Origin of the sequence: Nonomuraea zeae, assembly GCF_005889725.1 — a bacterium.
In the GTDB taxonomy this organism is placed as follows: Bacteria; Actinomycetota; Actinomycetes; order Streptosporangiales; family Streptosporangiaceae; genus Nonomuraea; species Nonomuraea zeae.
On sequence record NZ_VCKX01000009.1, the window covers coordinates 56,084 to 104,715 of the forward strand.

Genomic DNA, 48,632 nt, shown 5'->3' on the forward strand with positions numbered 1-48,632 from the left:
CTGGTGGTTCGGCCTGACGGCGCTCGTCTGGGGCTGGCTGGAGCTGGCCGCGCGGTCGCCCGTCACGGCGGCGGTGGTGGCCGTGCTGGCGGTCGCCGGTGTCGCGTGGCTCGTGATGCGGCGCAGGCGCAAGAAGCGCACGGCCGAGGAGAACGCCCTGGCCTCCTGACCGGCAACCCGGCCGCTCCGGCCTTTTCGCCGCCCTGGCCGCTCCCGCCTTTTGCCCGCCCTGGCCGCTCTGACCGTGCCGCTCGCCCTAGCCGTGCCGCTCGCCCTAGCCGCTCTGCTCGCTCTGGTCGTCGATCGTGGCCTCGGGCGCGTTCCTGCGGACGGTCTCGATGCCGTTCACGCAGGCGACCTTGCTCGGGAAACCCTCGCCGATCGCGAGCGTCTGCCCGTTGTTCGCGATGAGCGCGAAACGGAACCCGCCGCGCCCGTCTTCGCTGATGACGAACCTGCCTGCCATAACCAACCGCCCCGGCCATATCGGATCTATGATTGATTTACCCCTATCTGATGGTGCCTTATGGCCGCGTTCGGCAAACGAACCCTTGATCTCCTGACAACATGTTTGCCATGCATATTGGGGGTTTCATTAGCTCTGCCGTCCTCGCGCTGGTTGTCGGGGTCTCCTCCCCCGCCACGGCCGCGCAGGCCGCGGACGCGCCGGCGGTGGGGGCCAAGTCGGCGTACCTGATCGATTCCACCGGAACGGTCCACCTCGGCAAGCGGGAAACGCGCCGGCTTCCCGTGGCCAGCCTGGTCAAGGTCATGACCGCGTACGTCGTGCTGCGCGAGGCCAGCCTGAGCGACACGATCACGATCACCGCGGCCGACGTCAGCCACGCGACCAGCAACGGCGCCACCACTGCGGCGCTGAAGAAGGGCGAGCGCCTCACGGTCAGGGACCTGCTGTACGGTCTCATGCTGCCGTCGGGTGCGGACGCGGCCAACGCGCTGGCCCGGCGGTACGGGCCGGGCAAAACGGCGTTCGTGGCCAAGATGAACCGCACCGCGCGCTCGCTCGGCCTGGCCGACACCCGCTACACCAACCCCGACGGCCTGCCGACGCCCGGCAGCGGCGGCTACTCCACGGCCGTCGACCAGGTCAGGCTGGCACAGCGGGCGCTGGCGAGCGACACGTTCAAGACCGTGGTCGGGAGCAAGGTGCACAAGGTGGCCAAGTCGTCGGTGCACCGGGCGCACACCTGGACCAACTCCAACAAACTGCTCACCCGCGCGGACGGGGTGCTCGGGGTGAAGACGGGCTACACCAGGGCGGCCGGCTACTGCCTGCTGTTCGCCGGGGAGCGCGGCGGCAGGGAGGTCGTGGGGGTGCTGCTCGGCGACCAGAACGAGCGTCGCTTCAGCACGGCCGAGCAGCTGCTCGACTACGCCGAGGAGCAGATCGCCCTCGGCTGACCCAGCCTCCCACCCGGTCACCACAGCCCGGTCACCACAGCCCGGTCACCACAGCCCGGGCATCCCAGCTCGGCCGCAGTGGACCGCCCACCCCGACCGGCCTCCGCGGTGCGGCCAGCCGGAAGCGATGCGGCCGACCGAAAGCGGGACGGCCGGCCGGAAGCGGGACGGCCGGCCGAGAGTGCTACGGCTGGCCGAAGTGGAGCCGCCGACCGAAAGTGGGGCCGCCGATCGAAAGTGGGCGCGGTCGGGCCGGCGGTGGGGCGCGGTCGGGCCGAGGGTGGGGCGTGGTCAGCCGAAGGTGATGCGGCCGCTGCCCGGGAGGGTGCTCATGCCGCGGGTGGCGCAGCCGAGGATGGCCGTGGCGGGGCTGATGCCGCCGCGGACCCGCTCGTTCGTCAGGGGGCCCGCGGCGACGCGGCCGGTGAGCAGGGCGTCCGCCGGATGCTGGGTGGCCAGGCGGTCGGCCCTGATGCGCAGCTTCGAGGTGCCGAGCGGGCGGCCGGCCGCGCCGAACCAGGTGATGACGGCCGTGCCGCGCACCTGGCGTGCGCTGGCGCACGACACCTGCGCGGTGGCCTGCACGCTCACCCAGCCCGAGCGGAGCTGCGGGGCCGACCCATCAGGGGACGCGCAGCCGGTGAGCTGGAGGTTGCCCCGGACGGCGACGTCGCGCGGCGTGAGGCCGACCCTGGGGGCGAAGGCCAGCGGCCGGCCTGACGGGGTCGCGACCGCGCAGGTCAGCGCGGCCGGCGGCGGGGCGGCATGGACCGGCGGCACCGCCGTGGCCGCCGCTGCGATGATCCAGGCCACGAGCATGGGACCCCCAGAACCGACTTGCTCCCCGTAATCGACGCGTCACATTGTGCAGCATCACGCCGTACGGCACACCGGGTCCAGCCGGTCGGCGGTCCACCTGAGCGAATGCGCGAGACGTACCCGGACCACGCCCCTCTCCCGGTGCGGCCGGCGCGGCGCGCCCGGCAGCGCTTCGTCCAGCGACCCCCGGTAACCCATCGCCGTCTGGTGTGCGAGGACTTGCATGGCGTCCATAACTCCTCCTTAATCCATTAAGACCTTAATCAATTAAGAAGCTGCGGGCAAGGCGTTCGGTACGGTTGGGCCATGGCCAAGGTCACGCTGCAGACGATCGCCGACAGGCTCGGCGTGTCACGGGCCACCGTGTCCTACGCCTTCTCCCGGCCCGACCAGCTCAGCGACGGGATGCGGCGGCGAATTCTGGAGGTGGCCGACGAACTGGGCTACGCCGGCCCCAACCCGACCGCGCGCTCGCTGCGCCTCGGGCGGGCGGGCGCGCTGGGGCTGCTGTTCAGCGAGACGCTGGCGTACGCGTTCGCCGACCCGTACGCGCTCGGGTTCTTCCAGGGGCTGGCCACGGCGGCCGAGGAGGCGGGCGTGGGCCTGCTCATCCTGCCGCTGCCGCACGGCGACCGGCGCAGCGAGACGGTCAGGGACGCGGTGGTGGACGCGTTCTGCGTGGTGTCGCTGCCCGACGGGCATCCGGCGCTGGCCGAGGTGCTGGCCAGGAAGCTCCCCGTCGTGGTGGTGGACGAGCCGTACGTGCCGGGGCATCCGTTCGTGGGCATCGACGAGCCGGCGGCGGGGGCCGCGGCCGCGCGGCACGTGCTGGAGCTCGGGCACCGGCGGGTGGGCGTGGCCATGGTGGGGCTCAACGAAGACGGCTACACCGGCTGGGCCGGTAAGGACCGGCAGGCCGGCGCGGTGTTCGAGGCCATGCGCGCGCGGCGCGGCGGCTACCAGCGCGCCTGCGAGGAGGCGGGGCTCGACTGGGACGGGGTGCCGTTCTACGAGCTGGCCCGCAACTCCCGCGAGGCCGGGCGCAAGGCGGGACACGCGCTGCTAGGGCGCGAGCCGCGGCCCACCGCGATCCTGACCAACACCGACGTGCTGGCGCTGGGCATTCTCGACGCCGCCGCCGACCTGGGCCTCGACGTGCCCGCGGACCTGTCGGTGGTGGGCTTCTCCGACAGCGCGGCCGAGGAGGCGGGGCTCACCACGATCAGGCAGGCCAAACAGGAGATCGGGGAGGCGGCCGGCCGGCTGCTGCTGTCAGGGGGCGCCACGCAGCCGGAGCGGCGGCTGTTCCCGCACGAGCTGATCATCCGTACGTCCACCGCTCCACCTGCCTGACCTGTGGTCCGGCCGCCCGCACCACCACTCGGCCAAATTACGGCCGGGAAGCAGGTTCGCTTCGGCCTTCCGTGGATAGTGTGAGGCTCACTTCCCTCCTAAAGGACAACCTCATGACGGAATTCATCGAGGTCCGAACGACGATCGAGGGCCACGAGAAGGCCGCTGAGCTGGCACACGGCATCCTCAGGTCAGGACTGGCGACCTCGATCGACCTGACCGAAGTGGCCCAACCGGCCGCACCCCACGACAGGACCACCTGGCAGCTCACGCTCATCACGACCGAGCAGCAGGCCCCGGCCCTCGAACTGCACATCAGGGACGTCGACCGTCATGCCCCGATCAGCCGGCAACCGGTCAGCGAGGACATCGACGCCTATCCCGACTGGCTCATCAACGATCAGCCCTGAGACCTACTCCCATTCCCAGCGGGGCACCTCCCGGAGGGGATGGAGTTGATCGTCGGTCTCCGCGTGTGAGTTCTGCACGGCCACCTCCGTGCCGAACTCCACATGAGAGCGCAACGCCGCTCTGAAGGCGTCGTCGGCGGGCAGCCCGGCCGTGTCGGCGGCCGCCAGATACAGCTCGACGAACCGCTGCCGCTGCGCCTCCTCGATCTTCAGGCCCCGGTGCGCGTCGATCAGCGCCGGGAAGCCGCCCATCTCCTTGGAGAAGGTGTCGGGACCGCCGAAGGTCTCGGCCGTGAAGGCGGTCAGATGGCCGACGTGGCTCGCCTTGCCCGCGCCGAAGAGGGGCTGGAGGAGCGGGTCGGCCAGGACGCTGCGGTAGAAGACCTCGATGAACCTGCGTAAGCCCTCTTCGCCGCCCGCGTGCTCGAATAACGTCTCCATGATTACAGCATTACATGCCTGCGGGAAGCCGTACCAGACCTGGCGGCCGGGTGAGCTATCTCGATCGCATCAGGCCGTGGCACGCGATCGCGGCGGCGGCCACCACGTTGAGCGAGTCGACGCCCGCCGCCATCGCCGCCGCGCTCATCGGGATGCACACCGCCCGGTCCGCCTCCTCCAGCCAGTGGGACGAGAGCCCGTCGCCCTCCGAGCCCAGCAGCAGCGCCACGCGCTCTCCCAGCTCGACGGCGTCCAAGGGGGTGGCCGCCTGGTCGGGGGTCAGCGCCAGCGTCTGGAAGCCCGCCTTCCGCAGCTCCGTCAGCCCTTCGAACCAGCCGTCCATCCGGGCGTACGGGATCGAGAACACCGCGCCCATGGACACCTTCACCGACCGCCGGTAGAGCGGGTCGGCGCACCGGGGTGACAGGACGATGCCGGCCACGCCCAGCGCGGCGGCGCATCTGAAGATCGCGCCAACATTGCCGTGGTCGACCAGGTCCTCCAGGACCAGCAGCCGCCCCGCTCCCCCGGCCAGCAGCCCTTCGACCGAGGGCAGCGGCAGGCGTTCCATCGAGGCCAGGGCGCCGCGGTGGATCTGGAAGCCCGCGATGCCGGCCATGACCTCGTCGCTCACCACGTACACGGTCGCGTCCCCGAGCACGTCCGCCAGCGCGGCCAGCCAGCGGTGCGTGGTCAGGACCGAGCGGATCGGGTAGCCCGCGCCGATCGCCCGCCTGATCACCTTCTCGCCCTCGGCGAGGAACAGCCCGCGCTCGGCCTCCAGGCTCTTGCGCAGCTCCACGTCCCGCAGCCGGGTGTAGTCGGAAAGGCGCGGGTCGTCGGCGCCGGTTACGTACTCAAGCACCTTCCGATACTGCCATGCGCCGCCTGACCTGCCAGACCGCCGCGTAGCAGGTGAGCACCAGGCACAGGCCGATCACCGTGCCCGCGCCCGTCTTGGTGATCACGCTCGGCAGGCCCAGCGCGGGGCTGGGCTCGTCCACGAGCGGCCACAGGAACGCGCCCGCCACGATGCCGGCCGACCCGGCCGCCATGACCGTCCAGCGCACGCGCGGCGAGATGCGCAACCGGTCCGGTACGGCCGCCGCCGCCATCCCGGACAACCCTCGCCAGCCCCACCAGAGCACGACGGCCAGCCCGATCACGGACGAGGCGTACTGCAGGAACCGGAAAAGGCTGATCACGCCGAAGACGGAGACGCTCAGCCAGTCACCCCACTCCACCGGGCCCGTGGAATGCGTGAAGGAGTCCCACAGGACGTGCGTGGCGGCGCCGAGCACGCCGCCTGCCGCCATGGGCAGGAATCTGAGCCGGTCGGGCGCCAGCAGCGCGGCGCGGCCGGCCAGCGAGGGCGGCAGCAAGGAGATCAGCGGGTCTCTGAAGACGCCGTGGAACAGCGGCAACAGCAGCAGCACGGCGGCCAGGTCGATGGTGAGCACACCGAGCCAGGAGTGCCAGTTCCCGTAGTCGGGCAGGAACGGCAGGAAGATCGGCAGGTCGGGGACCATCGCCCCCAGCGCGAGCGCCCAGGGGTCGAGGAATCTGCGCACGCGCGGCGACGACGCCAGCGGCAACACCGCGGCGATATGGCTAGGCGTGAACGGCACGACCCCTCCCCTGGTGATCAACTGGGTGATCACCGCTCATTATCGGGTGAAGCTTGACCATCCTTTGCCGAGGCGCTCTAGAGTCACTGTGAGTAATGGGTACGGTACGTATCGCTGTCGACGGCCGGATTGCCGGGAGTTCGGGGGTTCACGGTGCCTGATCAGCGGATTCATGAGCATCCGGCCGCGTCAGCCGACTGGCTGCGCGCGGCGCGCACGGCCCGCACGCTCTCCGCCGTCACCCTGGTCTGGCTCACCGTGGAGAGCACGCTCGGCCTGGCCGCCGGGCTGGCGGCGCATTCGGTGGCGTTGATCGGGTGGGGGCTGTCGGCGTTCGTGGAGGCGGCGGCGAGCCTGATCGTGATGTGGCGCTTCACCGGCAAGCGCACGCTCTCGCCGGACGCGGAGGCGACCGCCAGGCGGGCGGTCGCGATCAGCTTCTGGCTGCTCGCCCCCTACCTCGTCATCCACGTCATCCACGATCTGGACGCGGGGCACCGGGCCGTGCCGAGCGTGCTGGGGATCGTGGTGACGGCGTTCAGCCTGGTCAGCATGCCGGTACTGGGGGTGGCCAAGCGCCGGCTCGGCGTGCGGCTGGCCTCTGCCGCCACCTCGGGCGAGGGGACGCAGAATCTCATCTGCGCGGCCATGGCCGCGGGCGTCCTCGCCGGGCTGTGGGCCAACACCGTGGGCTGGTGGTGGGTGGATCCGGTGGTGGCGGTGGCGCTGGCGGTGGTGGCCGTACGGGAGGGAAAGCGCGCGTGGCGTGGTCACGCATGCTGCCACTGAAGGCAACATAGAGTAATCACCGCACCAAAAGGGCTGTTTTGCCACACTGACCGCACCGAGTATCGTTCCCGGAGTATTGCGGAGCATCTCCCGCTAGGGTCTCCGAAAGGTCTCAACACACCGAAGAGGACATCGTGGGGCGACATCGCACAGACGAGCTCGACGGCGGATACCGGGCGAACGAGCCCGCCCCTCGCAGACGGCCCAGCCGCGGCCGCGGCAGGGTGCTCGTCCCGCTGGCGGGAGCCGTCGCGCTGGCCGTCCTGCTCGGCGTCGCCGCGTTCGTCATCTTCAACCGCGACCATGACTGCTCGGGCGGCAAGCTGCCGCTGCGCGTCGTCGCGACCCCGGACATCCAGCCCGCGCTCAACAAGATCGCCGGCAACTACAACAAGGCCATGCACTCCATCGACAGCAAGTGCGTCGAGGTGACGGTGGCCAAGGAGGCGGCGGCCAGGACCGCGAACGGGCTGGCGGCCGGCAAGGTCACCGCCGACTTCTGGGTGGCCGACTCCAGCCTGCTCCTGGAGAGCATCCGCAAGACCCCGGCCGGCCAGGCGCTGCCGGAGGTGGAGGGCTCGATCGCCACCTCGCCGGTGGTGCTGGCCGCGGCCAAGTCGGCGGCGGCCAAGCTGGCCGACTCCCTCCAGCCGAGCTGGGTCAACATGATCGCGGCGGCGAACGTGGCCAACGTGGACGGACCCGGCAGGAAAGTCCGGGTGCTCGCCCTCGACCCGCAGAAGAACTCCGCCGGCCTGGCCGCGCTGCTGGCCGCGGCCGGCAGCGCCAAGGAGGCGGGGCAGGACAAGGCGCTGGTGGGAGCGCTCAAGGAGCTGTCGGGGCAGATGGCGTCCGACTCGACGGCGCTGCTGGCCAGCCTCACCGTGAAGTCGGGCAGCAAGGTCCCGATCGGTGTCACCTCCGAGCAGGCCATCTACGCCCACAACACCAAGAAGCCGGAGGCTCCGGTCGTCGCCCTCTATCCGAAGGAGGGCACGCTCAGCCTCGACTACCCGGTCACGGTCCTCACCAAGGACCCGGCGGTGCTCAAGGCGGCCACGGACTTCAAGCAGGACCTCGCCACGGAGTCGGCCAAGAAGACGCTGCGCGCGGCCGGGTTCCGCAGCTCGGACGGCAAGGCGGGCGACGCGCTGTCCAAGGACAAGGGGTTCGTGCCCGACACGCCGCAGGCCCTCGAGCCGCCGGACGGCGCGACCGTGGCCCGGATGGTGCAGACCTGGTCGAGGCTGAACCTCGGCACCCGGCTGCTGACCCTGCTCGACGTCTCGGGGACGATGGCGCTGCCCGTGCCCGGCACGAACATGACCCGCATGCAGGCGATCAACAAGATCGCCACGGAGGGGTTGGGGCTCTTCCCGGCCGGCTCCGAGATGGGGTTGTGGACGTTCTCGACGCATCTGAACGGGCAGGGCAGGGACTGGAAGGAGCTCGTCTCCGTCGGCCCGCTGAGCGAGTCGATCGACGGGGCGCTCCGCAAGGAGGTCCTGGCCAGGACGTTCTCCCAGATCCAGGCCAAGGCCACCGGCGACACGGGGCTGAACGACACGGTCAAGGCGGCTTACGCGCAGCTCACGAAGTCGTACCAGGAAGACAAGATCAACACGCTGCTGATCCTGACGGACGGCGCGGGCAACGACGATCCTGACGGCGGCGTCAAGAACGGCGAGCTGCTGCAGTTCCTGAAGAAGACCTACAACCCGAAGCGGCCCATCAGCATCCTGCTCATCGCGTTCGGTCCTGAGGCCGAGCAGGGCAAGCAGCAGATGGACGCGCTGGCCAAGGCCACGGGCGGCGAGGCGTACATCGCCAAGAACGTCCTCCAGGTCCGCGACTTCTTCCTCCAGGGCATGGAACGCCGCCTCTGCTCCCCCAACTGCGACGGCTGAGTCCAACCAGAGCGGGGGAAGACGGCGGCGTTGGGCGACCGAGCCCGCCTGCGCGGAGCGGAGGCCATTGAACGCGCAACATGCCGGTTGGGTATGGGGGGCGAACCTGGCCGGATGAGGCCGCGTCCTCTCCGCGTGGGGCTTGAGTGCCTGTCCTACCTGCGGGGAGGGAATCCGTGCCCGGATGGCCGACGGTCGATCGCGCTGACGATCACGAGCTGGTCGAGGCGCTGCGGCGGGTCGATGCCGATGCGCCGGCCAGGCTCTACGACTCCTATGCCGAGCGGCTGCACGACTACGCCTGCTCCCTGGCCGGGCAGCGGGATCTGGCGGCGGACGCCGTACACGACGCGCTGGTCACGGCGCAGGGGTGCGTGCAGCGGCTGAAGGAGCCGGCCAGGCTGCGGGCCTGGCTGTACGCGCTCACCAGGTTCCAGGTGCGGGCCAGGATGGCCCACAGGAGCGGGACCCCCGCCCACGGCATGCCGCTGCCGGAGCTGGACGAGCAGGAGGACCCGGAGCTGGCCGATCTCGTCCGCGAGACGCTCGGCGAGCTGAGCCGCAACGAGCGCGAGGTGCTTGAGCTCTCGACGCGGCACGGCCTGACGCCGTCCGAGGTCGGCGCGGTGCTCGGGCTGACCTCGCGCCAGGCCGCCGCCCGGCTCGGCCGGGCTCGCGACCTCCTGGAGAACGCCGCCGCGGCCGTGGTGCTGGCCAGGACGGGACGGGCGCACTGCCCCGACCTGTCGGCGATGGTGGACTCGTGGGAGGGCCCGCTCACCCCGCTGCTGCGGCGCCGGCTGTCTGGGCACATCGGCGGCTGCGAGGTGTGCACGGAGGGACGCCACCGCCAGGTGTCGGCCGGGCGGCTGCTGAACATGGTGCCGATCGCGTACCCCCCGATCTCCCTGCGCCGCCGGGTCGTTGACACGTGCGTCAATCCCGAACGCGACCAGACCCGCACCCTGATCACCGATCGCGGCGACAGCTTCGACAGGTCCGGATTCCCCGTCGCCGTCGAGCCCCGGTCCCGTCGGCGCAGGCCGCGCCGGCTGGCCCCGGTGGTGCTGGCGGGCGTGTGCGTGCTGGCCGCGACGGGCGCCATGGTCGTGATCAACGGCCGCGACGCCTCCGACAGCACCGCGCTGCGCCCTTCGGCCACCCCCACGTCCTCGGGCACGGACCCGAGCCCGACGCCGGAGCCGGTGCTCGACACGGGCGAGGCCACGCCGGAGCCCACGCCGGCCCCGAGCCGCACCCCGTCGGACCGGGTCTCGCCGGGCGGGCGGCCCGCCGCCACGCGGCCGAGCACGAAGCCGGCCGCCGTGCCCACGGCGACCCGCCGCAGGCCCGTGCCGGGAGCCCGGCTCGCCGCCGCGTGCCCGCGCGCGATCGACGGCGCGGCCAAGATCGGGCTGAGCGCTCGCAACGCCTCGGTGTCCTGGGTGGCGACGGCAGCCGAGGGGCTGGACGTGTTCCCGGCGAGCGGGTCGATCAAGGCCGGCGGCTCGGTGACGGTCTGGGTCACGGTCGTGGACCCGAACGGCTCCGGCAGCGGCCGCGTCTCCATCACCTCGAACGCCGGCCCGGCCACCTGCTCGCTGTCCTGGGACGGCCGCGATCCGCAGAGCTCCGAGCCGCCGTCCGACCAGCCGACGCCCTCCACCGACCCGAGCGAGACGCCCACCGGGGCGGAGACCTCGTCCGTTAACCACGAGCAAACAGAGGCTCTGGGAGAGTGAGAGTGCAAAGCAGCTCTCAACTCACAGTAGATCCACAGTTTTGATCGACAAATGGGTATAAATCGGACCCTGACTCGAAGATCCTAGGCCACATAGGGCATTCTGGTGTGCTTGGGGACCGCGTCGGGGTTAGAGACCACTTGACCTTGTGTTGAAGGTCACACAAGAAATCTCTTCCTGCGGTAAACCGGAGTGCGTCGCCAAGCGTCGGCATTGACGTGTCCAGGCGCGGATTGGTCCCATGAACTGGCGATCGATCGCGCCGCAACCAGTAAGAGCAGGAGAGAAACAGGAGATGCTCAAGCACCGCAGAGCGCTGGCATGGCTGCTGGCGCTCGCATGCATAGCGGGGGCGGCCGTGGCGCTGTTCGACATAGAGACGCCACTGCGCCCGTTCTTGATCTCTCTGTTCCTTCTGGTCGTGCCAGGGGCGGCAGTTGTGGGACTGTTGCGTGATCGTGATCCCCTTGCCGCACTATCAGTAGGAGCTGCGGCAAGCCTCGTACTGAACGTGCTCCTCGCCCAGGCCATGCTGCTGTTCAACGCGTGGTCTCCCAGGGCGGGTGTGGCGACGGTCGCCGTGCTCGGAGGGTTCATGTACGTGCTTCGCGTGTTGTACCGGGGGAAGAGCATGCAGACCGAACAGGGGGCCAGGGCAAGGTGAACATCCAGGTAGTTCGGCCGAGAGACCTCGGAGACTCCGAACGCGCACGCTGGCGAGAGCTGCAGAAGGCAGACCCCAGTCTGGACAACCCGTTCCTGTCGGTGGAATTCGCCGTCGCGATGGACCGCTTGCGCGATTACGTGAGGGTGGCGGTCATCTCCGACGGAAACGGCATCGCGGGATTCTTCCCGTACGAGCGGCACAGTTTCGGCATCGGGAAGCCGCTCGGCGGCTTCCTCACTACGTGTCACGGTTTGATCTCGATCCCCGAGCTTCAGCTGGACGCGAAGGCTCTGCTGCGGGCGTGCAAGCTCAGCGTGTTCGACTTCGACCACCTGGTGGCGGGGCAGCCGACGTTCGCGCCCTACGAGGCCGACGTCCGGCCGGCGCCGGTCATGGACTTCACCGCCGGGTACGAAGCCTGGATCGAGCAGGTCAAGTCCAACTCGCCGAAGAACCTCAAGACCGTCCGCTACAAGGAGCGCAAGCTCGGCCGGGAGCAGGGGGAGTTGCGCTTCGAGTGGGCTTCGGCCGATCCGGAGGTGCTGCGCACCCTGCTGGCGTGGAAGTCGGACCAGTATCGGAGAACTGGCCGCGTGGACAGGTTCGCCCAGCCGTGGATCGTCGAATTGACGGACATGATGCATGCCGAAAAGTCATCGGACTTCGCGGGCGTCCTCACCATGCTTTATGCCGGGGACGTACCGGTGGCTGGGCATTTCGGCCTCCGTACCGCCACCACGCTTGTAGGGTGGTTCCCCGCCTACGACACCGAGTTCGGCCGTTATTCGCCGGGCATCGTCCATCATCTGCAGATGGCCGAGGCCGCCGCGAAGGACGGTCTGCACATGGTTGACATGGGCAAGGGCGGCAAGGAGTACAAAGACTGGCTCAAGAGCGGGGTCCTGTACGTCGCCGAAGGCCGCATCTCACGACCCTCCGCCACGGCGGCGGTTCACTGGATGGGCCGAACTCCTTTCAACAAAGCCCGAACAATTGTCATGGATCGACCGTCTCTCTATAGAGCGGCTGACCGTGTCCTCAAGGGCTTCGGTCGGGTGCGCAGCTCGATGCAGCAGCAAGAGTCACCCAACTCAGTAGTCAAGGAACCAACGGGAGCACGCTGAGCGCGCTCTCACCCCCCGGCCACAGCACACCCTCACTCCACAGGACCCTTCGATGCACTGTTCACCGGCTTCGTCATTCCCGCAGCACCCGGGGGTGGCACCGGCCGGAGCGCGGAGCGGGGTCCCGGAAGGATTTCCCTCGCCATGAGTCCCGAGATAACCAAGCACAACGGCAAGCTCCAGGCCGCGCCCCTGCGATCCATGCCGCCACCGTCCAGCTTCACGCCCGTCACCCCGCACCTGGCCATTTCCCCGACGGTGAGCGTGGTCGTGCCGGCGATGAACGAGGCGGAGAACCTGCCGCACGTCTTCGCCACGTTGCCGCAGTGGGTCGACGAGATCGTGCTCGTCGACGGCAACTCCACTGACGACACCGTGGCGGTGGCCAGACGGCTGCGCCCGAATGTGAAGGTCGTGACGCAGACCGGCAAGGGCAAGGGCGACGCCCTGGCCGCCGGTTTCGCGGCGTGCACCAGCGACATCATCGTGATGATCGACGCCGACGGCTCGACCGACGGACGCGAGATCATCTCGTTCGTGGGCGCGCTGGTGACCGGTGCCGACTTCGTCAAGGGCACCCGTTACGCCCCCGGCGGCGGCAGCGACGACCTGACGCTCAACCGGCGGCTTGGCAACAAGGTCCTCACCGGGATCGTCAATGTCATGTATCGCACCCAGTACACCGACCTGTGCTACGGCTACAACGCCTTCTGGGCCCGCCACCTCGACGTACTCGACCTCGACTGCGACGGCTTCGAGGTGGAGACTTTGATGAACGTGCGTGCCGCCAAGGCCGGGTTGAAGGTGCACGAGGTGCCGAGTCACGAACGTAACCGCATTCACGGCGAGAGCAACCTTCGCGCCGTACGAGATGGCTTCCGTGTGCTCAAGACCATCCTGAAGGAGTGGCGTCGCCAGCCCTCTCCTGCACAGCCTGAGCCCACCGCCACTCCCGCCGCTGACCGAGGCGTCGCTTAAGAAGGATCGTTGTGAACACGTCTGTTGTCATCTGCGTCTACACCGAGGAGCGGTGGGAGGACATCAGGCAGGCAGTCGAGTCGGTCGAGAACCAGACGCGCCCGGCACACGAGCTGATCCTGGTGGTCGACTACAACCCGGAGCTGCACCTCAAGCTCAAGCGTGAATATCCACGGGCCATTGTGGTGGAGAACACGCACGAGCAGGGGCTGTCCGGGGGCAAGAACACCGGCGTGGCCACGGCCAACGGTGAGGTTGTCGCCTTTCTCGACGACGACGCGGTCGCCGACGCCGGGTGGCTGGAGGCTTTGGAGGAGGGCTTCCAGGAACCCGGCGTGGTGGGCGTCGGAGGTCGGACCGACCCCCTGTGGGCGTCCAAGCGCAGGCCGCGGTGGTTCCCGTACGAGTTCGACTGGACTGTCGGGTGCTCCTACCGCGGCATGCCCGCGGTCCGGGCGCCGATCCGCAACGTGATGGGCGGCAACGCCGCCTTCCTGCGCGAGGTCGTGTCCGACGTCGGCGGGTTCCACAGCGGCATCGGCCGCAGCGTGCAGGGACGCAAGTCGCGCCCGCTGGGGTGTGAGGAGACGGAGTTCTGCATCAGGCTGAGCCAGCGCAAGCCGGGCTCGGTCATGCTGTTCGAGCCGCGCGCGGTGATCGGGCACAAGGTGTCCAAGCAGCGCGAGGGCTTCGCCTACTTCCGGTCCAGGTGTTACGCGGAAGGGCTGTCGAAGGCCCTGGTGACGCAGGAGGTCGGCACGCAGGACGGGCTGGCCAGCGAGCGGGCGCACGCGATCAAGACGCTCCCGCTCGGCGCGCTGCGCGGGGTCGGCGAGGCCCTCCGGGGTGACGTCGGCGGGCTCGGCCGGGCCGCCGCGATCGTGATCGGGCTGGCCTGGACGACCTGGGGCTACGTGGTGGGTTCGGTACGTCTGAAGGTGAAGCGATCATGATCCGGGTCCCCATCCTCATGTACCACTCGGTCACCGACAGCCCGAACGACGAGACCAAGCCGCACTCGGTGCGGCCCTCGGACCTGGCCGAGCAGCTCGCCTATCTCTCCGAGAGCGGCTTCACGCCGCTCACGCTGGGCGACCTGGTGGCCTCGCTCAACAAGAACAACGGCCGCTCGGTGCCGGAGAAGCCGATCGTGGTCACGTTCGACGACGGCTACGCGGACTTCCACGGTCACGCGCTGCCGCTGCTCGAACGCTACAACTTCCCCGCCACGGTCTTCCTGACCAGCGGCTGGGTGGCCGACGCCGGCGCGGACGCCGCGGGCCGGCCGCTCGACGACATGCTGTCCTGGGGCCAGGCCCGCGAGGCCGCCCAGACCGGCATCGAGATCGGCGGCCACAGCCACAGCCACCCCCAGCTCGACCAGCTCCGGCTCGAAGAGCTCCGGCAGGAGCTGCGCAAGAACAAGGGCCTGCTGGAGGAGAAGATCGGTGCGCCGGTCGCCACCATGGCCTACCCCTATGGATACTCCAGCGCCCGCGTACGCCGCGAAGTGCGTAAGGCCGGCTATTTCGCCGCCTGCGCCGTGAGCAACACCATCGCCGCGGACCGGCACGACATGCTCGCCATCCCCCGGTTGACGGTCGGCAAGGGCACGACCATCAACATGTTCAAGCGCGCCGTCGAAGGCAACGCCGTACCCCTCATCTACCTGCGCGAGCGCATCCTCACCAAGGGGTACGCGGTCGTGCGCAGGACGAGGTACGGGTTGCAGCGGGTGCGCGGAAATGTCTAGCGTCTGGGCGAAGGTCCTTCGCGACCTGCGTAACCCGCTGTTCCGGCAGGGCTACGCGCTGATGGCGAACACCGTCGTCACCGGCGTGCTCGGCATGGGCTACTGGCTGCTGGCCGCCCACTACTACTCGCCCGAGGAGTTCGGGCGCGGCCAGGCGGTGATCACGGCGATGCGGCTGTTCGCGTCGCTGACCGCGCTGGGCTTCGTGGGCGCGCTGGCCCGCTTCCTGCCGCTGGCCGGGCGGCGCACGCCCGAGCTGATCCTGCGCGGGTACGGCCTGGCCGCCGCCACGGGCGGGGTCGCGGCCCTCGGGTTCCTGCTGACGCTGCCGATGTGGGGGAAGACGTACTCGGTGCTGGCCGGGTTCGGCCCCGGGCTGTTCTTCCTGGCTTCCGTGGTGGTGTGGGCGGTCTTCACGCTGCAGGACGTCGTGCTGACCGGGCTGCGCAGGGCCACGTTCGTACCCCTGAACAACCTGGTCTTCGGCCTGGTCAAGATGGGCCTGCTGGTCGCGATGGCGGGGGCGCTGCCCTCGGGCGGGATCTTCGTCTCCTGGGTCATCCCGACCGCGCTCGCGCTGATCCCGGTCAACTGGCTGATCTTCGGCGTGGTGGTGCCGAGGCACGTCAAGCAGACCGACGTCGTGGCCCAGCCGCCGCGCTTGCGCGAAATTGGAAGGTTCCTAGCTGGGGACTTCCCCGGGACGCTGTCGATCCTGGCGATCGTCTACCTGGTGCCCGTGGTGGTCGCCACGCAGGTGGGCGAGGCCACGTTCGGGCGCTTCTCGATGGCGCACACGCTGGCCAGCATGATCGAGCTGCTGGCCATGAACATGGCGGTGTCGCTGACCGTCGAGGGCTCTTTCGATCGTGCCAAACTGGCCCTGAACTGCCGGCGGGCGCTCCGGCGCGCCTTCATGATCGTGACTCCGATCATCGTGGTGGCGATCCTGGGGGCGCCGCTGATCCTGACCATCTTCGGGTCGGAGTTCGCCGACGAGGGCACGACCCTGCTGCGGCTGATGGCGCTGGCGGTGCTGCCCCGGGTGCTGATCGAGGTCTACCTGAGCGCCCTGCGGGCGCAGAGCAGGGCGCGGACGCTGGCGATCGTCCAGATCGGGCTCGCCGTGCTGGTGCTGGTGTCCACTGTGGGGCTCTTCCCCTTCGCCGGAGTCAACGCGGTGGGGTACGGACTGCTCTTCAGCGAGCTTCTGATGGCACTTTTGATCTTCGGAAATCTACGTAAAATTCTCAAGTTTGGCGATACTGGGACGCCGACTGTCACCCAGGGGTCGTCCGGGGCCGCATGATGGTCAACGTGAGGCAACGGGACGGCGATGGCAGGACGACGGGGACCTCGGGATCCTCGGATGTGCGCGGGGACAAGGAGGAGTCAGACGTGCCCTTCGATCCGGAAGCTACCGGGGTCATCCCGAAGCTGACGTTCGAGTCCTCTCCGGAGGACTCCGGCTCGTCTGAGGACTCGGCGACCCTTCCTGCGGCTTCCAAGGATGCCGCCTCGGCCGGGTCCTCCGAGAAGGAGGCCGGTCAGGCTTCTGACCAGGATGACGAGCCGAACGCTGACATGACCACGGCGTTCCGGCTGCCCAGCTCCGTACACATCGGGCATCCGCCCACGGTAGACGAGGCGGCGGACGCGTCCGCCGCCGGGACCGTGACCATGCCCGCCGCCGGGGGGAAAAAGGGCGCGGATACGCCTTCGCCGGCTTCGCGGGCGGGCTCGCCCGCCGAAGCCGGCCGGAAGAGCGGCGACGCCAAGTCCGGCGGCGGCACGCGGCCTTCTGGTGACGGCAAGGCCGCCGAGGGCGCGCAAGGTGCCGGTGGGCGTCAGCCGGACAGCGGGCCGCAGCGGGCCGCGTCGTCCGAGGCCGCGGGTACGAAGCCGACCCCCGTCGCGCCCAGGACGGCGCCGTCTCGGCCCGTCAAGGGGCCGACCGGCAGGGACGCGTTCGCCGACGCGTCGGCGGCCGGGACGCTGCCCGCCACCTCCCCAGCCGCGGGCACGCCCGCCACCGGGACCAAGCCCACCGACGGATCCTCAGCCGGAACGAAGCCCGCCGGTGGGTCGTCCTCCGGAGCGAAGCCCGCTGGAGCATCGACGGCGGGAACGAAGCCCGCCGGTGGACCTCCAGCAGCGACGAAGCCCGCCGCAGGGCCCTCCGCGGGAGCGGCGGCTGCCGGTCCGGCCAAGGGCGCCGGACCGCAGGAAGCCGGACCGCAGGAAGCCGGCGCGCAGAGACCCGGAGCGCAGGGGCGGCCCGGCGGGGCGGCGGGGCAGAGCGGGGCCGCACAGGCATCCGGCGCCTCCGCCCGCACACCGCAGCAGGCCCCCACCGCATCCGCGCAGCAAGCCACCACCGCATCCGCACAGCAGGCGCCCGGCGCATCTGCGCAGCAGGCCGCCGCTGCGTCGGCGCAGCAGCAGGCCGGTGCGTCCGCGCAAAAGGCGGCCGGTGCGTCCGTGCAGCAGGCGTTGCAGCAGGGGCCGCCGGCTCCGCCCGCTGGGCCGCAGCACGCGCCGGCCGGTTCTCCCCAGCAGGGGTTCTCCGGTGCCCCGCAGCAGGCTGCCCAGCAGGCCCCGCAACAGACCCAACAGCAGACCCAGCAACAGACCCAGCAACAGACCCAGCAACAGACCCAGCATCAGGCCCAGCAGCAAGCGCTGCAGCAGGCGCCGGCCAAGCCACGGCCCGGCGCCGGTGGCCGGGTCGGGGCGCTCATCGCGAGCGCGCCCAAGTGGCTGCCCGTGCTGCTGGTCCTTGAGGGCCTGCTCATGTACATCCTCGCCATCAAGGTGGCCCCCGGGCCGCTGCGAGGCGTGAACCCGGCCGACATCGACGGCCTCGGCCTGATCTCGGCCCTCCCGACCACCGCGTTCGTGGCCATCCTGATCATGATCGTGTCGTTCTTCGTCACGGTCGCCCAGAGCACCGACCGCAAGTTCCTGCTGCTGTTCCAGATCGCCGCGATCACGTTCGCCCTGCACGGCGCGGGCGCGCTCGTGGCGAGCGAGCCGCGCTTCCCCACCGCCTACATCCACGCCGGCTTCGTCGAGTTCATCGGCAGGACCGGCGAGACTGCCATCAGCATCGACGCCCGCATGGGCTGGCCGGGCTTCTTCGCGTTGTTCGCCTTCGTGACGAAGGCGGCCGGCATCAGCGACATGACGACGATCCTGCAGTGGACGCCGCTCCTGTCGAACCTGCTCTACCTGCTCCCGTTCGTGCTGATCCTGCGCCAGGTGGTGGCGACGACGCGGGCCCGGTGGTTCGCGGCGCTGCTGTTCGTGCTGGTGCAGTGGATCGGGCAGGACTACTTCTCGCCACAGGGCTTCACGTTCGCCCTCTATCTGGCGTTCGTGGCGATCCTGTTGCGCTGGTTCGGCCGGGTCGAGCCACGCACGAAGCCGGTCCCGCCCAAGGGCCTGCGCAAGCTGCTCGGGCGGCTGGACGCGATGACGCCGGGCGAGCTGGCCAACACCGGGACGTTCAGGGCCGACAAGCTGCTCATGCTGATGATGCTGCTGGCGCTGTTCTTCGCGGCGGTGGCCTCGCACCAGATCACGCCGTTCATGATGCTCGGCGTCGTCACGGCGTTCCTGATCTTCAAGCGGACCACGCTGACCTGGGCGCTGCCGTTCTTCCTGGGCCTGGTGGTGCTGGCCTGGATCAGCTATCTGACCGTCGGCTTCTGGTCCAGCCAGATCGACGCGATCTTCGGCGGCCTGGGCAACATCTTCGCGAACATCGGCGGCAGCACCGGCGACCGGATCGAGGGCAGCGACCCCGCGCACGCGATGGTGCTGCAGGCGCGCCTCGGCATCCTCGTGGTGATCCTCAGCCTGGCGGCCACCGGCCTGTTCCGGCGGCTGCGGCGCGGGGTGTTCGACCGCTCGGCGCTGATCCTGCTCTGCGTGCCGGTGCTGGCGCTGGGGTTGCAGAGCTACGGCGGCGAGATCGGGCTGCGGATCTACATGTTCGCGCTGCCCGGCTCCTGCCTGCTGGCCGCGTACGCGTTCTTCCCGAACCTGCCGGCCGACAGCGCGGACGTGCGCGAGGAGACCGTGCCGCTGCGCAAGCGGAACGTGCGCTTCAACCCTGAGCTGACCAAGAAGCTCTCGGTCGTGCTCGCCGCGTGCTTCGCGGTGCTGTTCGCGTTCGCCTTCCTGCTGGCCAGGTACGGCAACGAGAAGTTCGAGCGGGTCACCACGGGCGAGGTGGCCGCCATGCACTACATCTACGAGCACGACAAGCCCAGCGCCAAGGTGCTCTATCTGGTGCCCAAGGTGGGGCCGGAGGTCACGCCGACCATGCCCTGGGGCGAGCGGGACGTCGAGCTGGTCAACTTCGGCGTGCAGGCCCTGGTGCACAAGGACCCGACGAAGGTCGACGACGCGATCAAGATGCTGAAGGAGCAGCCGCGTAACTCGTACCTGATGGTGAGCCGCGGCCAGATCAGCTACCTGCAGCTCAACGAGGGGTACGCGGAGGACTGGGGGCCGAAGTTCCGCGCCGCGCTGGACGCCTCACCCGATCTGAAGCGGGTGTTCTCCAACGACGACGCGGCGCTCTACACCCGGAAGTCCTTCGTCAGGGGCACCGAGATCCCCGAGCCGAACCCGTACAAGGGACGCGGCGACCCCACCTCGCCCTGGACGCCGGTGGGCATCGGGGCGCTGGGTGTGACATGGGTCGCGCTCTTCGGCTACGAGATCATCCGGCTGAACGGCCCGAACCGGGCGCGGAAGACCCGCAAGCGCCTGTTGTTCCTGGCCGTCCCGGCATTCGTGGTGGCACTCGCGGTGATCATCGAACGATTCATTTACATCGCACAAAATAACTAAAATTCACAGGAAACCCACAGGAAGTACGGGATGATGCTCTCCGATGAGGACACAGGAGACACTTCCCGTCACGCCGAGCACTCGACTCGCGGCCGCGCGGATCGCATCCGTCGATGCGTTACGCGGCTTCTCGCTGCTCGGCATCCTCGTCGTGAACATCGCCTTCCTGGCCTCCGGTTACCGGATGGCCGGGCTGGCCGAGCCGGCGTTCGACTCCTCACTCGACTGGGTCGTGCGCTGGCTCGTGACGCTGTTCATGGAGAACAAGTTCTACCTGCTGTTCTCCTTCCTGTTCGGCTACAGCTTCACGCTCCAGGTCGACTCGGCCAAGCGTCAGGGGCGGCCGTTCGTGCCGATGTTCCTGCGGCGGCTGGCGGGGCTTTTCCTGCTCGGGCTGGCGCACGCCGTCCTGCTGTTCCCCGGGGACATCCTGACGACGTACGCGGCGGTGGGGCTGGCGCTGCTGATCCTGCGCAGGATCGGGCCCAGGACGGCGGTGGTGCTGGCCGTCCTGCTGACCCTGCTGCTGGCGCTCGGGTTCGTGCTGCTGGCGCTGCTGGCGATGGCCGGACTGGACACGACGGGCACGGTGACGGACGGGGCCGCGGAGGCCGCCAGGTCCGACACGGCGCTGGGCGGGGTCTTCTGGCAGATCGTCGGCGAGCACGTCAGGAAGCTGTCGCTGATCATCGTGACGCGCGTGTTCTTCCAGGGGCCCGCGGTCCTGGCCGCCTGCCTGATCGGGATGGCGGTCGGCAAGCTCGGCGCCCTGCGTGACCTGTCGGCCCACACGGGCACGCTGCGCAGGCTGCAGTGGACGGGGTTCACGGTCGGGCTGGCCGGCGCGTTCTTCTACACGCTGTCGGCCTGGCACGGGACGGTGCACAAGTTCTGGGGCGAGGCGGTGGACCTGGTGACCGCTCCGCTGCTGGCGGCGGCGTACGCGGCCACGTTCCTGCGGGTGCTGCCGTACATGCCGCGCATCGCCCGCGCGCTGGCCGCGCCGGGCCGGATGGCGCTGTCGAACTACCTGGCGCAGTCGCTGATCTGCTCCCTGATCTTCACCGGGTACGGGATGGCGCTCATCGACCGGGTGAGCCCGCCGCTGGAGGTGGCGATCGGAGCCGGCATCTTCGTCGCCCAGGTCCTCTACAGCCACCGGTGGCTCAAGAGGCACCGCTACGGGCCCGTGGAGTGGCTCCTGCGCTTCCTCACGTACTGGCGCAGGCCGGGACAGCCGTCGCGCTGAGGCGGGCGCAGGAGCGGCGTCAGGCGGTGCCGCGCCCCGACCACTTGATCTCGTACGGGGCCAGCGTCACCTGCTTGCCGTCCACCGTCGCCGTCACGGCCGCGTCCGAGGTGTTCACCATGACGACCTGGCGCTCCTGGGCCAGCGCCAGGACCTTCGGGTCCGACGACTTGGCCGCCTGCGCCCGCACCCCGGCGGGGAACCACTTCGTGAAGCCGCTCAGCAGGCCGGCCATCGGCTGCTCACCGCCCACCTTCGGGGACCACAGGCAGCCGCCGCACTCCCCCGCGTCCTTCTGCTGGGGGTTCCAGTAGAGAGCCGTCGTCACGCCGCTCTTGGCGAACTCCATCAGCGCCGCCGCCTGCACGGCCGTCCGCTTCTCCTCGGTCCAGTCCGAGTTCTCCGGCTCGACGTACCACTCGGCCCACCACACCGGCAGGTCGTCGCTCTTCTGCCGCAGCCACGTCGTGATCGCGCCGAACTTCGCCTGGGCGGCGAAGTCGCTGGGCACGTTGCCCTTGTCGTTCGTCATGGACGCACCGTCCACCACGATGAAGTCGGCGCCCTTCTTGTGCTCGATCCAGTACTGGATCGCGTCCAGCGCCCGCTGGTCGACCGTGCCCCACGGGCCGCTGAGCTCCGACGGCCCGCCGCGCGCGTTGCTCTCGATCGGGATGTACGGGCCTCCGACCTTGATGTCCTTGTTGACCTTCTTCAAGGCCGTGTAGACCTTGTTGTACATCTCCGTGTACGCCTCGGCGTCCCACCGGTTGGTGGACGGGTCCCAGAAGCCCTTGAACTCGTTCCACACCAGGTAGTGCTTGACCGTCGGATACTGCCTGGCCACCCGGCTCGCCAGCTTCGCGTAGTCGTCGAAGTGCTCCCGCTTCGGCGCGACCGTGTGGTTCTTGCTCCAGTCCGTCCGACCGGCCTGCCCGCCCTTCATCCAGTCGGGCGCGCAGCACAGCGTGATGACCGGCACCGCCCGCGATGACGCCATGAACTGCAGCCGCCGGTCCAGGTCACGGAAGTTGTACTGGCCGGGGCTCGGCTCGGGGTTGCCCACGCCCCAGCCCATGATGTGCTGGTTCTGCAGCATCGGCACCCGGCCGAGGACGCCCCTGGCCTGCTCGACCACGTCCTGCGGCTCGTTGTCCGCGCTGTACTGCGTGTGGGTGATGCCCCAGCGCGGCCAGTTCGCCAGCGCGGGCGGGTCCTCCAGCTTGGGGGCGGGCTCGGTGGGCACCACCGTGGCCACGTCGGCGCCCTTGAACTCACTGCGCGACTTCGTTCGGAGAGCGGCGTAGACCATGATGCCGGCCACGAGCACGACCGCGAGAATCCCTGCTCCCAGTGCGATCGGCCATGGTGATCGCCGGCGCGCGTGTCGGCCATCGGACGGAATCACTGGACGCTCCTCGTCTCCCGAACGAATGAAGGGCTGGGCATAGCCCAGCCCTCAACACGCTAATCGTCCCACTTGCAAGCGACTTGCGGTTAATCTGCACCTGGCGGCCGCTGGCCCCCGGCGGGGCCGGGCACCCCGGAATAACGGTAGGGCACCGGCTGCCTGCCAGGTTGCACGATCAGCAGGGTGCCTGGAGTGTCCGCATAGAAGGCGGATTCGACGGCGGCGGCCACGTCCCCGGCCGCGAGCAGCGGGAATCCGGCGTTGACGAACATCTCCCGCGCCTCCGCCACCAGCGGCGTATCGGTGAAGCCCGGGCAGACCGCGCTGATGCGGATGTTCTGGGCGGCGAGCGGCTCGGCCAGCGCCCTGACCAGGCCGACGACCGCGTGCTTGGTCATGGTGTAGATCGGGTCGCCGGCGAACGCGACGAGCCCGGCCAGCGACGCGGTGGCCACGATGGCGCCGCCGCCGGAGCGCGCGAGCAGCGGGACGCTGGCCTGGACGCCGAAGACGACGCCGTCCACGTTCACCCCGACCACCTTGCGATAGCGCGCCAGGTCGAACTCGGCGAAGTCCACCCGCCCGGTGATCCCGGCGTTGAGGTGGACCAGGTCAAGCCGCCCATAACGGCTCTCGGCCAGCGCGACCGCCTCCTGCGAGGCCTCCTCGCTGGAGACGTCGGCGGCCAGCCACGCGCCGTCCACCTCCTTGGCGAGCCGCTCGACGCCTTCGCCGTCAAGGTCGACGAGGACGCACCTGACGCCCCGTGACGACAGGCGCCGCGCCACGGCGGCGCCGATGCCGCTCGCCGCTCCGGTGATCAGTGCAACTGTGCTCATGACGCTCCTTGCGGGGGGGGTTAAGGGCGGCTTCCTGCGAGGCGGGCTCGGTACGTACGGTCAGGGCTGATCGAGCATGCGATGCGCGCGGGAGATCAGCGTGGGCACGGCGGAGCCGATGCGGTCGAATCCCTCCCCAACGGTCTTACCTTGCCGGAAGCGAGCATGAATACCCTCCACGATGACCGCGAGTTTGAAGTTGCCGAAGGCGACGTAGAACCCGAGATCCGAAATTTCGCGGCCCGACACCTTGGTGTAGTGCCCGGCGAACTCGGCGGCGTTCATGAACCCGGGCGCGACCGTCACGTCCCCCGCCACCGGGATCCCGGCCCGCTCCTCGTCCCCCCGGTCGTGCCAGTACGTCAGCGTCAGGCCCAGGTCCGCCAGCGGATCCCCGAGCGTAGACATCTCCCAGTCCACGACCGCCTGGATCTCCAGGTCCCCGAGCGTGACCAGGGTGTTGTCGAGCCGGTAGTCGCCGTGCACCAGCGTGCTGGCCGACTCGGCGGGCAGCCGCTCGCGCAGCCGCTCCACCAGCCGGTAGTAGTCGGGCAGGTCGGCCGTCTTCGACCGCTCCCACTGCTGGCCCCACCGGTCGAGCTGCCTGGCCAGGTACCCCTCGGGCCGCCCGAAGTCCCCCAGCCCCACCTCGCGGTAGTCCACGGCGTGGATGGCGGCCAGCACCTCGGCCAGCCGCTCCGACAGCCGCCGCGTCCGCTCCGCCGCCGGCTCCCCCAGCTCGGCGCGGGTGCGCACGGCGGCGCCCGCCACGTACCCCATGAGATAGAACGGCGCCCCGATCACGTCCTCGTCGGCGCAGAACGCGACGGGCTCGGGCACCGGCACCGGCGTCGGCGCCAGGGCGGAGATGACCCGCCACTCGCGCCTCATGTCGTGGGCGGTGGGCAGCACGTGACCGAGCGGGGGGCGGCGCAGCACCAGGCGGCGTTCGCGCGCCTCGATCAGATAGGTCAGGTTCGACCGGCCACCCGAGATCAATGACACGGACAGCGGCTCGCCGGCGTCGGGCACGTTCCGGCCCATCCACGCGACCAGGCGGGGGTGGTCAATGCCAGGTACGGTCATGGACACACATTAGAACGTCACTCGGTCCTGAAAGCCAGCTGGCAGTTCTGTAACGTTCCGGACCTGCGTAGATAAGCATCAGACGAGATCCTTTACCCTGGCAGTACACACGACTGCTCAGATGCTGAACAGTGGTGTTTCCCGACAGTAGGAGCCCATGCACGTCACCCTTGCCCACCCTCGCGAGCTGGGACCAGACGAACTGAGCCGATGGCGGGCTCTGCAGGAGTCGGACGCCGCCTTCGACAATCCTTTCCTGTCCCCCGAGTTCACGATCACGGTTGGCGAGTTGCGCGACCTCGTCCGGGTGGCCGTGCTCTACGACGGCCAGGACATCGCCGGCTTCTTCCCCTTCGAACGGCATCCGATGGGCATCGGCAAGCCGGTCGCCGCGGGCCTCACCGACGCGCAGGGCCTGATCCACGCCAAGGACCTCGACGTCGATCCCGCCAAGCTGCTCAAGAGCTGCGGGCTGTCGGTCTACGAGTTCGACCACCTCGTGTCGGGCCAGCCGCTGCTGGACGAGCGGCACGAGCGGCATCCCTCGCCGATCATCGATCTGCGCGACGGCTACGGCCGCTACACCGCCTCCCTCAGGGAGCACTCCGGCAAGACGTACAAGTCCACCCTGGCCAAGGGGCGCAAGCTCCAGCGCGAGGCGGGGACGCTGCGCCACGACTACGCCACCACCGACCTGGCGCCGTTGCGCACGCTGCTCGGCTGGAAGACCGACCAGTACCGCCGCACGGGACGCACCGACAGGTTCTCGCACCAGTGGATCGTGGAGCTGGTCGAGCGGCTGCTGGCCACCCAGTCGGAGAGCTTCGCCGGCGTGCTCGACATGATCTACGTGGACGACGAGCCGGTGGCCGGGCACTTCGGGCTGCGCACGCGCACGACGCTGGCCGGCTGGTTCCCCGCCTACGACACCCGGTTCGCGAAATACTCCCCCGGGCTGATCCACCACCTCGCGATGGCCGAGCGGGCCGCCGAATCCGGGATCCAGGTGATCGACATGGGCCGGGGCCAGAAGGAGTACAAGGACAAGCTCAAGAACGGCGAGCTCGAGGTGGCCGAGGGCCGCGTGGCCAGGGTGGGGCCGGCGGCGGGAGTCCACTGGATGATGCGGGTGCCGGTGCGCAAGACGCGCGCGACCGTGATGGCCAATCCCTTCCTGCTGAAAACCGCTGACAAGGCATTGAAAACCTATGGGCGGCTCCGTACTGTCCTACAAGGGTGAAGCTCATCGCACAGCGCACAGGCCGTCACTGTCTGTCGCTCCCGTCCAACCGCCTCGGCCTGTACCTGGCATTACGCCACTGGTGCGTCCCGGGCCAGCGGATCCTCATGTCGCCCATCTCGGCGGACGAGATCCTCTTCCTGGTGCTCGCGGCCGGCCTGCGCCCGGTCATCGCGCCGCTCTCCCCCCGTGACGGCAACATCGACGCCTCCCGGGCCGATCTCGGCACGGTGGACGCCGTCCTGACGACCAACCTGTACGGACTCCCCGACCAGGTGGGCGCCTTCACCGGGAAGATCCTGATCGAGGACGTGGCCCACGCCATGGAGACCAGCGTCGGAGGCCGGCCGCTGGGCACGTTCGGCCAGGCGGGGGTCTTCAGCCTCTCCAAGCACCCGGGAGCGGGCTCGGGCGGCGTGCTGGCCGTGGCGGACGAGTCGGACCTGCGCGCGCTCGAACACGCCCGCGACGCCCTGCTGGCCCCCGGCTCGCTGCGGTCCGACCTGCTCGGCGTGGCCACCTCGATGGCCCGGCAGGCGGCGCTCAAGCTCGGCCTGGTCCGCCCGGCGCTCGCCCTCATGCGCGCGCTCGGCCTCCAGGAGCAGCGCGAGGGCTACCGGATCGCGCTCGACCCCGACGGGCTGGAGCTGGCGCTCAAGCAGGTGCCCGCGCTGCCGCCGTTCGACCCCTGGGTCCGCGCCGACCTGCACGACTATCGCGCGCGCCGCGGCGCGGTGGCCCGCTGGTACCACTCCAGGCGCCTGGCCAAGGTCCCCGCCGACCGGGCCCGCCGGCTCGCGGGCGTCCGGCGGCTGGCCGAGCTGCCCACGGTCGCCCCCGCCGTCCGCGACGACCTCACCCGGCCGCTGTTCCGCGTGCCGCTGCTGGTGCGCGACAGGGACGCGGCCATCGCCGAGCTGGAGCGGCACGGGGTGGCGACCGGCTACCTGTACGACCCGCCGTACGACGACTACGCCCCCGCCTTCACCGAGGCGTCCCCCGATCCGGCGCCCGCGCGCTGGTGGGCCCGGCACGTGCTGCCGGTCGACCCGGTGCACGCCGCCCGCTCCCTGCCGGTGCTGCGCCGGCTGGAGCCCCCTACGCAGGGTCCGACCTGACCAGCCGCAGGAACGCCTTCAGCCCCGTGATGACCTCCTGGTTGTCGCCCAGCCCGTCCACCGTCTCGTCGAAGCGGCGGGCCATGAGCGTCATCCTGCGCCCGAGGTCGTGGTCGGCCGACTCCAGCCGCCCCGTGGCCGCCGCCAGGCCGGCCGCGACCTCCTCGACGTCCCTGCGGAGCCGTTCCGTCGTGGTCTCCAGCGCGAGCACCTGCTCGCGCAGGGCGATCACGTCCACGCGCGGGTAGCGGATCTCCTCCCCCAGCGTCCTGACCCGGTCGCGCAGGTGCGCGGTGTAGGCCCCGACCGGGCGGAAGCAGGTCGCCAGCAGGTAGAACGCGGAGAAGTAGTAGCCGATCCGCGCCCCGGAGAAGTACGTGACGACCGCGATCACCGCGGCCGAGACGACATGGCCGGAGATCGCCAGCACGAGCATGCGGCGGGCGATGCTCCTGGCCTCGTCCTCGCGGCGCCGGGTCACCTCGATGCCGACCTCCCTGGACACCTCGATCTCGTGGACGACGTGGCGGGCGGCGAAGCACAGGTTCCAGGGGACGGTCAGCAGGACGATCAGCCAGAGCAGGGCGATCGCGCCGGCGCCCAGCGACAGGAGCGTGGACAGGGGGACGCCGGCGTAGAGGATCAGCCAGGAGGTCAGCAGCGTGACGAGCAGGCATGCGAGAAGGAGCCACCATTTCATGCGTCTCAGCCTGCGGTGCCCGCGCGGCCGGGCGCGAGAGTCCGGCTACTCAGTTCTTCCCTGAGCACCCGGGATCAGCTCCGCTCTTCCCAGAGCACCCGGGATCAGGTCCGCCAGGATGCGGCAGCCGCGCCTGACGTCGGCGAGCGAGGCGGAGCCGTAGCCGATCACCAGGCCGTGCAGACGGCCGCGGGCGTGGTGGTGGCGCTCGGTGGAGTCGAGCAGGACGCCGCGCTCGCCGGCCCGCGCGACCACGGTGGGCACCGCGTCCGCCGGGAGCTCCGCCAGGACGTGCAGCCCGGCCGTGTCGCCCCGCAGCCGGCACACGGGCCCGAGCAGCTCGACGACCGCGGCGCGGCGGCGCGCGTATTCCAGCCGCATCCTGCGCAGGTGCCGGTCGAGGTCGCCGCGCTCCAGCAGGGTCGCCACGGCCTGCTGGACGGGGCCGCTGGTGCGGTCGGCGACCGCGCTGCGCAGCCGGGCGATCCTGTCGACCAGCGCCGGCTCGCCGACCAGCCAGCCGACGCCCACGTCGGGCGCGAGGATCTTGGACAGCGTGCCGAGCAGCACCACCCGGGAGGGGTCGAGGCCGTAGAGGGCGGGCAGCGGCGCGACGTCGTAGCGGAACTCGCCGTCGTAGTCGTCCTCCACGATCGTCGCGCCCGTGCTCCTGGCCCAGGCCAGCAGCCGCTCCCTGCGCGGGATCGGCAGCCGGCCGCCCAGCGGATATTGGTGCGCGGGCGTCGTGTAAAGAACCCCCAGGTCGCGCGGGAGCCCGTCGACGATCACGCCGTCCTCGTCCACCGGGCACGGCACGACCTCGGCGCCCCTGGCCGCGAACACGGTGCGGGCCACGTGGTAGCCGGGCTCCTCGACGCCGGCCCTGGTGCCCGCGCCGAGCAGGGCCAGCGCGCACAGGTCGAGCCCGTTGCCGGTGCCCCTGGTGACCAGGATGTTCTCCGGGCCGACGGCCATGCCCCTGGCCCGCCTGAGGTGGTCGGCGAGCAGCTCCCTGAGGTGCGGCAACCCGTACGGGTCGGGCTCGGCCCCTGGCGGCAGGTCGGCGGCCTTGCGCCAGGCCCGCTTCCACGCCGCCCGGTCGTAGTCGCGCACCCACGGCCGGCCGGAGGTCAGGTCGATCCAGCTCACGGGAGGCGGCGGCGGGGCGGGCACGTACGGGCTCTCCCTGGGCGGCGTGGTCAGCTCCATGTCGGCCACGAACGTGCCGGACCCGTGCCGCCCGTCCAGCCACCCTTCCGCGTAGAGCTGCTGGTAGGCCTCCGTGACCACGGTCCTGCTCACCGCGAGCTGGGCCGCCAGGGCCCGGGTGGACGGCAGCCGCTCGCCGGGGGCCAGCGTGCCGGCCAGCATGGCGCGGCGCAGCCAGGCCGCGAGCTGGGCGGTGAGCGGGGTCTCCGACTCCCGTGACAGGGAAACCGGCAGGTCAACATGGGTGCGCATAAAAGTGGTCTCTAGAAAGGGCTCGATAGTGGCCCTACAGAATAGGTCCACTTCGTCATTACCGTCGAATCATGCTCTCCTCCACACCCCGCACCACGCTCGGCCGCGAGAAGCAGCGCGCCAGCACCGACCGCGACGATCTCTACGAGGTGCTCGACACCGGCCTGGTCTGCCATCTGGGCGTGGTCGTGAACGGCCACCCCATGGTCGTGCCCACCGGCTACGGGCGCATCGGCGAGACCCTCTACCTGCACGGCTCCACCGGCGCGACGTCGCTGCGCACGGGCGACGGCGGCGAGGTCTGCGTCACGGTCACGCACCTGGACGGGATCGTGCTGGCCCGCTCGGTCTTCCACCACTCCGTCAACTACCGCTCCGCCGTCGTCTACGGGCGGGCCAGGCTCGTGACCGATCCCGACGAGCGCATGGAGGGGCTGCGGGCCCTGTCGGAGCAGCTCGCGCCCGGCCAGTGGGACTACGTGCGGCGGCCGTCACGCAAGGAGCTGGCCGCCACGGCCGTGCTGGCGCTGTCACTGGAGGAGGCGTCGGTCAAGATCCGGCGCGGCGGGCCCAAGGACGAGGAAGAGGACTACGACCTGCCGGTGTGGGCCGGGGTGCTGCCCCTGGTCACCGCGTGGGGCGAACCCGAGCCAGATCCGATGCTCCCAGAAGGTATCGGTGCGCCTGTTCACATCCTCCATCGGGAGTAGTTCCATGAATCCGGAACCACCTGGCAAACCTATCTTCTTGATCGCACGTCTCATCAGGTGGGCCGGCTCCTGATGGGAGAGGGCAAATGGAGTGGAGCGCTCCCGGATATACCGAGATCAAGCAACTGGGGACGGGTGCCAGCGGACGGGTGGCGCTGGCCGTACATGATGAGACCGGCGTCAAGGTCGCCATCAAGTACCTGTCCGAGGAACTGCGGCGCGATCCTTCCGCCCTGGCCAGGTTCCAGTCGGAGGCGCGGCTGCTGACCACGCTGCGCGATCCCAACATCGCCACGATGTGGGAGTACATCCAGGACCCTGGCGGCGCCGCCATCGTGATGGAGCTGGTCAACGGCGTCTCGCTGCGTGCGCTGATGCGTGAGCACGGCGCGACGGAGCCGGAGGCGGCCCTGGTCGTGCTGAAGGGCTCGCTGCTCGGCCTGGCCAGGGCGCACGGGGTCGGCCTCGTCCACCGGGACTACAAGCCCGAGAACGTGCTCGTCAGGGACGACGGGGTGAGCAAGCTCGTCGACTTCGGCATCGCGGTGAGCCAGGGCACGATCGCCCACCCCGAGGGCACGCCCCCGTACATGGCGCCGGAGCTGTGGGAGCGGCAGCCCGCCTCGCCCGCGACCGACGTGTACGCGGCCACGGCCGTCTTCTTCGAGTGCCTGACCGGGCACCGGCCCTACCGCTCGACCGAGCCGAGCGTCCTCGGTTACCAGCACATGCACGCGCCCGTGCCCTTCCACGACGCGCCCGAGCCGCTGCGCGGGCTGGTCCGGCGCGGGCTGGCCAAGGACCCGGCGCAGCGCCCGCCGACCGCCCAGGCGTTCGTGGCGGAGCTGGAGGCCGTGGCCGCCGCGGCGTACGGGGAGGACTGGGAGGAGCGCGGCAGGCGCCGGCTGGCCGCGCTCGTGGCCCTGCTCGCGCTGCTGCTGCCGATGCCCCAGACGCCCGCGCCCGAGGTCACCACTTCGCTGGCCAGGACGGTCTTCCGCGGCGTGCGCTCGAACGTCACCCGCGTGGCCATGGGCAGCGCCGTGGCCGCCGTGGTGGTGGCGGCCGCGGTCGTGGTCGTGCTGGCCAACCGGCAGACGCCGCCCACCGAGCCGATCGGCGCGGCGGCGGCCGTGCCGCCGTCCCTGTCCACGACGGAGCCGGCCGCGGTCTTACCGACGACGCCCGAGCCGGAGAGCACGCCCTCGGAGACACCCGAGGAGACGCCTGAGGCCTCACCGCAGAATTCGCCCGAGGCGATCGTGCCGGAGGAGAGGCCCACCAGGTCGCTCGCGCCGCCGCCGGCGGTCACCAAGCCGGTGAAGACGCCGCCGACGACCAGGAAGCCCGTCAAGAAGAGCACGCCGACGCCGGTCAGGTCGAAGACGCCGACGCCGACGCCCACGCCGACCCCGACGCCGACCACGCCCACTCCCACGCCGACCACCCCCACCCCGACGACGCAGACCCCGACGGTGGATCCGCCGCCGCCGGTCACCTCGGTGCTCGGGGTGACCGTGAACGGGATCACGGTCGGCGAGGGGACGGTCGCGACCGCCACGATCGCCGTACGCACCGACGGCACCGCACCGGTCTTCGCCACCGCGAACTGGTCCGCGCCCGGCACCGGCGGGCACACCGAGCGCGTACGCCTGGCCGGCGCCAGGTTCTACACCCGCACGCTCACCTGGTCGATGGGCGAGCGCCCGTGCGGGAAGACGGTCACGCTGGCGCTCACCACCTCGCCGGCGGCGGCCGGCGGCGCCAGGACGGCCTCGGTGTCCGTGCCCGCCTGCCCGACCAGCGTGACCGGGCTGCGCGTCAGCCTCGGCCTGCCGGCCGCCCCCGGGCGTACGGCCACCGCCCGGATCAGGGTGACGGCGAGCGGCACCGCGGAGATCCCCGTGGAGGCGCGGTTCGCGGTCAACGGGGACACCGTCGGCACCCGTACCGCGAGCCTGTCGGGCCGCACCTCCTACTCCCGCGCGCTCACCCACACCTTCAGGTCCCGCCCCTGCGGCGCGACGCTGTCGGTGGTGGTGCGCGCGGGCGGCCGGACCGCCACCGCGCGGGCCTCCGTGCCCTGCCCGCCGCAGGTGCGGCAAGTGTCGATCGTCGAGGCCGGCACGAGCAGGGGCGGGCTCAGCGCCACCGTCCGGGTGACCACGTCCAACACCCAGCCGGTACGGCTCAACGTCTCGTTCTCGGTCGGCGGCGAGGGCGGCGGCACCCGGTCGATCACCCTGTCGGGCGACACCTCCTACACCGAGACCGTGAGCCTGCCCGTCAAGCTGCCCTGCGGCACGAAGTGGTCCGTGACCGCCTCCACCGTCCCGGCCGCGGCCGGCGGGAGCGACAGCAGCAGCGGCAGCACGGCGGCGTGCCCGCCCAAGGACCCGCCGTCGGATCCACCCAAGGACCCGCCGACGGACCAGCCAAAGGACCCCGAGCCTGACGAAACGCCAAGCCCGGAATCTCCTGGCACCATTGAGTGACAATCCTGACACCTTGGCATATCAGTAGCGGGAAAGCGGTTCCCTCTGGTTAAGCTACGGACCGTCTGATGAGGGTGGGGGCCCAGACAACTCCAGAGGAGACCGTTATGTACGGTGATGGGCAGTGGGGGGTCCCTGGCTACACCGAGGTCCGCGAGCTCGGCACAGGAGCCGCCGGGCGCGTGGTGTTGGCCAGGCGTGATTACGACGGCGCCGAGGTGGCCATCAAATACCTCAGCGACGAGCTGAGAGCCGACGTGGGATTTGTCGCCCGCTTCCGGCACGAGGCCCGGTTGCTCGGCACGCTCCAGAGCGTGCACCACGCCCGGTTGATCGACTATGTCGAGACAGGCCAGGGCGCGGCGATCGTCATGGAGCTGATCAGCGGGGTCTCGCTGCGCGAGATCCTCAGATCCGAGGGCCCCACAGGGCCTGAGGCGGCGCTGACGGTGCTCAAGGGCTCGCTCCAGGGCCTGGCCTCGGCGCACGCGATCGGGGTCGTCCACCGCGATTTCAAGCCCGAGAACGTCATGGTCCAGGGCGACGGCACCAGCAAGCTCGTGGACTTCGGCATCGCGGTCAGGGCGGGCGAGGACGCGAGCGCCGCCGGCACCCCGCCGTACATGGCGCCCGAGCAGTGGTCGGGCGGCTCTCCCGCGCCCGCGACCGACGTGTACGCGGCCACCGTCGTGTTCTTCGAGTGCCTGACCGGCACCCGGCCCTACCGGGCCCCGAACATCGCCGCGCTGGCCCGCCAGCACCAGAGCTCGCCGCCGCCCGTGGACGAGGTGCCCGCGCAGTTACGCGGTCTGGTCGAGCGCGGCCTGGCCAAGGACCCGGCCGGGCGCCCGCCGTCGGCGGAGGCGTTCCTGACCGAGCTGGAGGCCGTGGCGGCCGAAGGCTACGGCCCCGACTGGGAGGAGCGCGGGCGCCGCCGCCTGGTCGCCCTCGCCGGCCTGCTGGTCCTGCTCTTCCCGAGCGCGCTCGACGAGCCGGCCGAGACGCAGACCTCGCTCGCCGAGACCCGCTTCCGTGACCCGTCCCGCATCCTGAGCAAGCTGCCCGCCAAGGTCGCCATCGGCGCGACCGCCGTGGGCGTCCTGGTGGCCGCGGCCGTGATCATCGCGAACGCCTCCAAGGAAGAGCCGGTCCTCCAGGCGCAGACCAGCCAGGTCACGCCGACGACGGGCGTACCGGCCACGCCGGAGCCGGTGGAGACGGACGAGGAGCCGACGCCGGCCACCGAGGAGCCGGTCACCGACGAGCCGACGCCGACGGCCACGCAGAGCGACGCGCCGCCGCCCGCCCAGCCGACGGGCAACCCGCCCGCCGCGACGCCGACGCCGACCGCGAGCAAGACGCCGACGAAGAAGCCGACCAAGCCGCCGGTCAAGACCAGGAAGCCGACCAAGTCACCGACGCCGTCGCCCGACCCCGAGGTGTCCGGCAAGGTCGGCGACCCCGACGGCAACACGCCGCCCACCTCGTCCGCCCCGAGCGCGTCGATCACGCCCACGACGGCTCCCACGACCTCCGCCCCTCCGACCAGGACGCCGAGCACGACGCCCACGTCGGCGCAGCCGTCGCCCACCCGGGACGACGGCCCGGTAGAGGGCGGGCCGACGAGCGACGACGGGACCCCTCGTGAGAACGAGCCGACGCCGCAGGAGCCCCGGCTGGACGACGTGAGCAAAGCCCAGTCCGCATTGATCGCCCTGGGGCTGGTGACGTCGGGCACTGTTCCCGTCACACTTGCGGTGAGGCGCCGGATGGCAGGACGCCACAGGAGGAAGCGCTAACGCGCCGGGGGGGCGACGGCGATGAACAACCCCGAGAACGACATCGCCGGGTTCCGGCTCACTGAGCACACCTGGATCACGGAGCTCGGCAACTGGATCGACGCCATCTCACCCGATGGCCGCAGGGCGGGGGCGCTCCTGTTCGATCCCAAGATCATCGGATTGCCCGGTGTGCGCGACCGCGTGGTGCAGGCCGTCATGACCGACCAGCGGCTCGTGCTGGCCGGGCTGCCCGGGCTGATCCCGGTGGCCGACGTGGTCGCGGCGGGCCGGCAGGTGTGGCTGCTCACCGCGCAGGCGGTCAGCCCGACCCTGGCCGACCTGCTCGCCGCCGGGCCGATCGACCCGAGCGGCGCGGCGGCGGCGCTCGTGGAGACCGCCCAGACGCTGGCCGCGCTGCACGAGGCAGGTGTCACGCACGGCTCCGTGCACCCGGGCACCGTGGTGATCACCGCGGAGGGGGCCGCGCTGCTGTCGGAACGCGGCCTGTCCGACGCCATCCGCGGCCGGGTCTCCGGACGCGAGCGGGACGCGGCGGGCTGGGCCTCGCTGGCCCGCGGGCTGGCCGCCTCCTTCGGCCAGAGCGCGCCACGGGCCGCCGCGCTGTTCGACCGCGCCGCGTCCGCGGCCGGCACCCTGGGCCTGGCCGCCGCGCGGAGCACGCTGATCGGCGAGCGCGCCGCGCTGCCCGGCGGCACGATCAGCAGGGACGGGCTGGCCAGGGCGGCACGTGGCAGGTCGGCGTTCGCGCAGCCGCGCTCGTACGGGCAGGCGCCGGTCCCGTCCGTCGCGCCGAGGGACGAGGGCGACATCGTCACGCTCCTGCACGTGCCCGGCAGGTCGGCGGGGCCGTTGCAGTTCGGGCCCGGAATCGGCACTCAGGAGCAGCGGCCGGAGACGACCGCCGAGCGGATCTGGCGGGCCGGACGCGGCGAGGTCACCACCGAGCAGCGACCGGGCGGCCGCCTGGCCAAGGCCTCGCGGGCGCGGCGCCGGCGGACGATCCTCGCCACGGCCCTGTTCGCGGTCATCATGGCGGGGGCGCTCCTGGCCTGGTTCAGGCTGGGCGACACGCCGGACCTGGCGGTCAAGTCGATCAACGTGGTGGCGCCGAAGAAGACCCAGGGGTGCGACAGCGCGGTCGTGATCACCGGCACGGTCGTCACCAATGGGGCGCCCGGTGAGGTGACGTACGAATGGCGCAAGAACCTCGATAAGCAAGTCGTCAAGGGAACATTGCGCACAAATTCGGATCAGACGTCGTACACAGTGCCGCTGCGGTGGACGTTGCAGGGAAAGAGCAGCGTCAAGGCCACGGCCACGCTGCGGATCCTGACGCCGGGCCCGGTGCGCACGGACAAGGCGAGCTTCACTTACAAGTGTTGATCCCTGCTCAGCAATGCATATCAAAGCGGTTCTTACTAATCTGGCCAACATGACCACGCAGACCCCCGCGGGCTGGTACCCGGACCCGTACGGAGAGCCCCAGCTCCGCTGGTGGGACGGCAGCCAGTGGACCGACGCCACCCACGCGCAGGAGCAGCGGCCGGGACAGCCCCAGCAGCCCGCCTCAGGGCCGCAGCCACAGCCTCAGGCGCCGGGCCCCGGCCAGCCGCCGGGCCAGGCCCCGGGCCAGCCCTCGGCGCAGACGGGACCGAACTGGGCGAGCACGCCGGCCAACCCCACGCTCCAGTACGGCCAGCCCACGTTCGGCCAGTCGGCCTACGGCCGGCCCGCGCCGCCCACCCAGCAGTGGGGCGGGGCGCAGCTCCCGGGGCCGGGCTACGGCCCGCCGCCCAAGCAGGGCAACCCGCTGCCGTGGGTGTTCGGCGGGCTGGCGGCGCTGGTGGTGGTCGCGCTGATCGTGGTCGCCGGGATCTTCTTCATCAACAGCGGCGGCTCCAACCCGGTGGCGGCCCCGACGCCGAGCGAGACGTTCGAGTCCGAGGAACCGCCGCCCTCCAGCCGGCCGTCGCCCAGCCAGGCCCCGTCCCAGCTCCCGCAGCCGGCCGACGGGCGCATAACGGACGCGGCGAGCGGCCTGTCCTTCGCGGTGCCCGAAGACTGGGAGGTGCCCGCTCCCGAGCGGCTCAACGGCCCTGACCCGACCGAGCAGGCGTGGTCGAGCGGGGTGCAGGCCACCTCGCAGGAGAACTACGAGGGCGAGTCCGACTGGATCGGCAACGTCTACACGGGCGTGCTCAACGAGCTCTATCCCTACAGCGGGGCCTCGGGCCTGGGCGACACCGCCAAGGCGGTCTTCGTCGACTTCTCCAGCAAGTACTACGCGATCGCGCACGAGAGCAAGGTCGTGCAGGACAAGGCCATGAAGGTGGGCGACCGCGACGCGTGGGTGCTGCAGTTCGAGCTCGACTTCACCAAGGTGTCGGAGGAGAAGGGCTACAAGTGGAAGAAGGAGAACGGCGCGATCGTCCTCATGGATCGCGGTGAGGGAGAGAGGCCGGCCATCCTGTACGTCTCCGTTCCCGACAACCTGGGCACCGACGTGGTCGGCCAGGTTCTCGGCTCGCTGAAGTCCTCATAACCCGTGGCACTAGGCTGGTGGGGTAACAAGCGGGCGGATTGCTCCGAGCCGCTGGGCGAGGAGATCTCATGAGTGACTTGCTGGTCTGGATCGACTGCGAGATGACCGGGCTCGACCTCGGTCGCGACGCGCTCGTGGAAGTGGCGTGCGTCATCACCGACAGCGAGCTCAATCAGGTGGACGAAGGCGTCGACGTGGTCATCAAACCGCCGCCCGAGTCGCTGGAGCAGATGTCGCAGGTCGTGCGCGAGATGCACACCGCCTCCGGGCTGCTGCCCGAGCTGGCCGGCGGCGTGACGCTGGCGGAGGCCGAGTCGCTCGTGCTCGACTACATCCGCCGCCACGTTCCCGAGCCGAAGAAGGCGCCGCTGTGCGGCAACTCGATCGGGACGGACCGGACGTTCATCTCCCGAGACATGCCCGGGGTGGATTCCTATTTGCACTATCGGATGATCGACGTCTCGTCGATCAAGGAACTGGTCCGGCGGTGGTATCCCCGGGTCTACTTCGCCGCACCGGAAAAGCAGGGCGGACACCGGGCTCTGGCGGACATCACGGAGAGCATCAGGGAGCTTCGCTACTACCGCGCGGCGATCTTCGTAGGGCAGCCGGGACCCGACTCGGCGACCGCGAGATCGCTGGCAGAGCGTGTCAGCGGCTAAAGGAGTGGCGTAAAGACTCCCGAATCCCGCTACACTTTTCCTGTGCCACCACACAGCGGTGGCCATGGTGGGTGTAGCTCAGTTGGCAGAGCGCCAGGTTGTGGTCCTGGATGTCGAGGGTTCAAGTCCCTTCACTCACCCCAATGCGAACGGCCGGTCCTTCGGGATCGGCCGTCGTCGTTTTCTCCCGACAACGGCCCCAAATTATGACATTGCGGGTTATGCTCGCTGTCTACCGCTAACGCCGGAAGCACGGGGGCCATCGGCGATCTGACCGTCTGCGCGCCCCCGGAGGCCGGATGAGAGTCGACGACGCAGCGTTCGATAGCGCGTTCACGTCCCTGAGCAAACGCGAGGCCGAAGTGATGGACCTGATCGCCACAGGTCAGTCCAACGGCCAGATCGCGCAACTGCTGTTCCTCAGCGAGAAGACGGTCAAGAACCACGTCAACCGCATCTACGCCAAGCTCGGCGTCGATTCCCGGGTCACCGCCATCGGCCTGTGGCGCTCCCGGCAGCAATAGCATCTGGGGGCGCGCGACTCGGGAGCCGGGTTTGCTACCGGAAGCGGGAGCGGAGGTAGGCGGCCGTGCTCTCGTCCGCGGGCAGGAACGCTTCGAGCTGGAGCTCGGCGAGCGTGACGTCCACCGCGGTCGCGAAGGACGTCAGCGTGGTCAGCAGGCGCAGCTCCTCCTCGCCGCACCGCAGCCGGAGCGGCACGGCGAAACCGAGGTGGCCGGGCCCGGGGACGGTCTCGGGGACGTACGACTCCAGCTCGGCCACGAACGCGTCCAAGCGCGGGTCCGGGCTGCGCACGAGACGCCCGCGCAGGCTCTCCACGATGTGCCGCCCCCACTCGGGGAGGTTGAGCACCCTCGGGGCCAGGCCCTTGGGGTGGAGCGCCAGCCGCAGGACGTTGAGAGGCGGCGTCAGGAGCTCGGGCGCGGCGCCCTCGGTCAGGAGGTCCAGCGCGGCGTTCGCGGCCACCAGTTCGCCGTAGGGGCGCACGACGACCGCCGGGTACGGCATGTGCCCCTGGAGGATGTCGTCCAGGGCGTCCCTGATGGGGCGGAGCATGGGCTCGTCCAATGACGACTCCGGAAACAGGGGTGCGTACCCGGCGGCCAGGAGGAGGCTGTTGCGCTCCCTGAGCGACAGGTCCAGCGACTCGGCCAGGCGCACGACGATGCCGCGGCCCGGGCGGCTGCGGCCCTGCTCCATGAAGCTGAGATGGCGCTGGGTGGTGCCGGCCCGGTTCGCGAGCTCCAGCTGGCTCACCCGGCGGCTGCTGCGCCAGCGGCGTAGCTCGGTCGCGAATGCTTCCACCTGCCCTTTCTAGCCGACTTGCCGTGCTGACGGCGATTCCCCGGAGGGAATGACGCGACCGCACGGCCCCGCGCGGACGCCCCGGCACCACCCGCCCCCAGGCCCAGGGTGTGACGGTGGGTCCGTGACGGCGCCCCTTTGACGCCGGCCAGAGGCGTCCGGTCCGGGGTGTGCGGTCCGGGGTGTGCGGTCCCAGGTGTCCGGGTGCGCGGTCCGCGGTGCCCGGGGGCGTCCAAGGTGGTCGAGCGGGTTCCCCGATGGTCTGGGGGCTGGGGCGGCCGGGTGGCGGATGGTTGGCGGCGGATGGTTTAAGTGGTGCTCTTGGTGCCATAGACATCCAAGACGGTGTTCAGGGGAGGGACCTGGTCATGGGGCAGAGAGCGCGTGTCGTGGTCGTGGGGGCGGGCTTCGCGGGGCTGGCCGCCACGCGGGAGCTGGCCAAGGGCGGTGCGCTGGTGACGCTGATCGACCGCACCCCGTACTCGACCTTCCAGCCCCTGCTCTACCAGGTCGCCACGGCCGGGATGGGCACGTCCGACGTGTCCTACCCGATCAGGACCTTCGCCGCCAGGTGGCCCAACGTGCGGGCGCGGCGGGTCGGGCTGAGCAAGGTGCTGGCCGACGAGCGGCGGGTGGAGCTCGACGACGGCAGCGGGCTCGACTACGACTACCTCGTGCTGGCCACCGGCGTCACGACCAACTGGCTCGGCGTGGATGGCGCGCCGGAGAACGCGCTGCCGATCTACTCGCTGCACGACGCGGCGACATTGCGGCGGCGGCTCCAGCACTACCTGGAGGACACGGCGGCGGGCCGGCGCGCGAGCACCCACGTCGTTGTGGTGGGCGCGGGCGCGACCGGCGTCGAGATGGCGGGCACGCTGGCCGAGCTGCGCCGGCGCACGATCCCGCTGACGCATCCCGAGATCCGGCCCGACCAGACGAGCGTGACGCTGGTGGAGCGGTTCGACTTCGTGCTGGCGCCGTACAAGGCACGGCTGCGCGACCAGGCGGCCAAAGCCCTGCGCAAGAGAGGGGTGCGCCTGCGACTCGGCTCCACGGTCGCCTCCGTCGAGCCGGACGCGGTGGTGCTGGCCGACGGCACGCGGCTGCCGAGCGACGTGACCGTGTGGGCGCTGGGCGTCACCGCGCCGCACGACGTCTCCCACTGGGGGCTGCCGCAGGGCAAGGGCGGCCGGATCACGGTGACGGAGACGCTGAGTATCCCCGGGCATCCGGAGATCTTCGTGGCCGGCGACCTGGCCGGCCCGCCCCACCCGCTGCCCCAGCTCGCCCAGCCGGCGATCCAGATGGGCAAGCACGTGGGCAAGCAGATCCTCGGGGACGTGCAGGGGAAGGCGGCGCAGCCGTTCTCCTACGACGACCCCGGGATCATGGCCACCGTGGGCAAGGCACAGGCGGTGCTGCAGCTCCCCAACGGGATGACCATGCACGGGCTGCCCGCCTGGCTGGCCTGGATCTTCATCCACGTGGCATACCTGCTGGGCGGGCGCAACCGGGTGAGCGTGCTGCTCAACTTCTTCTGGCGCTACTTCGGGCCGCGGCGCACCGCGGCCAGCGTCACGCAGTGACCCCGCTCAGAGCGCCGCGGACAGGGCCGCCAGGCCGTGGTCGAGGTCGCTCTCCGGGATGTTCAGCGCGGGGCGCATGCGTACGGAGCGCGGACCGCAGGCCAGCGCCAGCACGCCCTGCTCCTCCCGCAGCCTGGTCACCAGAGCGTCGCGGGCGGCCTGGTCGGGCAGGTCGAACGCGCACATCAGGCCCCGGCCGCGGACGTTGGACATCGACTCGGGGTGCTCGGCCTCCAGCTTGGTGAGGCGTTCGAGCAGCACGGCCCCCAAGGTCCCGGCGCGCTCGATCAGGCCGTCCCGCTCGATGATCTCCAGGATGCCCCGGCTGCGGACCATGTCCACCAGGCCGCCGCCCCACGTGGAGTTGATCCGGCCGCTCTGCTGGAACACGTTGTCCGGCACCTGGTCCACCCGGCGGCCCGCCATGATCCCGCCCACCTGGACCTTCTTCGCGAAGGCCACCACGTCGGGCGCCAGCCCGAGCTGCTGGTACGCCCACGGCGTCCCGGTCGTCCCGCCGCCCGTCTGGACCTCGTCGAGGATGAACAGGGCGTCATATTCGTGGCACAGGTGCTGCATGGCCTGGAGGAACTCGGGCCGCATGTGGTTGTCGCCGCCCTCCCCCTGGATCGGCTCGGCGATGAAGCAGGCGATGTCGTGCGGATTGCGGTCGAACGCCTCCCGCGCCTGCGCGAGCGCGCGCTCCTCGGCGGCCTCGACGTCGCCGAAGTGGATGGCGGGCACGTCGATGCGCGGCCAGGAGAACTTGGGGAAGCGGTCGGTCTTGGCCGGCTCGGTGTTGGTCAGGCTCAGCGTGTAGCCGCTGCGGCCGTGGAAGGCCCTGGTCAGGTGCAGGACCTGGGTGCCCAGGTCGCGTGATCTGCCGGCGGCCTCATTACGCCGGCTCTTCCAGTCGAAGGCGGTCTTGAGCGCGTTCTCGACGGCGAGAGCACCCCCCTCGACGAAGAACAGGTGTGGCAGCTCGGGATCGCCCAGCACCCGGTCGAAGGTGTCGACGAAGTCCGCCAGGTGCTCGGTGTAGATGTCAGGGTTCGCCGGCTTGTTACGCGCGACCTGGCCGAGGAGCTGGGCGAAATCAGGGTCGAAGGGCGGGTTCACGCCGAGGGGCGCCGAGGCGAAGAACGTATAGAAGTCCAGATAGCGGCGGCCGTTTCGAGCATCGACGAGCCAAGAGCCGCGGCTGAGCTCGAGATCAAGCACCAGGCGGTATCCGTCGACGAGAAGGTGGCGGGCAAGTCGGGTGTGTACGTCCATGTCGCCTCCACAGTCGGGCTGGGCGGGGCCGCACGTTCCTCCTGTGGAACGCCGACATATATCTAAAATTTACGGCACTCCTGCCCCTGGAGTGAAGTTCTTCACGCGCAGCGATAGCGCGATCATGGCGATGCCGTACAGGATCGCGAAGACGCCGATCAGCCAGACGAGGCTGAGCATGCCCGCCCCCGGCCAGACGATGAGCAGGACACCGAAGATCACCGACAGGATGCCGCCCACGATGAACATCCACTCGTTGTCGATGACCTTGCGCAGCTGGACACCGGCCACGATCTCCGCGATGCCGGTGAAGATGGCCCAGAAGGCCACCACGTAGAGCAGGGCCAGGGAGGTGATCCCCGGCCAGATCAATGCCGCTATACCGGCCAATATCCCGATAATTCCGGAAACGATGAGCCAGGTTCTCGACCTGGCCCTAGCCCCGTGCCGGAGCCCGGCGATCAGCTCGGACACGCCGCTGACCAGCGCGTACGCACCGAAGAAGATCACCAGAACGAGTAGTGTCATCCGCGGCCAGATCAGCGCCAGGATGCCGAAGATGATGGCCGCGGCGCCCCTGATGAGCAGGAGCCACCACGACCGAGCCAGATCCCCCATGCTGGTCTTGCTTTCCGAGTCCCGCCCGAAAACAGACCAGCATCGGGTCAAATGTCGGTGATCCGCACACCTACGGTGCCGGTGTCCCCCCTGCGAAGCTTGCTGCCGAGCAGCGTGATCCGCCCCAGAAGGCCGTATTTACGGCGCAGCAGCTCGCGCACCCGCTCGGTCTCCGCCGCGTCCAGCACCTCGGCCCGCCCCCGGACCGGCTCGGTCTTGAGGTTGCCCCGGAAGTCGCACCCGGCCACGCTCACCTCGGGATTGTGCCTGATGCGCTTGATCTTCCAGGAGTCGGCGGGGGTCCAGAAGACCACCGCGTCGCCGTCCTGCGCCGCCCACACGGGGGTCGCGACCGGCCGGCCGTCCCTGCGGTAGGTGGTCACCGAGATGTACTGCTCCGTCCCAAGATTCACACGTGCGAGTAGACCACAATGGACACCGCGATGTACTGCACCAGGTACGCCGCCACGGTGAGCGCGTGGAACACCTCGTGGAAGCCGAACCAGCGGGGCGAGGGGTCGGGGCGGCGCAGCCCGTACACGATCGCGCCCGCCGAGTAGAACAGGCCGCCCACCGCGACCAGCACGACGGCGGCCACGCCCGCGCCCTCCAGCAGCTGCGGCATCACGAAGATCGCGGTCCAGCCGAGCGCGAGGTAGAGGACGGTGTAGAGCCAGCGCGGCGCGCTCATCCAGAAGATTCGGAACAACACCCCGGACAGCGCGCCGCCCCAGATGACGGCGAGCACCGCCACCCGGGCCGCGCCTTCCATGGCCAGCAGGGCGAAGGGCGTGTAGGTCCCCGCGATGATCAAATAGATGTTGGCGTGGTCCAGCCTGCGCAGGAAGTCGGCCAGCTTCGGGCCGAGCGTGCTGCGGTGATAGGTGGCCGAGATGCCGAACAACAGCGCCGAGGTGAGCGCGTAGATGACGGAGGCGAGGCGGGCCTGGAGGGTCGGGCCGAGCGCCACCAGCACGAACCCGGCGACAAGCGTCACAGGCAGTGCTCCGGTGTGCAACCAGCCACGCAGCCTGGGCTTAACGGTGATGGTCGTCATATAACCTACGGTACCGTAGGTTACAGTCCCTTCAAGAAGCGGACCGCCACCGGAACGGCGGCGGAGCGGCCGGAGCCCCCGTGCCGCACGAAGACGCAGAAGGCCAGGTCGTCGCGGTAACCGATGAACCAGCCGTGCGACTCCCCGTCCGGCACCTCGGCCGTGCCCGTCTTGCCCGCCACGCCGTCCGGCAGTCCCGCCTCGCTGGCCGTGCCGTGGTCGACCACGGCGGCCATCATCTCCCGCAGCGCGCCGACGATCCGCTCGTCGAGCCGGACGTCCCCGAACGGCTCGCCGTCGATGCGGCGTACCTGCTTCTCCGACAGCAGCCGGGGCGAGCGCCAGGTGCCGTTCTGCACCGCGGCGGCCAGGGCGGCCATGCAGAGCGGGGTGGCGACGACCTCGCCCTGGCCGATCGCGTCGGCCCCGAACATGTTCTGGTCGTCGGTCTCCGCCATGGTGCCGCAGGTCCCGCCGATGCCGGTCGCGATCGGCCGGCCGAACCCCCACTCGTCCGCCGTCTCACGCAGGTCCTCGACGGTGAGCCTGGTGGTGGCCTGCTCGACGAACGTCGTGTTGCAGGAGTAGGCGAACGCGTCGGTGAAGCTGACCAGGCCGCGGTCCACCTCGCCGTCGTTCTGGAAGGGCCGGTAGGACGGGATGGTGTACGTACCGGGGCACGGGAGCTGGTCCGACGGGTTCAGCCCCGCCTTGAGCAGCGCCGCCGCCGTGATCGTCTTGAAGGTGGAGCCCGGCGGGAAGACGTCCCGCACAGCGCTGTAGCTCTCCTTGAGCCGGTCGGCCAGCGCGAGGATCTCGCCGGTGCTCGGCCGGATGACGATGATCGTGGAGTCCTCGACCCCGTCCAGCGCGCGGGCGGCGGCCGCCTGCACCGGTCGCGACAGGGTGGTGCGCTCGACCTTCGCCTCGGGCTGGCGGACCATCAGCCGGCGGTCGGGCTGCCCCGGGACCTTCGACACCAGCGCCCAGCCGTGGTTGGCCTGCTCGAACTCGGGTTTGAGCTGGTCGAGATAGGAGTCCGCATAGCTGTCGTTCGGGATCTTGTCGCCCTCGCTGGTGACGAGCTCGGCCGCCGAGGATTCGATCTCGCTCAGCTCCAGCGTGCCGCCGCCCTTGAGCAGCGGGTGCAGGGTCTCGGGCGTCCACAGCACCTTCCATGCCCGATCGCGGACGGCCAGCCGCAACACCCCGTCGAACGGCCACGCCCCGAACTCGGACAACTGCCGCACGCCCGCGAACGGCACCTCGGCGCTCTCCTCCCCCGTGCTCTTGAGCTGCCCGGAGGTGAGCTGGATCGACTCGACGTGCAGCTCGTCGCTCAGCTCGCGGTGCAGGACGACGAAGTTGGGCGGCGGCTGGTAGGCCAGGCGGGCCATGGCCTGCACGTCACCCTTGCGCCACGCCCTGAAGTAGGCCGCCGCCGTCTGGGCGGCGCTGCCCTTCACCCCGCTGGACGCCAGAACGGCGAAAGCACCCGCCCCAACTACCGCGACAACCGCGATAACGAGCACAATCAGCCTTCGTCGTCGCATACGGTTCTCCCAGGGAGGGGATCAGCGTGGCCCGTGGACAGCGAGAACCGATGCCTGGCCGGTATCCAGTGACGTTCGGCGAGATCGAACTGCTCCGGGATCTGGACAGGCAGGACGGCTGGGTGCTGTCCAAGGATGGCGTACCTCAGTCGTATGTAGATCTACAAGACCCGACATTTCTGGAATTTGAGTATGTACGACTCATGGCGGACGTGATCGACCTTCTCCAAGATGGGCCGTTGAGCTGCGTGCACGTGGGCGGAGGCGCCTGCACGATCCCCCGCTACGTCGCCGCCACCCGCCCCGGATCCAGGCACATCGTGATCGAGCCCGACGGCCTGCTGATCAACCTCGTACGCGAGCAGCTCGACCTGCGCTCGGTCCCCAAGCTGAAGGTCCTCGTCGAGGACGGCCGGGCCGGCACCGCCAAGGTCTGGGACGCCACGGCCGACCTGGTGGTGCTGGACGCCTTCTCCGGCGCGACCATGCCGGTGGAGCTCGCCACGGCCGAGTACATGGGCGACATCGCGCGGATCCTGCGGCCGGGCGGCACCCTGCTGATCAACATGGCCGACGGCAAGGGCCTGGCGTTCGCCAAGCGGCTGCTGGCCACGGTGACGGGCACGTTCAGGAACGTGGCGCTGCTGGCCGAGCCGGGGATCATGCGGGGCAGGCGCTTCGGCAACCTGATCGTCGCGGCCTCCCGCACCGAGCTGCCGGTCGACCTGCTCACGCGGCGCGCGGCGGGCGGGCTGACGCAGGCGAGGTGCGTGCACGGCGCGGCGCTGACGAACTTCGTCGCGGGCGCGTACCCGATCAAGGACGGCGACCCGGTCCTGGCGCCCGTCCCCCCGCCGGCCGTCTTCGGCTGACCCTCCCCCTCATCCGGCCGCCGGCGGCGCCCGGCGGCCCTTTCGCGATGCCGGAAACATCCTCTTCCCCGCCCGTCAAAAAAGTGATATCACTTTGATAGCACACCAAGCCGAGGAGAAGGGGACGGACCATGGGGGAGATTTCCGGCGGGGTCGCGCTGGACACGACGATCGTGGACATGCCCGAGCCGCACACGACCGAGCGGACCGTGCGGGCGAGCAACGGGTTCGTCATGCTGGGCCTGGCGACGCTGCTGGACCTGGCCGGGATCGCGCTGCTGACGGCGGGGATCATCACCCTCGCGACGGGCGGCGGGCAGATCGGCACCTGGATGATCGTGGCCGGCTGCCTGCTCCTCCTCATCGGCAGCACGCTGGTCTTCGGCCTCACGGCGGTGGCCCCCGGCGAGGCCAGGGTCGTGCAGCTGCTCGGCCGCTACGTCGGCACCCTGCGCTCGCCCGGCCTGCAGTGGGTCAACCCTTACACCCTGCGCCGGCGGGTCTCGACGAGGATCCGCAACCATGAGACGGACGTGACGAAGGTCAACGACGCGGACGGCAACCCCATCCAGATCGCGACCGTGGTGGTCTGGCAGGTGCAGGACACGGCGCAGGCGGTCTTCGAGGTGGACGACTTCGTGGAGTTCGTCGCCATCCAGGCGGAGACCGCCGTACGGCACATCGCGGGCTCTTATCCGTACGACGCGCACGGCGAGCCCAGGCTGTCGTTGCGCGACAACGCCGACGAGATCAACGAGCGGCTGTCCGCGGAGATCGCGATCAGGGTGGCCTCGGCCGGAGTGAAGATCATCGAGTCGCGCATCATCCACCTGGCCTACGCGCCGGAGATCGCCCACGCGATGCTGCGCCGCCAGCAGGCCGGGGCGGTGGTGGCGGCCAGGCAGCGGATCGTCGAAGGGGCGGTCGGCATGGTCGAGATGGCCCTGGCCAGGCTCGCCGAGCACGACGTGGTCGAGCTGGACGAGGAGCGCAAGGCGGCGATGGTCAGCAACCTGCTCGTGGTGCTGGTCGGCGACCGCGACACCCAGCCGGTCGTCAACGCCGGCACGCTCTACCAGTAACCCGCCGTGGAGAGGAAGAAGCTTCTTCTGCGGCTCGACCCGGTGGTGCACGACGCGCTGGCCAAATGGGCCTCCGACGAGCTGCGCAGCACGAACTCGCAGATCGAGTTCCTGCTGCGCAGAGCACTCACCGAAGCTGGGCGCCTGCCCGACGGGGTGGAGCGGATGCGCCCGCGCGGACGGCCGAGGAAGACCCCGCAAGACCCCGGAGCACAGGACGAGGAGGAGAACCCTGATGGAGAAGCGACCGCAGGCGGAGCAGGGTGAGTCCCTTCCCGCGTCGGCTTTCCTGCTGGCCTTCGACCCGCGCAAGGAGCGGCTGACCAACTGCCGCGACCTCGGCCGCCTCATGCGCGCGGCGGCGCTGGCCGAGCTCCTGCTGAGCGGCAACCTGGCCGACGAGTCGGGCAAGGCGCGGGCGGTCACCCCGCCCGCCGATCCCGGCCCGCTCCAGGCGGCCGTCTGGGAGCAGATCACGACCTCGAAGCCCCGGACGTGGCGGCGGTGGGTCGACTGGGACCGCACTCAGGCCTACCGCCTGATCCGTGACGAGCTGGCGACCGCGCGGCTGGTCCAGATCGAGCACCACCGGTTCCTGATGTTCCGATATGAGCGGGTCAAGCCGCGGCGGGGTTACCTTTCGCGCCGGCTCGCCGAGCGCGTCGGGCGGGCGATCCGCGGCGGCCAGCCCGTCAACCGGGTGGACGAGGACGTCCGCGCCCTGGCCGCGCTGGCCGCGGCGGTCCGGCTCAAGACGGTCATGTCCGGACGCGAGCGACATGCACACAAGGGCAGGCTCGACGAGCTGGCCGGCCCGGTCCGGCCGGTGACCACCGCGTTACGCAAGAGCGTGGACGCCGCGAACGCCGCGGCGGCGGCCGGCTGACGCCTCGACGCTTCGTCCGCCGTTTGAACGTCCCGTTCCTAGGCTCCACGGCATGAAGTCCCATATGGTCATCGAGCCCAGCATCCTGTACTTCGGCACCCCCGTCGTGTTGCTCTCGACCGAGAACGCGGACGGCTCGTACAACCTCGCCCCGATGTCGTCGGCGTGGGCGCTCGGCCAGGTCGTCGTGCTCGGGCTGGGCGCGGAGGGGCAGACCGCCCAGAACCTGGCCGAACGTCCCGACCTGGTGATCAACCTGCCGGCGCCGCACCAGTGGGCGGCGGTGGAACGGCTGGCCCCGCTCACCGGGCGCGATCCGGTGCCCGCGAGCAAGCCGGACGGTTGCCGGTTCGAGCCCGACAAGTTCGGGGCGGCCGGGCTGCGCCCCGAGCCCGCCGACACGGTGCGCCCGCCGCGCGTGCGCGAGTGCCCGCTCCAGCTGGAGGCGCGGGCACAGAGCGTACGGCGGGACGCCTCCGGCTCGTTCGTCATCGCCGAGGCCGTCGTCGGCAAGGTGCACGCGGACCCGCGCATCGTCGTGCCGGGGACGCAGCACGTGGATCCGGCCGCGTGGAGCCCGCTCATCTACAACTTCCGCCACTACTTCGGCCTGGGCCAGGAGCTCGGCCACTCCTACCGCAGCCAGACCCCGCACGCCGAGCGCGCGGACTACGCCGGGTCCGGGCCCAGGTAGGCGAGCACCGCGGCCACCCTGCGGTGCACGTCACCGCTGTTCTCCAGGCCGAGCTTGGTGAAGATGGCGTTGACGTTCTTCTCCACCGACGAGATCGAAAGGTGCAGGGCTCCGGCGATGCCGGAGTTCGACCGGCCGTGCGCCATCTCGCGCAGCACGTCCCGCTCGCGGGGCGTCAGAGCCTCCCGCTGCCCGCGTACGTCCCGCCTGGCCAGCAGGCCCTCGACCACCTTCGGATCGATGACCGAGCCGCCCGAGGCCACCGCCCTGATCGCGCCGAGCAGCTCGTCCAGGTCGCCCACCCGGTCCTTCAGCAGGTACGCGTACCCCTCGGTCCCGTGCTTGAACAGCTCGAAGGCGAACAGCGCGTCCGAGAACTGCGACAGCACCACCACCCCGACCCCGGGATGCGCCGAGCGGATGCGGTGGGCCGCGTCGATGCCTGGCTCTTATACCCAACGTGCCCTGC

49 protein-coding genes and 1 tRNA gene (1 of these 50 cut by a window edge) are annotated in these 48,632 nt (G+C 70.3%); 31 read left to right on the forward strand and 19 right to left on the reverse strand.

Translation table 11 applies throughout. The features are described 5' to 3' along the window. Positions 1 to 169: the 3' end of a DedA family protein gene (locus ETD85_RS04810; protein ID WP_138688412.1), read on the forward strand. It extends 359 nt beyond the left edge of the window; only the last 169 of its 528 coding nucleotides appear in the window; its start codon lies off the left edge, out of view; it ends in the stop codon at positions 167 to 169. Between the two features lie 105 nt (positions 170 to 274). Here the strand turns inward: ETD85_RS04810 and ETD85_RS04815 are convergent, their stop codons facing one another. Next, entirely contained in the window at positions 275 to 466 is a 192-nt protein-coding gene (locus ETD85_RS04815; RefSeq protein WP_138688369.1) for a YegP family protein, read from the reverse strand. Between the two features lie 110 nt (positions 467 to 576). Here ETD85_RS04815 and ETD85_RS04820 point away from each other — a divergent pair, with 110 nt between their 5' ends. Continuing rightward, positions 577 to 1,422: a D-alanyl-D-alanine carboxypeptidase family protein gene (locus tag ETD85_RS04820; RefSeq protein WP_240778960.1), complete on the forward strand. Its 846-nt coding sequence runs from the start codon at positions 577 to 579 to the stop codon at positions 1,420 to 1,422. A 291-nt stretch (positions 1,423 to 1,713) separates the two neighbouring features. Here the strand turns inward: ETD85_RS04820 and ETD85_RS04825 are convergent, their stop codons facing one another. After that, positions 1,714 to 2,241: a hypothetical protein gene (locus ETD85_RS04825; protein WP_138688370.1), complete on the reverse strand. Its 528-nt coding sequence runs from the start codon at positions 2,239 to 2,241 to the stop codon at positions 1,714 to 1,716. Positions 2,242 to 2,295: 54 nt separating this feature from the next. After that, positions 2,296 to 2,475, reverse strand: a complete 180-nt coding sequence (locus tag ETD85_RS04830; RefSeq protein ID WP_138688371.1) for a hypothetical protein — start codon at positions 2,473 to 2,475, stop codon at positions 2,296 to 2,298. A 72-nt stretch (positions 2,476 to 2,547) separates the two neighbouring features. Between ETD85_RS04830 and ETD85_RS04835 the strand changes: the two genes are divergently transcribed. Together ETD85_RS04835 and ETD85_RS04840 are read left to right on the forward strand one after the other, a co-directional pair. After that, positions 2,548 to 3,594: a LacI family DNA-binding transcriptional regulator gene (locus tag ETD85_RS04835; RefSeq protein ID WP_138688372.1), complete on the forward strand. Its 1,047-nt coding sequence runs from the start codon at positions 2,548 to 2,550 to the stop codon at positions 3,592 to 3,594. 113 nt (positions 3,595 to 3,707) lie between these two features. Then, complete coding sequence (locus tag ETD85_RS04840; protein ID WP_138688373.1) at positions 3,708 to 4,004, forward strand: hypothetical protein; 297 nt, start codon at positions 3,708 to 3,710, stop codon at positions 4,002 to 4,004. A gap of 3 nt (positions 4,005 to 4,007) precedes the next feature. Here ETD85_RS04840 and ETD85_RS04845 read toward each other — a convergent pair whose 3' ends face one another. From ETD85_RS04845 to ETD85_RS04855, 3 genes are read right to left on the reverse strand one after another with little or no spacing between them, the layout of a single operon-like run. Beyond that, positions 4,008 to 4,445, reverse strand: a complete 438-nt coding sequence (locus ETD85_RS04845) for a group II truncated hemoglobin (protein WP_138688374.1) — start codon at positions 4,443 to 4,445, stop codon at positions 4,008 to 4,010. Between the two features lie 55 nt (positions 4,446 to 4,500). After that, positions 4,501 to 5,310, reverse strand: coding sequence for a TrmH family RNA methyltransferase (locus ETD85_RS04850; RefSeq protein ID WP_138688375.1), 810 nt, complete (start codon positions 5,308 to 5,310; stop codon positions 4,501 to 4,503). Further along, positions 5,303 to 6,106, reverse strand: coding sequence for a DUF4184 family protein (locus ETD85_RS04855; RefSeq protein ID WP_240778961.1), 804 nt, complete (start codon positions 6,104 to 6,106; stop codon positions 5,303 to 5,305). Before ETD85_RS04855 ends, ETD85_RS04850 begins: the two co-directional genes overlap by 8 nt. A gap of 120 nt (positions 6,107 to 6,226) precedes the next feature. Between ETD85_RS04855 and ETD85_RS04860 the strand changes: the two genes are divergently transcribed. From ETD85_RS04860 to ETD85_RS04900, 9 genes are all read left to right on the forward strand, one after another. Next, entirely contained in the window at positions 6,227 to 6,862 is a 636-nt protein-coding gene (locus ETD85_RS04860; RefSeq protein WP_240778962.1) for a cation diffusion facilitator family transporter, read from the forward strand. Between the two features lie 134 nt (positions 6,863 to 6,996). Next, on the forward strand, positions 6,997 to 8,769 hold the full coding sequence (locus tag ETD85_RS04865; RefSeq protein WP_240778963.1) for a substrate-binding domain-containing protein: 1,773 nt from the start codon (positions 6,997 to 6,999) through the stop codon (positions 8,767 to 8,769). A gap of 176 nt (positions 8,770 to 8,945) precedes the next feature. Further along, positions 8,946 to 10,511: an RNA polymerase sigma factor gene (locus ETD85_RS04870; RefSeq protein ID WP_170246500.1), complete on the forward strand. Its 1,566-nt coding sequence runs from the start codon at positions 8,946 to 8,948 to the stop codon at positions 10,509 to 10,511. A 295-nt stretch (positions 10,512 to 10,806) separates the two neighbouring features. Continuing rightward, on the forward strand, positions 10,807 to 11,175 hold the full coding sequence (locus ETD85_RS04875; protein ID WP_138688377.1) for a hypothetical protein: 369 nt from the start codon (positions 10,807 to 10,809) through the stop codon (positions 11,173 to 11,175). After that, a complete protein-coding gene (locus tag ETD85_RS04880; protein ID WP_138688378.1) occupies positions 11,172 to 12,302 on the forward strand; it encodes a GNAT family N-acetyltransferase in 1,131 nt (376 codons plus the stop codon). Before ETD85_RS04875 ends, ETD85_RS04880 begins: the two co-directional genes overlap by 4 nt. 144 nt (positions 12,303 to 12,446) lie before the next feature. Continuing rightward, complete coding sequence (locus ETD85_RS04885; RefSeq protein WP_138688379.1) at positions 12,447 to 13,280, forward strand: glycosyltransferase family 2 protein; 834 nt, start codon at positions 12,447 to 12,449, stop codon at positions 13,278 to 13,280. Positions 13,281 to 13,291: 11 nt separating this feature from the next. Then, positions 13,292 to 14,233, forward strand: coding sequence for a glycosyltransferase family 2 protein (locus ETD85_RS04890; protein WP_138688380.1), 942 nt, complete (start codon positions 13,292 to 13,294; stop codon positions 14,231 to 14,233). Further along, positions 14,230 to 15,033 (forward strand): polysaccharide deacetylase family protein, encoded by an 804-nt coding sequence (locus ETD85_RS04895; protein ID WP_138688381.1) that lies wholly within the window; start codon positions 14,230 to 14,232, stop codon positions 15,031 to 15,033. The genes ETD85_RS04890 and ETD85_RS04895 overlap by 4 nt, the downstream gene beginning before the upstream one ends. After that, on the forward strand, positions 15,026 to 16,342 hold the full coding sequence (locus ETD85_RS04900) for a lipopolysaccharide biosynthesis protein (protein ID WP_138688382.1): 1,317 nt from the start codon (positions 15,026 to 15,028) through the stop codon (positions 16,340 to 16,342). Before ETD85_RS04895 ends, ETD85_RS04900 begins: the two co-directional genes overlap by 8 nt. Positions 16,343 to 16,880: 538 nt before the next feature. On the opposite strand, the gene ETD85_RS04905 is transcribed toward ETD85_RS04900, so the two are convergent. Then, entirely contained in the window at positions 16,881 to 17,081 is a 201-nt protein-coding gene (locus ETD85_RS04905; protein WP_138688383.1) for a hypothetical protein, read from the reverse strand. A gap of 433 nt (positions 17,082 to 17,514) precedes the next feature. On the opposite strand from ETD85_RS04905, the gene ETD85_RS04910 reads away from it, so the two are divergent. Next, positions 17,515 to 19,896 carry a hypothetical protein gene (locus ETD85_RS04910; protein WP_138688384.1) on the forward strand — a complete coding sequence of 794 codons (2,382 nt, stop codon included), beginning with the start codon at positions 17,515 to 17,517 and terminating at the stop codon, positions 19,894 to 19,896. A gap of 43 nt (positions 19,897 to 19,939) precedes the next feature. Further along, on the forward strand, positions 19,940 to 21,145 hold the full coding sequence (locus tag ETD85_RS04915) for a DUF418 domain-containing protein (protein WP_138688385.1): 1,206 nt from the start codon (positions 19,940 to 19,942) through the stop codon (positions 21,143 to 21,145). A 19-nt stretch (positions 21,146 to 21,164) separates the two neighbouring features. Here ETD85_RS04915 and ETD85_RS04920 read toward each other — a convergent pair whose 3' ends face one another. The 3 genes from ETD85_RS04920 to ETD85_RS04930 all read right to left on the reverse strand — a co-directional run bounded on the left by ETD85_RS04920 (position 21,165) and on the right by ETD85_RS04930 (position 24,481). Then, positions 21,165 to 22,475, reverse strand: coding sequence for a GH39 family glycosyl hydrolase (locus ETD85_RS04920; RefSeq protein WP_240778964.1), 1,311 nt, complete (start codon positions 22,473 to 22,475; stop codon positions 21,165 to 21,167). Positions 22,476 to 22,642: 167 nt separating this feature from the next. Further along, entirely contained in the window at positions 22,643 to 23,395 is a 753-nt protein-coding gene (locus ETD85_RS04925) for an SDR family oxidoreductase (protein WP_138688387.1), read from the reverse strand. Between the two features lie 60 nt (positions 23,396 to 23,455). Next, the gene (locus ETD85_RS04930; protein WP_138688388.1) at positions 23,456 to 24,481 is read right to left on the reverse strand and encodes a phosphotransferase family protein; all 1,026 of its coding nucleotides are present in this window, start codon (positions 24,479 to 24,481) and stop codon (positions 23,456 to 23,458) included. A gap of 157 nt (positions 24,482 to 24,638) precedes the next feature. On the opposite strand from ETD85_RS04930, the gene ETD85_RS04935 reads away from it, so the two are divergent. Then, entirely contained in the window at positions 24,639 to 25,721 is a 1,083-nt protein-coding gene (locus tag ETD85_RS04935; protein ID WP_170246501.1) for a GNAT family N-acetyltransferase, read from the forward strand. After that, positions 25,718 to 26,839 (forward strand): DegT/DnrJ/EryC1/StrS family aminotransferase, encoded by a 1,122-nt coding sequence (locus ETD85_RS04940; RefSeq protein ID WP_206058076.1) that lies wholly within the window; start codon positions 25,718 to 25,720, stop codon positions 26,837 to 26,839. The genes ETD85_RS04935 and ETD85_RS04940 overlap by 4 nt, the downstream gene beginning before the upstream one ends. On the opposite strand, the gene ETD85_RS04945 is transcribed toward ETD85_RS04940, so the two are convergent. Both ETD85_RS04945 and pdxR read right to left on the reverse strand, forming a co-directional pair. Beyond that, a complete protein-coding gene (locus ETD85_RS04945; RefSeq protein WP_138688389.1) occupies positions 26,820 to 27,539 on the reverse strand; it encodes a hypothetical protein in 720 nt (239 codons plus the stop codon). The two genes, ETD85_RS04940 and ETD85_RS04945, sit on opposite strands and share 20 nt — an antisense overlap. A gap of 45 nt (positions 27,540 to 27,584) precedes the next feature. Then, on the reverse strand, positions 27,585 to 29,000 hold the full coding sequence (gene pdxR, locus ETD85_RS04950) for a MocR-like pyridoxine biosynthesis transcription factor PdxR (RefSeq protein WP_138688390.1): 1,416 nt from the start codon (positions 28,998 to 29,000) through the stop codon (positions 27,585 to 27,587). Between the two features lie 71 nt (positions 29,001 to 29,071). Between pdxR and ETD85_RS04955 the strand changes: the two genes are divergently transcribed. The 8 genes from ETD85_RS04955 to ETD85_RS04990 all read left to right on the forward strand — a co-directional run bounded on the left by ETD85_RS04955 (position 29,072) and on the right by ETD85_RS04990 (position 37,735). Continuing rightward, positions 29,072 to 29,710: a pyridoxamine 5'-phosphate oxidase family protein gene (locus tag ETD85_RS04955; RefSeq protein ID WP_138688391.1), complete on the forward strand. Its 639-nt coding sequence runs from the start codon at positions 29,072 to 29,074 to the stop codon at positions 29,708 to 29,710. 86 nt (positions 29,711 to 29,796) lie between these two features. Beyond that, entirely contained in the window at positions 29,797 to 32,205 is a 2,409-nt protein-coding gene (locus ETD85_RS04960) for a protein kinase domain-containing protein (RefSeq protein ID WP_138688392.1), read from the forward strand. Between the two features lie 107 nt (positions 32,206 to 32,312). Then, entirely contained in the window at positions 32,313 to 34,004 is a 1,692-nt protein-coding gene (locus ETD85_RS66675; protein ID WP_138688393.1) for a serine/threonine-protein kinase, read from the forward strand. Positions 34,005 to 34,025: 21 nt separating this feature from the next. Continuing rightward, positions 34,026 to 35,390, forward strand: a complete 1,365-nt coding sequence (locus ETD85_RS04970) for a protein kinase family protein (protein ID WP_138688394.1) — start codon at positions 34,026 to 34,028, stop codon at positions 35,388 to 35,390. 49 nt (positions 35,391 to 35,439) lie between these two features. Next, complete coding sequence (locus ETD85_RS64450) at positions 35,440 to 36,549, forward strand: DUF2510 domain-containing protein (RefSeq protein WP_206058077.1); 1,110 nt, start codon at positions 35,440 to 35,442, stop codon at positions 36,547 to 36,549. Positions 36,550 to 36,617: 68 nt separating this feature from the next. Continuing rightward, the gene (gene orn, locus ETD85_RS04980) at positions 36,618 to 37,211 is read left to right on the forward strand and encodes an oligoribonuclease (RefSeq protein WP_138688395.1); all 594 of its coding nucleotides are present in this window, start codon (positions 36,618 to 36,620) and stop codon (positions 37,209 to 37,211) included. Between the two features lie 67 nt (positions 37,212 to 37,278). After that, a tRNA-His gene (locus tag ETD85_RS04985) sits at positions 37,279 to 37,354 on the forward strand. A gap of 156 nt (positions 37,355 to 37,510) precedes the next feature. Further along, on the forward strand, positions 37,511 to 37,735 hold the full coding sequence (locus ETD85_RS04990; protein ID WP_138688396.1) for a helix-turn-helix domain-containing protein: 225 nt from the start codon (positions 37,511 to 37,513) through the stop codon (positions 37,733 to 37,735). Positions 37,736 to 37,769: 34 nt separating this feature from the next. Here ETD85_RS04990 and ETD85_RS04995 read toward each other — a convergent pair whose 3' ends face one another. After that, positions 37,770 to 38,537: a helix-turn-helix domain-containing protein gene (locus ETD85_RS04995; protein WP_138688397.1), complete on the reverse strand. Its 768-nt coding sequence runs from the start codon at positions 38,535 to 38,537 to the stop codon at positions 37,770 to 37,772. Between the two features lie 368 nt (positions 38,538 to 38,905). Here ETD85_RS04995 and ETD85_RS05000 point away from each other — a divergent pair, with 368 nt between their 5' ends. Beyond that, positions 38,906 to 40,126, forward strand: coding sequence for an NAD(P)/FAD-dependent oxidoreductase (locus tag ETD85_RS05000; protein WP_138688398.1), 1,221 nt, complete (start codon positions 38,906 to 38,908; stop codon positions 40,124 to 40,126). A gap of 6 nt (positions 40,127 to 40,132) precedes the next feature. On the opposite strand, the gene lat is transcribed toward ETD85_RS05000, so the two are convergent. The 5 genes from lat to ETD85_RS05025 all read right to left on the reverse strand — a co-directional run bounded on the left by lat (position 40,133) and on the right by ETD85_RS05025 (position 44,542). Next, on the reverse strand, positions 40,133 to 41,401 hold the full coding sequence (gene lat, locus ETD85_RS05005; protein WP_138688399.1) for an L-lysine 6-transaminase: 1,269 nt from the start codon (positions 41,399 to 41,401) through the stop codon (positions 40,133 to 40,135). 69 nt (positions 41,402 to 41,470) lie between these two features. Beyond that, the gene (locus tag ETD85_RS05010) at positions 41,471 to 42,019 is read right to left on the reverse strand and encodes an HdeD family acid-resistance protein (RefSeq protein WP_138688400.1); all 549 of its coding nucleotides are present in this window, start codon (positions 42,017 to 42,019) and stop codon (positions 41,471 to 41,473) included. A 47-nt stretch (positions 42,020 to 42,066) separates the two neighbouring features. Next, entirely contained in the window at positions 42,067 to 42,432 is a 366-nt protein-coding gene (locus tag ETD85_RS05015; RefSeq protein WP_206058078.1) for a PPOX class F420-dependent oxidoreductase, read from the reverse strand. Further along, positions 42,429 to 43,076, reverse strand: coding sequence for a PAQR family membrane homeostasis protein TrhA (gene trhA / locus ETD85_RS05020; RefSeq protein WP_138688402.1), 648 nt, complete (start codon positions 43,074 to 43,076; stop codon positions 42,429 to 42,431). The genes ETD85_RS05015 and trhA overlap by 4 nt, the downstream gene beginning before the upstream one ends. Before the next feature lie 20 nt (positions 43,077 to 43,096). Continuing rightward, positions 43,097 to 44,542 carry a penicillin-binding transpeptidase domain-containing protein gene (locus ETD85_RS05025; protein ID WP_170246502.1) on the reverse strand — a complete coding sequence of 482 codons (1,446 nt, stop codon included), beginning with the start codon at positions 44,540 to 44,542 and terminating at the stop codon, positions 43,097 to 43,099. Positions 44,543 to 44,679: 137 nt separating this feature from the next. On the opposite strand from ETD85_RS05025, the gene ETD85_RS05030 reads away from it, so the two are divergent. From ETD85_RS05030 to ETD85_RS05050, 5 genes are all read left to right on the forward strand, one after another. Further along, positions 44,680 to 45,501: a spermidine synthase gene (locus tag ETD85_RS05030; protein ID WP_138688404.1), complete on the forward strand. Its 822-nt coding sequence runs from the start codon at positions 44,680 to 44,682 to the stop codon at positions 45,499 to 45,501. A 131-nt stretch (positions 45,502 to 45,632) separates the two neighbouring features. Further along, positions 45,633 to 46,583 carry an SPFH domain-containing protein gene (locus ETD85_RS05035; RefSeq protein ID WP_138688405.1) on the forward strand — a complete coding sequence of 317 codons (951 nt, stop codon included), beginning with the start codon at positions 45,633 to 45,635 and terminating at the stop codon, positions 46,581 to 46,583. Positions 46,584 to 46,589: 6 nt separating this feature from the next. Continuing rightward, positions 46,590 to 46,850 carry a type II toxin-antitoxin system antitoxin gene (locus ETD85_RS05040; RefSeq protein WP_138688406.1) on the forward strand — a complete coding sequence of 87 codons (261 nt, stop codon included), beginning with the start codon at positions 46,590 to 46,592 and terminating at the stop codon, positions 46,848 to 46,850. Continuing rightward, the gene (locus tag ETD85_RS05045) at positions 46,819 to 47,469 is read left to right on the forward strand and encodes a GPP34 family phosphoprotein (RefSeq protein ID WP_138688407.1); all 651 of its coding nucleotides are present in this window, start codon (positions 46,819 to 46,821) and stop codon (positions 47,467 to 47,469) included. Before ETD85_RS05040 ends, ETD85_RS05045 begins: the two co-directional genes overlap by 32 nt. A gap of 52 nt (positions 47,470 to 47,521) precedes the next feature. Then, on the forward strand, positions 47,522 to 48,163 hold the full coding sequence (locus ETD85_RS05050; RefSeq protein WP_206058079.1) for a flavin reductase family protein: 642 nt from the start codon (positions 47,522 to 47,524) through the stop codon (positions 48,161 to 48,163). On the opposite strand, the gene ETD85_RS05055 is transcribed toward ETD85_RS05050, so the two are convergent. Then, positions 48,139 to 48,552, reverse strand: a complete 414-nt coding sequence (locus ETD85_RS05055; RefSeq protein WP_170246503.1) for a response regulator transcription factor — start codon at positions 48,550 to 48,552, stop codon at positions 48,139 to 48,141. The genes ETD85_RS05050 and ETD85_RS05055 overlap by 25 nt on opposite strands. Positions 48,553 to 48,632 lie beyond the last annotated feature (80 nt).

Excerpts from the sequence above, each read along its gene's own strand:
- ETD85_RS04815 (WP_138688369.1), bottom strand. The coding sequence starts at position 466 with ATGGCAGGCAGGTTCGTCATCAGCGAAGACGGGCGCGGCGGGTTCCGT.
- ETD85_RS04820 (WP_240778960.1), top strand. The coding sequence starts at position 577 with ATGCATATTGGGGGTTTCATTAGCTCTGCCGTCCTCGCGCTGGTTGTC.
- ETD85_RS04825 (WP_138688370.1), bottom strand. The coding sequence starts at position 2,241 with ATGCTCGTGGCCTGGATCATCGCAGCGGCGGCCACGGCGGTGCCGCCG.
- ETD85_RS04830 (WP_138688371.1), bottom strand. The coding sequence starts at position 2,475 with ATGGACGCCATGCAAGTCCTCGCACACCAGACGGCGATGGGTTACCGG.
- ETD85_RS04835 (WP_138688372.1), top strand. The coding sequence starts at position 2,548 with ATGGCCAAGGTCACGCTGCAGACGATCGCCGACAGGCTCGGCGTGTCA.
- ETD85_RS04840 (WP_138688373.1), top strand. The coding sequence starts at position 3,708 with ATGACGGAATTCATCGAGGTCCGAACGACGATCGAGGGCCACGAGAAG.
- ETD85_RS04845 (WP_138688374.1), bottom strand. The coding sequence starts at position 4,445 with ATGGAGACGTTATTCGAGCACGCGGGCGGCGAAGAGGGCTTACGCAGG.
- ETD85_RS04875 (WP_138688377.1), top strand. The coding sequence starts at position 10,807 with ATGCTCAAGCACCGCAGAGCGCTGGCATGGCTGCTGGCGCTCGCATGC.
- ETD85_RS04885 (WP_138688379.1), top strand. The coding sequence starts at position 12,447 with ATGAGTCCCGAGATAACCAAGCACAACGGCAAGCTCCAGGCCGCGCCC.
- ETD85_RS04895 (WP_138688381.1), top strand. The coding sequence starts at position 14,230 with ATGATCCGGGTCCCCATCCTCATGTACCACTCGGTCACCGACAGCCCG.
- ETD85_RS04900 (WP_138688382.1), top strand. The coding sequence starts at position 15,026 with ATGTCTAGCGTCTGGGCGAAGGTCCTTCGCGACCTGCGTAACCCGCTG.
- ETD85_RS04915 (WP_138688385.1), top strand. The coding sequence starts at position 19,940 with ATGAGGACACAGGAGACACTTCCCGTCACGCCGAGCACTCGACTCGCG.
- ETD85_RS04925 (WP_138688387.1), bottom strand. The coding sequence starts at position 23,395 with ATGAGCACAGTTGCACTGATCACCGGAGCGGCGAGCGGCATCGGCGCC.
- ETD85_RS04930 (WP_138688388.1), bottom strand. The coding sequence starts at position 24,481 with ATGACCGTACCTGGCATTGACCACCCCCGCCTGGTCGCGTGGATGGGC.
- ETD85_RS04935 (WP_170246501.1), top strand. The coding sequence starts at position 24,639 with ATGCACGTCACCCTTGCCCACCCTCGCGAGCTGGGACCAGACGAACTG.
- ETD85_RS04945 (WP_138688389.1), bottom strand. The coding sequence starts at position 27,539 with ATGAAATGGTGGCTCCTTCTCGCATGCCTGCTCGTCACGCTGCTGACC.
- pdxR (WP_138688390.1), bottom strand. The coding sequence starts at position 29,000 with ATGCGCACCCATGTTGACCTGCCGGTTTCCCTGTCACGGGAGTCGGAG.
- ETD85_RS04955 (WP_138688391.1), top strand. The coding sequence starts at position 29,072 with ATGCTCTCCTCCACACCCCGCACCACGCTCGGCCGCGAGAAGCAGCGC.
- ETD85_RS04960 (WP_138688392.1), top strand. The coding sequence starts at position 29,797 with ATGGAGTGGAGCGCTCCCGGATATACCGAGATCAAGCAACTGGGGACG.
- ETD85_RS66675 (WP_138688393.1), top strand. The coding sequence starts at position 32,313 with ATGTACGGTGATGGGCAGTGGGGGGTCCCTGGCTACACCGAGGTCCGC.
- ETD85_RS04970 (WP_138688394.1), top strand. The coding sequence starts at position 34,026 with ATGAACAACCCCGAGAACGACATCGCCGGGTTCCGGCTCACTGAGCAC.
- ETD85_RS64450 (WP_206058077.1), top strand. The coding sequence starts at position 35,440 with ATGACCACGCAGACCCCCGCGGGCTGGTACCCGGACCCGTACGGAGAG.
- orn (WP_138688395.1), top strand. The coding sequence starts at position 36,618 with ATGAGTGACTTGCTGGTCTGGATCGACTGCGAGATGACCGGGCTCGAC.
- ETD85_RS04990 (WP_138688396.1), top strand. The coding sequence starts at position 37,511 with ATGAGAGTCGACGACGCAGCGTTCGATAGCGCGTTCACGTCCCTGAGC.
- ETD85_RS05000 (WP_138688398.1), top strand. The coding sequence starts at position 38,906 with ATGGGGCAGAGAGCGCGTGTCGTGGTCGTGGGGGCGGGCTTCGCGGGG.
- lat (WP_138688399.1), bottom strand. The coding sequence starts at position 41,401 with ATGGACGTACACACCCGACTTGCCCGCCACCTTCTCGTCGACGGATAC.
- ETD85_RS05010 (WP_138688400.1), bottom strand. The coding sequence starts at position 42,019 with ATGGGGGATCTGGCTCGGTCGTGGTGGCTCCTGCTCATCAGGGGCGCC.
- trhA (WP_138688402.1), bottom strand. The coding sequence starts at position 43,076 with ATGACGACCATCACCGTTAAGCCCAGGCTGCGTGGCTGGTTGCACACC.
- ETD85_RS05030 (WP_138688404.1), top strand. The coding sequence starts at position 44,680 with ATGCCTGGCCGGTATCCAGTGACGTTCGGCGAGATCGAACTGCTCCGG.
- ETD85_RS05035 (WP_138688405.1), top strand. The coding sequence starts at position 45,633 with ATGGGGGAGATTTCCGGCGGGGTCGCGCTGGACACGACGATCGTGGAC.
- ETD85_RS05045 (WP_138688407.1), top strand. The coding sequence starts at position 46,819 with ATGGAGAAGCGACCGCAGGCGGAGCAGGGTGAGTCCCTTCCCGCGTCG.
- ETD85_RS05050 (WP_206058079.1), top strand. The coding sequence starts at position 47,522 with ATGAAGTCCCATATGGTCATCGAGCCCAGCATCCTGTACTTCGGCACC.